This is a genomic window from Bacillus sp. Leaf49 (assembly GCF_001426125.1).
GTDB lineage: Bacteria > Bacillota > Bacilli > Bacillales > Bacillaceae > Bacillus > Bacillus altitudinis.
In genome coordinates this window covers 1-55,500 of sequence record NZ_LMRK01000010.1, presented here as the reverse complement: position 1 = coordinate 55,500, position 55,500 = coordinate 1, and the positions used below count along the sequence as shown (strand labels likewise).

Sequence of the window (55,500 nt, the reverse complement as noted above, 5' to 3'; positions counted from 1 at the left end):
TCGTCAGCGTTTGACTGACTACCTATGATGTATCATAGGATTTTTTTATAAAAACTCGAATTAACAGGTACGTTTTGTCTTGTTTAGTTTTCAAAGATCATTTTCTTTATCGCTCGTAAGCGACTTTAATATCTTAACATTTCGCTTCGGTTGAAGTCAAGAACTTTTTTCATTTTCTTTTTTCAACCTCGTTGCTGTTTTGCGGCAACGAATAATAATATACCATCTGGATTCTTTCCTTGCAATAGTTTTTTTAAAAAAAGTTTCATTTTATGAAAAATAGAAAGCGCCATAAATAAAATGGCGCTTTGGTTGATGTATTAGCGGTTTCTCATTTGTGGGAAAAGCAGTACATCTCTGATTGATGGAGAATTTGTTAAAAGCATGATTAATCGGTCGATTCCGATTCCTAGACCACCTGTTGGAGGCATACCGTATTCTAACGCTTCAACAAAATCGTCATCCATTAGATGTGCTTCGTCGTTTCCTTCTTCACGTTCTTTTAATTGAGCTTCAAAGCGTTCTCTTTGATCGATCGGATCGTTTAGCTCTGTGAATGCATTTGCATGCTCGCGGCGTACGATAAACAGCTCAAAGCGATCAGTAAAGCGCGGGTCTTCAGGATTTTTCTTAGCTAATGGAGAAATCTCCACTGGGTGTCCGTAAATGAATGTAGGCTGAACCAATGTTTCTTCTACTTTTTGCTCGAAGAACTCATTGATAATATGACCTACTGTCATATTTTTCGTGATTTCAACACCATGATCAGCCGCATGCTGTTTTGCTTCTTCAACAGACATCTCCTGCCAGAAGTCTACACCTGTTGCTTCTTTGACCGCTTCAACCATATGAAGTCTCTTCCATTCAGGTTTGAGATCAATTTCATCTTCTCCATATTGAATGGTTGTTGTCCCTAGCACCTCTTGGGCAATATGAGCAATCAGGTTTTCTGTCAGATTCATGATGTCTTTGTAGTCTGCGTATGCTTCATACAGCTCGATCATAGTGAATTCTGGGTTGTGACGAGTCGATACACCTTCATTACGGAATACACGGCCAATCTCATATACTTTCTCTAGACCACCGACAATCAGACGTTTTAAATGCAGCTCGATCGCAATACGCATATAAAGCGGCATATCAAGTGCATTGTGATGAGTAATGAAAGGACGCGCTGATGCACCACCAGGGATGCTATGCATTGTTGGTGTTTCAACTTCTAGGTATCCTTTTGAATCTAAGTATCTTCTCATTGATTGAATGATTTTGCTTCGCATGATGAACGTCTGCTTACTTTCTGGATTGACAATCAAGTCAAGGTAACGCTGACGATAGCGTTGTTCTACATCTTTTAGTCCGTGATATTTATCAGGGAGCGGGCGAAGTGCTTTTGTAAGAACCTCAAAGCTAGTCGCTTTAATTGAAAGTTCTCCTACATTCGTTTTAAATACTGTTCCCGTCACACCGATAATATCGCCTAGGTCCGAGCTTTTAAATAATTCGTAAGCTTCTTCTCCTACACTATCTTTACGTACATAGATTTGAATTTGTCCTTCTAAGTCTTGGATGTGTGCAAAGCCAGCTTTCCCTTTTCCACGCTTTGTCATCATACGGCCAGCAATTGTTACTTGAGCTGCTTTTTCTTCTAAGTCTTCTTTTGAAAACTCGTCATATTCAGCAATAATTTGTGCAGATTGATGAGAACGGTCATATCGTTCACCGAATGGATCGATACCCTCTTCTCTCATTTTATTCATTTTGTCACGTCTTACTTGGAATTGATCATTTAATTCTTCGTTATTAAGCCCTTCATTACTCATTTATATCACTCCAATAATGTATTTTGCAGAGAAAAGCAGAAAAACTGCCAGTACGTGCACTAGCAGTGAGCTACAAAAAGAAAGATAGTCTTATCCTACTTTTATTCTTTGAAGCTCTTTTGCCTCGGCTTCGATCGTAAAGTCATCTAGAACTTTTACAAGCTCCGCTCTCGTTTCACTTTGATTGATTTGATTTCTTACATCTGCATTGCCTCGGACACCTTTTAAGTACCATGCTGCATGTTTTCTCATTTCTCTGACAGCCACATGCTCGCCTTTCAGGTCTATGAGTCTGTCTAAGTGAAGTTTGCACACAGACATTTTCTCACGCACATTAGGCTCTTCTTTTAGTTCACCCGTTTCTAAATAATGAACCGTCCGGTAAATCATCCACGGGTTTCCTAGTGCGGCTCTTCCGATCATGACAGCATCTGCACCCGTTTCATCAAGCATACGTTTTGCATCCTGAGGGGTTTTGACATCTCCATTGCCGATGACTGGAATGGAAACAGATTGTTTGACCTCTTTTATAATATCCCAATTCGCTGTTCCTTCGTACATCTGCACACGTGTCCGTCCGTGAAGCGCAACCGCTTGTCCACCTGCTCGTTCAACAGCACGGGCATTGTCGATAGCGAAGATATGGTCTTCGTCCCAGCCCATTCTCATTTTCACAGTAACAGGTTTATCTACAGCTTCTACGACTGCAGATACCATTTCGTAAATCTTGTTAGGATCCAGCAGCCATTTCGCTCCTGCGTCACATTTCGTGATCTTTGGTACAGGACATCCCATATTAATATCAATAATGTCCGCCGTTGTATTCTGGTCTACAAACTTGGCCGCTTCTACGAGCGTATCCTTTTCTCCCCCAAATATCTGAAGGCTCAACGGTTTTTCACGTTCATCAATGTACAGCATGCCCATCGTTCTGGCATTATTAATCAAGATCGCTTTGTCACTGACCATTTCAGCGCAGACTAAGCCCGCTCCAAACTCTTTCACCGTGAGTCTGAAAGCAGAGTTACACACACCAGCCATTGGTGCGAGCACTACTTTGTTTTTAATTTCGATATCTCCGATTTTAAACATCATGTCCCCTCCTTTCTTCTTCAAGAATTGGTGAAAGTTCTTCCACCGTTATATTTAAAGCATCTGCTATTTGACCAACCATTTGGTTTGTTGGTAATCGATTGCCTCGCTCAATTTCCCCTAAGACAGAGACAGAGATGCCCAGTCTTTTGGCGAACCCTTCCTGAGTATACCCTTTTAGCTTTCGGTATGCACGAATTCTTCTACCCCACATGTCTTTTTCCATATGCTTACACCTTCTTGGTCTGTTACGGCGTTTATCTGGGCTTCGCCGATTTCTGGGCAAATCTCACTCATCGGAACAAGAACGAATAAACGTTCGTACATTCTAGGATGCGGCACTACAAGTTGTTCTGTTTCAATATTTTCACGATTATAAAGTAAAATGTCAAGGTCAGCTGTCCGTGGACCCCACCTCACTTCTCTTGTTCTGCCTAACTCCTGCTCAATGTTCTGAGTCAGTGATAGAAGTTCTTCAGGACGAAGCGAGGTGGAAATCTTCACAGCCATGTTCAAGAAGTCATCCTGATTCTCGTAACCTACAGGTGTTGTCTCATATATAGATGAAATGGATTCAACTTGAACACCTGGATGTTCGTGAAGTTTTTTGACAGCTTCTTTTAAGTTGGTTTCCTTTTTTCCTATGTTTGAGCCTAAAGCGATATATGCTGTATTGTTCATGCGCGTGATCTCGTCATTTCAATAGCAACGGACTGATAGTGTCCTGGAATTGGCGGATCTGGTTTGATTACTTTTACTGTACATTCTTGAACTGTCGGAAAGTCCTTTAACACTTGGTTTGCAATTCTTTCTGTCAGCGTTTCAACGAGGTTCACCGGATCCCCTTCTACAATATTTTTGCAGATGTTGTAGAGCTCAGCATAGTTGATGGTCTCATTTAGGTCATCCGTTTGTCCTGCCTTACTTAAATCAAGTGAAGCTGTTAGGTCCACACGAAAGCGCTGGCCTAGTTTATTCTCTTCTGCAAATACACCGTGATAGCCGTAAAATTCCATTCCGTTTACATATACTTTATCGATGATAAGCGCCTCCTTTATTCAGCATGGCATCCATCATTTTTGCCATTCTTGCGATTTCTTTTACATCATGCACTCGGACCATCACGCTGCCCTTTTGAATCCCAAGACAGACCGTCGCACCCGTTCCTTCAGTACGTTCTTCAGGCGGCAGGTCTAAAACTGCACCGATGAATCGTTTACGGGATGTTGCTAGAAGCAGCGGATACCCTAGGTGGCAAAAATGTTCAAGTTCATTCATGACCATGAGGTTGTCAGTTTTATTTTTCGCAAATCCTACACCAGGGTCTAATATAATCATGTCATCACGGACACCTGCTTGTTTTACAATTTGAACACTTTCTTTCAGATCTGCAATCATATCTGAAATCAGATGGGTGTAATTCCGCTCTGGTCGATTGTGCATTAAGATGATTGGCACGTTGTGCTTCGCTGCCACATGCGCCATTTGAGGATCAGCTTTCGCCCCCCATACATCATTAATGATTGAGGCTCCTGCTTTCACTGCCTCATCTGCGACATGGGCTTTATACGTATCAATAGAAATAGGTATGTCCAATTCTTTTGTGATCTTCTCAATGACAGGAATGACCCTTGAAAGCTCCTCTTGCTCTGAGACAAGTGCCGCCCCCGGCCGAGTCGATTCACCGCCAATATCAATAATATGCGCCCCATCTTCTATGAGCTGCGTTGCATGAGCCAACGCTTTATCCATTTGATTGAATTTTCCTCCATCTGAAAAAGAGTCCGGTGTGACATTTAAAATGCCCATGACCAATGTCTTTTCTTCATAACTAAGGGTATGGTGCTTGGCTTGTATGATTTTAGGCTGTTTTATCAATTGTTGTGTCATTGTGTCCACCTACTCTTTATGTTCTAGACGTGCTTTTTTATATTCTGTTCTCAGCTTGGTCGAAATCGTTCGGTTGTGGTTTTGCAGGACGGTGTCTCCGATATTTTTAAAAGGCACAATTCCCTGAACCGAATTGGTCATCCACGCCTCATCAGCTGAGAGCAAGTGTGAGAGTGGATATCTTCCTTCTATTAGTGGGATCCCCGAAGCTTGCAGCGTTTCGATACAATATCGACGGGTAACCCCGTTTAAAATGCCGGTATCAAGTGAAGGTGTATAGATCACATCTTTTTTTCGCCAAAATAGATTTGATGTAATTCCTTCTGCCACATCGTCTCCTTTTGTTAAAAAGATCCCTTCTACAGACGGATCGTTCCCTACTTCTCTTTTCGCCAGCAGGTTGTTCATGTAATGATGCGACTTGAGCCGTCTTGGACCTTCCGGTGTGTTTCTTCTTGTATCAAGAATGATTCCCTGTTTTTCATCTACTATTGATTCAGGCCGGAATGGGGAGATCATCACAAAAACAACAGGCTCCTCATAAGGGTCTGCAGAAAATCCATTGCCTCTGCCCGCAGAAACATTGAAGCGGATCCTCGCATGACCGCCCGTTATTTGGTTTTGATTGAATAATGTATGAATGATGTCGAGTACAAATGGTTTCTCTATTGTGGATTCGATGCAAAGGTCACGCAATGATTGATTGAGCCTTTCAAGATGCCAGTCTAACAAGAAGACTTGTCCTGCTAGAGAGGTAAATGTTTCGAATACACCGATGCCATATAGAAAACCATGATCAAAAGGAGAAAGAGTCGCGTCTTTCTCCTCTATATACTGACCGTTCAGGTAAATGATCATGCGTTTACTTCATTCCCCTTTTTACGATAGGTTTCAATGAAATTTCTGAGCATTTCTTTACCGAAGGACGTCATAATCGATTCTGGATGGAATTGAACACTTTCAATCGGAAGTTCTTTATGGCGAATGGCCATGAGTTCGCCTTCCTTTGTGCTCGCTGTTCTGACAAAGCACTCCGGCAGCGTCTCGTCTTTAACAATTAATGAATGATATCTCGTGGCGACGAGCGGATTTTGTAGTCCCATGAAGACACCTTTGCCGTCATGTTCAATCTCTGATGTTTTCCCATGCATTAACCGCTCCGCACGAATGACATCTCCACCAAATACTTGTGCAATGGATTGATGACCTAAACAGACACCGAAGATCGGAATCTTCCCAGCAAAATGTTTGATCGCTTCCATACTAATTCCTGCTTCATCCGGACTGCAAGGTCCTGGAGAAATCATCAGAAAGTCTGGCTTGAGCTCTTCGATTTCTTGAATAGTGACTTGATCGTTTCGTTTTACAATCAGTTCTTCCCCAAGCTCACCTAAATACTGGACCAGGTTGTACGTAAATGAATCGTAATTATCAATCATTAATATCATACTCTGCTCACCTCTAACTCAAAATAGTCTCTTCTTTGCTCAACTGTAATGCTTTTTTCACTGCATAGGCTTTTTTAATCGATTCTTTGTATTCGTGCTTTGGTACAGAATCGATGACAATGCCTGCACCTGACTGCATGAAGGCTCTGCCCCCTGTACAATAAGCCGTACGAATGACGATATTAAAGTGCATATCTTGATTGAATCCAAACCAGCCTATAGATCCAGTATAAAGCCCACGCCTTGTCGGCTCAAGTTCTTCTATGATTTCCATTGTTCTCACTTTTGGCGCACCTGTAATCGTTCCACCTGGGAATACAGCTCTCATGACATCTACTGCATCACAATCATCACGCAGCTCCCCTTGGACATTTGATACAATGTGCATCACGTGTGAATATTTCTCAATGGCCATAAATTCGTTCACCTTGACTGAGCCATAAGTAGACACTCGTCCAAGATCATTCCGCTCAAGATCAACGAGCATCACATGTTCTGCGCGTTCTTTTTCATCTTCAATGAGTTCTTTTGCCAGCGCTTGATCTTCCGCATCATCCTTGCCTCTTGATCTTGTGCCAGCGATAGGTCTTGTTTCGAGCTGAATGCCTTTTTTCTTAATAAGCAGTTCAGGGGATCCACAGACAATTTGGAAATCTGGCGTGTGCAGATATGACATATATGGAGATGGATTCACGTGACGTAATGTTTTGTATAAATGATATGGGTGGGTATGAAGCTGTTCATCTTGTCTAATGGATAGGTTCACTTGGAACACATCACCGTTCGCGATATATTGTTTAATCGTTTCTACAGCTACCCCGAAAGCTTCTTCAGTAAAAGGTGCAGCAGGTACACATTCCGAAGAAGACACGTTGACAGGTGAATGTGCTGATTCTTCTGATGTGCTTGTCCAGCTTTGCTTTAATTCTTCGAGTCTTTGATGAACTTCACTGACAGGTTCGTCTCCTTCTGTATGAGTCATCAGCCAGAGGACGTCTTCTTTATGATCAAAGACAGCGACATCATTGAATACGAGGAAATACAAGTCGGGCGTCTTCAAATCATCGATGGACAGCATTTTAAAATGCTCGATATATCTTGCGTAATCATAGCTTAAAAATCCAATCGCTCCACCTTGGAAGTCAGGATATTCATCGTTCGTTTCGGTTTGCAGGGTTTGAAACCAATCAGCAAATGCCCTGAAAGGATCTCCCTCTTTGAACAACACCTCATTCTGATAATGGATGGTGGTCATCCCGTCCTTCCCTTTCGCTTTAGCGATCGGATGAATGCCGGCAATACTGTAATCTCCGCCACGTGCACTTTCAAGAAGGACGTGATGTGATTCATGAGCCGTTAATTGTTCGTAGCGTTTCAAGAATGCATCTTTCGTAAAAGGAATTTTGATGCCCATCGGCCTACGTTGTGTCATGTAATCATCCTTTTTTATTTTCATTAATCTTATTGTAATGCAATCCATTTTAATTAGAAAATAGTATTTGCTTTCCATCTTCAGAATTCATGAAAAAACCCCAGCAAATGCTGGGGTGTATTGTTTAATCAAATTGATAAAGCGGCGTACTAAGGTAACGCTCACCGTTACTTGGAATAATCGCTAGAACCTTTTTCCCTTTACCAAGCTTCTTCGCTGTTTGAAGCGCTGCATAAATGGCTGCTCCTGAAGATATACCACCAAGGATTCCTTCTTCTTTCGCTGCCTTTCTTGCAAGCTCAAATGCATCTTCGTTTTTCACTTGGATAATGCCGTCATATACTTCTGTGTTCAAGATAGATGGAACAAACCCTGCTCCGATGCCTTGAATTTTATGCGGACCTGGTTTCCCGCCTGATAGTACAGGAGAATCTGTTGGTTCTACCGCATAGAGCTGAATAGATGGAATGGCTTCTTTCAGGACTTCACCAGCACCTGTAATCGTACCGCCAGTACCAACTCCTGCAATAAATGCATCAAGGTCGCCGTCGAATTGTTCAAGAATCTCTTTCCCTGTCGTGCGGCGGTGAATCTCAGCATTGGCTTCATTGCTGAACTGCTGAGGCATGAAGTATCCGTGCTCTTCTGCTAATTCTTCTGCTTTTTTGATGGCACCTTTCATTCCTTCTGCACCCGGTGTTAATACAAGTTCTGCACCGTAAGCGCGTAAAAGGTTGCGGCGCTCCTGACTCATTGTATCCGGCATAACTAAAATCGCATTGATTCCTTTTGCAGCCGCGACCATCGCAAGACCGATTCCTGTGTTTCCACTTGTTGGCTCAATGAGTGTGTCACCAGCTTTTAATGTACCTTTTGCTTCAGCATCTTCGATCATCGCTAACGCAATACGATCTTTTACACTGCTGCCTGGGTTCATATATTCAAGTTTCAAGTAGACATCCGCACTGTCTTCATCTACTAAACGGTTTAATTTAACGACTGGTGTATTTCCTATTAGTTCAAAAACTGAATTTGCAATACGAGCCATCACTAACACCTCTATCTCCGAGTAATTTTATTGTATTAATATTAAATTATCAATTTCGAAAAATTTTGTCAATGCTTTTAGTCCTGCTCTCCATCGTAAAACCATGTGACTTTTGCTTCTTTCCACAGGGTTTTGACATTCGCCTTTTCACCCAGATCTTCCATGGCGATCTGTCTTTTGATCTGATCTTTGACTTCTTCATAAGAGAAGGAGCGGCCATTTAATTTTTCTTTTAATTGTATGATGGCATAACCGTTTTTGATCTCGATCGGCTCTTTCGTCCATTCATCTGGCTGAAGCTTTTGGGCTTCTTGTATGTATAGGGCTGGAATGCTTTCTTGCTCTTCTGTGACAAATCCAAGATCTCCGCCGTAAGGAGAGGTATATCGATCGGTGGATCGTTCAGCTGCTACAGCTTCGAAACTAGATCCGCCCTTTAAATCTTTTAATACACTTTGTGCCTCGTCTTTTGTTTTCACAACAATGTGTCGAATTCGGTATGAGTCATCATATTGATACAAGTCTTTGTTTTTTTCATAAAAGGATTTGGCTTCTTTTTCAGAAACGACCGCATCTCTCGTTAGAAGCTGTTCTAATAAAATTTGATAACGAATCTGCTCTTTCCATTCCTTTTCACTTGTATGACCGTCTTCGTAGAAATTATTAGATACCGCTTTCAGCATCAGCAGCTCACGATTGATCTCTTTTGAAGATACCTCCAGCTTGTTTTCTTTCGCAAGCTGATTGACTACCTTCTGATTGATCATTTGTTCAAGTGTTGCCTTTCCGTAGCGGTCTTCCATTTTCTTTAACCATTCTTGACGTGTGACTTTCTCTTTCCCAATAGAAGCAATTTCTTCACCGCTCTTCCCATTTGAAGAAGCCTGCGACATTTGTGATTTTGTTAATACATATGCAATGACAACGGCATTAATCATGAGCAGAACGAGGATAAATGTCCATACCACTCTTGCTTTCAGTCTCATCTTTCGTCTCCTTTCCATTCTAAAAAGAAAACCCGCTGCTTAGAGCTTAGCGGGTTATTTCTTCACGTAGCTCTTCTAGCTCTTCTTTTGTAAATACATACGTTTCGTTACAAAAATGGCATTGAGCTTCTGCTTGTCCGTCTTGTTCAATCATATCCTCAATTTCGGCTTTCCCTAGGCTGATAATACCGTTGGCAAACCGTTCTTTTGAGCAGTTACAAGAAAATTCGACAGGTACAGTTTCTAAAATTTGAGGTTTTTCACCGAGCACTTCTTCTAAAATTTCTTCAGGAGTCATCCCTTTTTCAATCAGTTTAGAGATTGGTTCAATGGTTGATAATCTCTTTTCGAGTCTTTCGATGACTGCATCTTCTGTTCCAGGCAGCAATTGAATGATGAAACCGCCTGCTGCAAGGATCGAGTTATCTGGATTGACAAGAACACCCACACCTACAGAGGATGGCACTTGTTCAGAGGAGACGAGGTAATAAGTAAAGTCATCTCCAATTTCACCTGAGACAATTTCTGTTTGCCCTGTAAAGTGGTCTTTCAGTCCGATATCTTTGACAACACTTAACGTTCCAGATGTTCCAACAGCACGTCTAACGTCCAGCTTCCCATGTTCATTTAAATCAAAGTGAACTTGTGGGTTTGAGACATATCCGCGCACCTGACCTTTTGCGTTTCCATCCGCAATGATGGCTCCGATCGGCCCACCGCCTTCAATTTTGACAGTTAATTTATTCTCGCCTTTCAGCATGGCTCCCATCATGACAGTCGCTGTCATGGTTCTGCCGATTGCAGCTGAAGCAGTTGGCCACGTATGGTGTCTTCTCTGCGCTTCGTTGATTGTATCTGTTGTGTTCGCAGCATACGCACGGACTTTCCCGTCATATGCTAACGCTTTAACTAAATAATCCATTTTGATTAAACCCTCCTATAATACACCGACACGATTGCGTTCATAAATTAATTGAAGTCCTTTTAATGTGAGGAACGGATCGACAATATCAATACAGTCTGATTCATTTCCAATCAATGTAGACAAACCGCCTGTTGCAATGACTTTCGGTGTTTGTTTGGCTTGCTGCTTCATCCGTTTCACTATGCCCTCGACTTGACCAACATATCCATAAAGGATGCCGGATTGCATCGCACTGATGGTATTTTTTCCAACAATGTGATCTGGACGGACAATTTCAATTCTTGGCAGTTTTGCCGCTCTTGTATATAAAGCCTCTGTTGAGATGGTAATACCAGGTGCAATCGCCCCACCCATGTATTGTTTCTGTTCATTGATATAGCAGTAGGTTGTGGCTGTTCCAAAGTCTACCACAATGAGAGGTGCCCCATACAGGTGAATGGCCGCCACTGCGTTCACAATTCGATCAGCGCCGACTTCCTTTGGATTGTCACACATAATGTTTAATCCAGTCTTCATGCCAGGCCCAACGATTTGAGGAGTAATGTGAAAATACTTTTCGCACATTCTTTCCAGAGCAAACATCATTGGCGGGACAACAGAAGAAATGATAATCCCTTCTATCTGGTCAAACATCAGCCCTACATAGTCAAATAAGGATCGGATTGCCATACCAAATTCATCTTCTGTTTTATGACGGCTTGTTTCAATCCGCCAATGGTAGTTCAAATCGCCATTATGATAAACACCTAAAACGGTATTTGTGTTTCCTACATCTATCACGAGTAACAACTTCATCACCACTTTGAATAGTGTCTCAAAAAGAGCATTTTTCGACTTTCTATCATACCATACACGAATTGAGTTCCATTTGTAAACAATTCGAAACCGATCCATTCATGAATCGAAATAAAAAAAGCTGCCGGTGAGCCCGACAGCTTTTTATAGAAGGAGATTAAATCTCCTCGTCTTCTTCTTTTTTCTTGATGTTCACTTTCACATCATCGTTTTTCTCTTCGTCATCTGCGTATACACGCTCTGGAAGCTTTCCAGTATCGTAAAGAGATTTAATTTGTTCAGCATCTAATGTTTCCACTTCTAGAAGAGCTTGTGCGATGATTTCTAGCTTATCTTTATTCTCAGTGAGAATTTGTTTCGCACGTTCGTAGCTTTCTTTGATGAAGCGCTGAACTTCTTGGTCAATTTCATAAGCGATCGCTTCACTATAATTCGGCTCGTTGTTGAAATCACGGCCAAGGAATACTTGACCTCCTTGTGCTTGACCGAATTGTAGAGGACCAAGTTTATCAGACATACCGAACTCTGTGACCATTCTTCTTGCAATGCCTGTTGCACGCTGGAAGTCGTTGTGAGCGCCTGTACTTACTTCACCAAACGTAATTTCCTCTGCAACACGACCGCCGAGCAAGCCGACGATTTTATCAAGAAGCTCTGGCTTCGTTTGGAAATAACGGTCTTCTCTTGGAAGCATGACCGCATATCCGCCTGCCTGACCACGAGGAACGATCGTTACTTTATGCACCATGTCAGCTTCGTCAAGGACAAGTCCAATGACGGTATGACCTGCTTCGTGGTACGCCACGATATTGCGTTCTTTCTTAGAAATGACACGGCTTTTCTTAGCCGGTCCAGCAATGACACGGTCAGTTGCTTCGTCGATATCACGCATATCAATTTTCTTTTTGTTTTGACGGGCAGCAACAAGTGCTGCTTCGTTTAGTAAGTTCTCAAGATCTGCCCCTGAGAAACCTGGTGTTCTGCTTGCAATGGCTTTCAGGTTGACTGTATCATCAAGCGGTTTGTTTTTCGCATGAACCTTCAGTACTTCTTCACGGCCAATGACATCTGGGCGGTCAACCGTAATTTGACGGTCAAAACGTCCCGGACGCAGCAATGCAGGATCTAGGATATCTGCACGGTTCGTTGCAGCAATGATAATAATCCCTTCGTTGGCACTAAAACCATCCATTTCAACAAGAAGCTGGTTAAGCGTTTGTTCACGCTCATCATGACCACCGCCAAGACCTGCTCCACGCTGACGACCCACTGCATCAATCTCATCAATAAAGATTAAGCAAGGTGCATTCTTTTTCGCATTTTCAAACAAATCACGTACACGTGATGCACCGACACCGACGAACATCTCGACGAAGTCAGAACCACTGATGCTGAAGAAAGGAACGCCTGCTTCTCCTGCAGATGCTCTCGCAAGCAATGTTTTACCTGTACCTGGAGGTCCTACTAGTAAAACCCCTTTAGGGATTCTTGCGCCAAGCTCCGCAAATTTACGTGGATCTTTTAAGAATTCAACCACTTCTACGAGCTCTTGTTTTTCTTCATCCGCACCGGCAACATCTTTAAATTTCACACGTTTCTTCTCTTCTGTGTAAAGCTTCGCCTTACTCTTACCAAAGTTCATGACACGGCTTCCACCGCCTTGAGCTTGGTTCAATAAGAAGAAGAACAGGATAAAGATGATGATGAATGGAATGATGGTTGTCAGAACTTGCAGCCATCCATTTGTTTCAGGTGCTGGTTCTACTTTTACATCTGTATTCTTCAGTGCACTGTAAATTTGGTCAACTCCTTGACCGTCTGGAACGTGGGTAATGAAGTATTCATCTTTCTTCGCGCCATCTAATTGACCACGAATTTCATAAACCCCTCTTACAGGCTGGATGGAGATACTCTCCACTTTTCCCGCACTTAAATTTTGCGAAAATTTGCTGTAAGACATGTTCTCAGGCTTTTGATTAGGGGATCCTAACCAACTGACAACCCCTATCACAAGTAATAAAATAAGTATATAAAAAATCGTATTACGAAAAACCCGATTCATTCCTTACCTCCTCCCACAGTAAGCACAACTATGTTCAATAGTATCATAGAAAATCATTCCAACACAACCAATAACCTCATGTAAACGTGTGCTCATTAGCCTTCGTAAACAGATGGTTTTAACACTCCAATATACGGGAGGTTTCGGTAACGTTCGGCAAAATCCAATCCATAGCCAACAACAAATGCATCTGGTACTTCAAACCCAACATAATCTGCTTTGATGTCTGCTTTGCGGCCGCTTGGTTTATCAAGCAATGTCACAATTTTAATGGAGTTTGCTTTACGGTATCGGAAAAGCTCTACCAGATAACTCAAAGTTAACCCACTGTCGATGATATCTTCCATAATTAGAATATCTCTTCCTTCAACAGAAGTATCTAGATCTTTGATGATCTTCACTTCTCCAGAAGATACGGTAGACTTTCCGTAGCTAGATACATCCATAAAATCAAGCTCTAAATATGTATCAATGTGTTTGATCAGGTCTGCCATGAATGGAAGAGCCCCTTTCAAAACACCAATAGCCAGGGGAAATTTACCATCATAATCGCTGGTTAATGTTGCACCCAGTTCCTTCACTTTTAGCTGGATCTCTTCTTCTGAGATCAAAATCTTTTCAATATCTTGTTTCATGCTTTTGCTTGCCCCCTACAAATTTTCGTGCTGTCTATATTGTAATACAATGAGATCGCTGTTTGTCATATCAATTTCTTCAAAAATGGATTTTTTCAGACCTGGGATCCAGATGATTTGATGATCCGAGTCAGTGACGATCGGCCAGCTGTCTCTTTCTGCAAGAGGCACTTTTTTATCAATAAATATATCTTTCACCTTTTTTGATCCATTCATCCCTTTAAGTTTGATTCGATCACCGTTTTTTCGTGAGCGAATGATCAAAGGAAGACGAACATGATCTTTTTGAAGCAAGAAAAAATGGTTTCCGTTCCGTGCATCCTTCGGAACATGATTTGATACCAAGATAGACTGTCCATTCGGGAGAAAAAGTTCCTCGCCAAGCTCACCTTTTAAATGATGAGTATATGACTGATCTATGACAAGCGATCGTTCAAAGGTAAACATACAGTGATCATAAGATTTGACAGCTTGTAAACCTTTTGGCAAATCTAATGATCCAGACGGTTGATCAGTATGAGATAACCAGTCCAAAGTCCCTAGAATATGCTGGTTTGAAAACGCTGATTGAGTGTTTTCATAAAGATAGTTTAATATTAGTTGAATGCCTCTTCTTTGTAAAGGCAAAGGCAGGTCAAGCAAAGGCTTCGTTTTGATCTCAATTTGCTTAGGCGTTTGATTCGTAATGACTTGATGCATTTGATCCTTTGTTAATGCCTGCAAGTACTGCTCATCCTCAGTCAGCATGTCACTTACAAACTGAAAGCTTTCATGCACATGAGGTGCCTCTTCTTTTAACACGGGAAGAACGTGTCTTCTGATCCGGTTTCTCAAGTAGTCATCGGTGTGATTGCTTTGATCAATGACATAAGGAACTTGTTCTTTTTCGCAAGCAGTGAGTACATCATCCTTAGAATATCCAATCAGCGGACGAATCAGCCACCCTTCTTGAAAAGGGCGCTTTGCTTGCATACCTGCGAGTCCTATTCCAACAGTCCCTCTTGTCAGCCTCATCACCATTGTTTCTACTTGATCGTCTCCATGATGTGCAAGCGCTATAAATTGAGCGTTGTATTGTTCCATCAATTGACGAAAGAAAGCATATCTGCACTCTCTTGCAGCTGCCTGTTTGTTTAAGCGGTTTTCTTTTGCATATTGGGTGACCTGTATACGAGCCGATTCAAAAAGGATCTCATGCTCTTTACAGTACGCTTCAACAAATGCCAAATCAGCAAAGGATTCTTCTCCTCTGAACATGTGATCTACATGGGCTGCAATCAGCTGAAAGGAACCTTTTCGACGTTTGTTTAGTTCATGCAGCAAGAGCATAGAATCTGGTCCGCCAGAAACCCCGACAATGACTGTCGTATTTTCAAGGAAAACATCATGTTTTTTCAAAAAAGATTCAATTCTATTCACAACTTCCTCCTCACAAAGAGCAGGTAATTTAAAGATATACATATCCTATCACTTTCATTAGCTCCAAGCAAAGAAGAAGCCTGCTTTTTTACAGCTCTATAATAGGAATAAAACCACATAAGCACAGTAAAGAGCGAGCACACTGCATAAGATGAGAATGGTTTCAAAAAGCCCGCCTGATTTTTTGCGTACTGATGTTCTTTTCGCAGCAGCAACTCTTGATCGTGAAGGTACGGTCTGTTGATGTTGAGGAACAGCTGACTTTTGCCTATTTTGCTGTGATGGCTTCTTTTGTCGTGATTTTCTTGAAGCAAGCAATTGTCCTTCTTTCAGCATCGCGCTTTTCATGTCTGCCGCTGATTGATATTTGCCTTGGAGAGCCGCTTTTAACACCCTCTCATATCGCTTTAATAAAGGATGTCCTTCAATCGCCCGATAAAGCTGCTTTTCTGGTTCTGCCCCTTTTTTAAATTCTTTTTTATAGGCACAGTTCACCATGACCATACTTAAGGCAAATAGATCATAAGAAGGTTCTGCTTTTCTTGTACCGAAGCCCCAGTAGCCGCGGTCAAAAAACTCGGTGTATTCCTTAATCGCCCTTCCTGCCTTCGTTGTTCCTCCAACATCAATACATCGAATCGTAGCTGGGGGGCCTGAAACGATGAGATTATCAGGCTTCAAGTCACCGAAGATCCAGCCTTCCTTATGTAAGTGAGCAAGGTTAGACAACAGTTGAATCATGAGAACGACGATCCATTCATCGCCTTTTTGTTTCACAAATTCAAGCAGCAATGGTCCTCTGACATACTCCATGACATAAAACGACCGTTTCTCTGACATTCCAGGATAAAGAGCATCATCCATATCATAAAAAGAAGGCCCCATGGTTTTCACAGGAGCCTTTGAAAAGGATTTTAATACATTGACTTCAGATGCAATGAGCATACTGTCATCACTCACTTTAAGGGCCACTTGTCCCTTTGGCGATTCGGCCAGATAAACCACACCGTTCGCCCCTTTTCCCAGCTCTTTTACAATGCGGTAATGTTGGTGATGCCACTTTCCCTTTATCATTGTACCTAATGGGATGTTAGAAGCCGAATTCATCATGTTCTTCCTTCGCTTCAAGCAGCCCTTTTCGTGAACGAACTGATTTGAAATGCTGGAGTGCTTCTCGAATTGCTGGTCCTGTCGGTGTAATTCCTCCTGTTGTCAGCTTCGGGAAAATCGATGATAACGAATCGAACCGTGGCGTCCAGTTCAACACAATTTCTGCATCTGAGTTTTTCCCGGGAAATACACACATCCCAAACTGATTTTCACCAATTCTCGAATTTAGACTAATAGAGAGATCGATGAGCGCTTCTTTGACCGTTGGCAACTTCGGTTTCATACTTGCACTTGTATCCACAAGCACAAGCACTTGAAGATGAACCGTCTCACCGAGCTCGTCCACAACTTCCATCACTTCTCCACGCTTATCTGGGGGAAGTTCTTCAATTTCAGTATCTTTGCCAAGAATTTGCTGCAATTCTTTATTCACAACACCTTGTAACGTTTGCGTCATCGCCTTTTTTGTCACCATTTGTACGGTTTGAGACAATTGCTGAACGTAGACAACCTGATGAATGCCTCCGCCTGCTAGAGCAATCCCCTCTACTTCTTTCATCGCTTCATGATCGTGTCTGTTCTCTTCCATAATGCCAATGACATTGACTGTGATCCCTTGCTCCTTTGCCAATGCGGCAATCGCAAGTGGGTCTTCCCCATGATTTGAGCAGCCATCTGTAATCAGTAAGATTTGGTTTACGTGACCTTTTCGCATCTTCATTCCTCCTGGGATTGTAACTGAATGCTTATATCCCCATCATCGCCAGAAGAAATTCATATTATACGATATTTCAAGAAATCTCTTGTTTCTGGAGATAGAATGTACCGGTCGGAATGGATGCCCATTTTGGTGTATTGTGGTCGAGCCTAATGACGACAACCGTCATATCGTCATCGATTTGACCTGCTCTTGTGCGAATGACCTCCTCCATTAATAAATCAGCAATCTCTTGCGGATCTTCTGTTTTAAAGCTCTTCATTTTTCGTTTGACCCACAAATCATGATTTTCGATATGCTTTGGTCCTTCAAAGATACCGTCGCTCATCATGATAAGGAGATCTCCTGCCTTCATCTGTTCACTCACCACTTCTACTTCAAATTCATCAATAATGCCAATAGGCAAGTTGCTGGCCTGTACCTTCATCACTTGATCACCACGTTTAATAAAACTTGGGGTGGAGCCAATCTTGAGGAACTTACAGCTCGCATCCTGTAAATCAATGATGGATAAGTCTAATGTGGAATAGATTTCATCTGTTGTCCGTAAAGATAAAATGCTATTAATTGTTTTAATCGCTACTTTTTCATCAATACCAGACGCCAAAATTTTTTCTAACAGCTTGATCGTTTCATTGCTTTCAAAATGGGCTCTTGCTCCATTTCCCATCCCATCACTAATAGCTGCGGCATATTTACCTGCACCCAGCTCCATCATGCTGTAGCTGTCTCCAGATACTAATCCTCCGCCTTTCGCTGCATGTGCTACACCTGTAGACACTCGATACGATTTTGCAGAACCGAATACAACATGACAATAACCTGTTGGATGCTCCGCACACTGCTCTGCTTTGACTAAAACTTGTTCTTCTAAAATATCCGAGAGCATTGGAGCGATGATTTTTTCGCATTCCCCATGACCTTGGCAATAGGGAATTCTCATCTCTATATCAACATTTCCCTGTTCTAAGCTATAAATTTCAACTTGCTGAATTTCAATTCCAAAGTTCTGAAGTGCTTCTATCATCTGCTCTTCCTGAATAAAATGCTGCTCTCTTTCTCGTTTTATTTCCCGGGAAAAATCCTCCATGACTTGTGAGACACCCATCAGTTGTTCGGCCACAAGGCGCCTGCTGTCTTGGACCTTTTTCTTTAAGGTCTGATTTGCTTTATAGTAAGCTATCTCCTCTTCAATCAATTCTTCTACATGCTTTGATTTTGAGCAGTGCTGACTGAATTTCTTTTTCAACTTCCGGTTATGCTCGTACGTTTTTTCATCAGATTCATGCATAACTTGTTTCATGAGTTCATAGGTTGTATCAAAGTTCTGCACCCAGCATTTATTTTTCTTATAGCACGTTTGACAGGAACGTTCTGTGATCGTACTTAAAAAAAGATCTACATCCTCTTCCTGCTTCTTCTCCTCAGGAATGGAATCGTAAAATGTCGCAAAACTCTCAGACAGCGCATGAAATACATTAGAGAATTGATCTACCTTTTTTGCTGTCACGTCTCGTACTTTTCTGGCATATTGCTGCTGTTCCTGTACATGCTCTACCGTACCAGGAATATATTTTGCCACCTTGGACGTTACTGACTGTGGCGTGAGCAAAAACAGTGCAACTGCGATGAGTGATTCATATAGCGTTGTCATTAGCCCTGCTGACCCTTCACCGTAGAGGGAGATTAGTAAAGAACCCACAATCAAGCCGATGGCGGCTCCTGCTTTTTTCCCCTCTTTTAGTAATCCTCCTAATAAGCCCGAAAAGGCAAGCAGACTCATCTGATAAAGGTTGCCGATGTTGGCGAGACCAAGAATTAATCCAGTTACAACACCCACTGTACAACCAATACTCGCTCCTCCAATAAAGGCAAAGCTCAGCACTACATATCGTGACAAAATATGCTCTGCCTGCATTCCTTGAAATGTGATCCCAGCCAGACCAGTTAAAACTGAAGCGATTAATATCATAAAGCAAATAATTTCTTCAACCTTTAAAGAGTGTTTGATTTTCCTGACTGTAAAAATCGGCAAACTTTGAAGAAATATCAGTGTCAGAATGAAGGCAAGTCCAGCTTCAACCCCCGCCATCACATAGTCATAACTTTGAACCGCACCCTGCTCGAGGTATACAAAAGCTCCCCTGGTCATCAGCATTGAGAGCACAATCACAACCGGTAATGTTTTCACCGGGTCTTTGATGATAAAAGAAACGACCTTTGACATGAGGAGGAACACGATCAATGACGCAAACACGAATAATGCATTTTGAGGTGATATCGTCATCGCTCCAGCGAGTAAAGCAAGACAAGCAAGCATCGCTTTATCCCTTTTAATGAGCAGCATGGACCCAAAGAAAGGCAATGCAAACGGCATAATTTCAGATAAGATAAAGGCTCGTCCCAATAAAAAGCCTAGAACAACATAAATAAACCCTTTATAGAAAAAAAGAGAATGCGTATGATGAAGAAACAGGTTTTTCATCTTTTTTAACCCTGCACTGATTCTTTCAAACCCGGCTCCCGTTAAATCAGTTCTTCTTTCTAGTTTTTCCATCTTTTCATCCCCCACCTGATATTCGTTGCTTGTCATTATAGCGAAGGTGAAAAAGAAATTTTGTCAAAAGAAGTTGTCGTTTCCATAAAACGTTCGACGCTTTATTTGCCAAAGAGGCATACTTTCTTGAAAGTCGATGTCTTTCATCAGAATTTTACGAAAGCACAAAAAAACAGCTTTCCTATAGAAAGCTGTTTTGAAGATGACCCGTACGGGATTCGAACCCGTGTTACCGCCGTGAAAGGGCGGTGTCTTAACCGCTTGACCAACGGGCCTTGCTTATTGTTCTTTTTAAAAGGATAGCGGCGGAGGGGATCGAACCCCCGACCTCACGGGTATGAACCGTACGCTCTAGCCAGCTGAGCTACACCGCCATAATGTAAAATGCGCTAAGAAGCACAAGAACTATAATACAAAGGATTCGCTTGTCCGTCAATAGAAAGTTTTAAATTAAATGGCAAATGCACAAAAAACGTTGAATTTGTATTAAAAAAAAAGCACCCGCTAAACAGCAGATGCTTTGTTGTGAAAAATATATAGAAAGCAGCAACAAGTTAACCTCTTCTTGCTCCGCGCCCCCCACGTTTTGATTCCGTGTTACGTTTTAAAGATGTTAAGCGATCTTCGCTATCTTTTAAGAATTTGTTCATTTTTTGCTCAAACGATTCCTTCGGACGGAAATCATTTCTGCTCGGTCTTGATTGTTGTTGTTGAGGACGATCTTTTGCTTTTTTAATGGACAAGCCGATTTTACCGTCTTTTTCAACGTTAATCACTTTCACTTCAACTTGTTCACCGACTTTTAAATGCTCATTAATATCTTTTACATAGTTATCGGCTACCTCACTGATATGAACGAGACCAGTTGAACCGCCTGGCAACTCCACAAAAGCTCCAAAATTTGTAATGCCCGTAACTTTCCCTTGTAACTTGCTGCCAACTTCAATCGACATAAAAAAAGTGCTCCTCCTTAGACTTATAAAAAAATCTCATTTGTTCAATTATACATAAACTGAATTTTAAGTGTCAACAAGGCTAATCGCTCTTATTGCCCACATCAAAGATTTTTTCGCCTTTTTTAGACATATAATAGTCCCGTCGTGCCAGTTCGAGTACGTATTCTTTGCTTTTCAGCTTTTTGATTTCATCAGAAATATCTTCCTGCTTTGTTTGTAATTGCTTCAATTCTTTTTCAAGCGCAACCTTCTTCTCTTCTTTTTCTTTCAATGCAGACGATTGCGACCAGAGGGCACTTGTTACCAAAACAGCAAACATGAGCACAATGACTCCAAACACGGTAAGCCTTCTAAGGAGTCCCCGGCGTTTGCGTTTTAGGCGCTGTGCTTGCTGTTCCATTTGTTTTTGATAATCATTTTGAATTTGTGCGATATTTCTTTTTCTCTCGTTCAAGGATGAAGGCCTCCTCTCTTACTTTGTCCAGAATTGTTTCCATTTCGTTTTCATGGTACGAGATAATTTCTTGATCCCTTGTAAAATTCCTGCTCCTTTTGAGAAAAACAACCTCATTGATGTTCGCCATTTTTCGGGAATTCGATGAATAATGGTTACATTGAGTAACCAAATAAGCGGATAACAAACAATATACAGCACCTTCCACACGAGTCGAAACGCAAAACGAACAAGGCGTAAGAGCGAGTGGAACAAGAACAGAAGAGCACTTATGATCAAACCAACGATCCAGCGAATGGGCTGGAAAACCATCGACATGATCAGCCTTTTCAGGACGAGAACAGTCTGATAAATACACCTCATCACAAACTTGAGGATGTTCATATACAGCTGTTTCATCAATGCCTGGTACATCGAGAAACCTAAAGCAACAGCTAGAAAAATATAAAGCCTGAATTCTCCCTCATTGGTCAGCAGCAGGACATAAAAGAATAAGAGACCCTGCACCACCCAAAAAAGGAGGTCGTGAATGGCCAGCAGCCATTTTGCTGTTTTTTCCCGGTTCACAAACAGCTTGTACGTATCCAGCGATGCGCCCAGCCAGATGCCCATCGCCGCCATCGAAAGCATCGTATAAAACTGGACCGTCAGTGTCATTTAAACAGCTTGCTAAAAAATCCTTTAGCTTTCTCCCCGTGCTGCTCATCTACATAGATTAAGTCAAAGACACGCCCTTTAATGGACACAACGCCCTTTTCTACATCTAAGTTTTTCATTTGCAGATTTTCTCCGCGAATGGCTAGGACTCCCATGACAGTCTCAAGCAGAAATTCTTCATTATCAAAGCTCTCAACTTGTTTGACCCCGGTAATATCTAAATGCTTTCTGTTGCGCATTGTGACATGATGCTCGGCTTCTGATGACAACTTCGTGCCTTGAGGTTGATTATAATATTGATTCATTTATACATCCCCCATATCTCATACTTGCATTGTTACTGCATTGTATGTGACAGGCGGGACATTTAGAACAAGCCCTATTCTGCTGTTTTCTCTTCTTTTAGCACGGTATACATGCCAGCAGCTTCTTCTTTTTTCGTTGTGTCTTTTAACTCGTTGACTTGAACAGTCACAAGCTTTTGGCCGAAGCGGATTTGAAGCTCGTCTCCTTCTTTCACGTCAGAGCTGGCTTTCGCCTGAGTGCCATTAATGGAAATTCTCCCTTGATCGGCTACTTCTTTTGCCAATGTTCTTCTTTTGATTAAACGAGACACTTTTAAGAATTTATCTAGTCTCATGTATGTTCACCTCTTTCTATGCGTTTAGCATCGTTCCACAGATCGTCCATTTCTTCTAGGGTCAAGTCCTCTAGTGAACGCCCTATGTCCTTTGCTTTTTGTTCAATATGCTGAAAGCGCCGCATAAATTTTGTGTTTGCAGAAGAGAGGGCGGTTTCAGGCTCTAGGTGATAAAATCTGCCGATGTTGACGAGAACAAACAAAAGATCCCCAAATTCATCCTTCATCTGCTTTGTTGCACCTTCATCCGTCTTATCTGCCACTTCCACAAGGAATTCCTGCTTTTCTTCTTCGTATTTGTTCCAAATATCATCTACTTCTGTCCAGTCGAAGCCCACTTTCGCTGCTTTCTTTTGGAGCTTATAGGCTTTTGTTAAAGCTGGAAGAGTCGTTGGAATGGATTGCAAAATAGATGCTGCACGCTCCGGTTTTTCCTGCTGCTTGATTTTTTCCCAGTTGGCGACTACATCTGATGCTTCAGACACATCGGTATCACCAAACACATGCGGATGTCGTCGAATCATTTTTTCTGTGACATGCTGGATGACGTCATCCATTGAGAAATAACCATCATCTTCACCAATTTGGGCATGGAGTAAAACTTGAAGCAGTACATCTCCGAGTTCTTCAACCATATGATCTGGATCGTCTTCATCTATGGCTTCCAGCAGCTCATAACATTCTTCAATTAAATATGGTTTGAGCGACTCATTCGTTTGTTTTTGATCCCAAGGACAGCCGCCAGGACCTCTTAATGTACGAATGACTTCACGGAAAGTGTCAAATTGTTGATAGAGTAGCTTTTCATCTTGAATTGGAGGCACATAAACACTCGTTAAGTTATTTATCGACACATCTCGATCAAGTTCAAATAAAGGAACACCTGTAATCTGTTCCTGACTGCTTCCAGCTGCCGTTACGATAAAGACTTCATAATCGTCAGGTAGCTTTTCCATGAGGGTCAGCTTCACATTCGAGGCTGTCATCTGATCATATACTTGACAGATCAGCACATGCTGGGTCAACTTTAGATCATCCGCTCTCATATCCCCTGCGTCAACGAATTGCAGCCCTTCAATTGGGTCAATCTGTAAGGAATTAAACGTCGCATCCAAAAAGCTTTGTCCACCAGCCACGTACACCTCAACCCCGCGCTCCTTCTGTTGTGAAACAAGAAGCTGCACTGTCTTTTCCGCTACAAACGGGTGACCTGGTACTGCATACATAATATCTTTCTCCTCAGCCTCTCGGAAGAGAATGTCTGTGATTTCCTCATACACTGCATCAAACTGATCATGCTTTTCATATATCTCATCAAAAAAGGTCAGAGACGGGACCTCCTGCATCAATTCTGCGGTGAGTGGATGATCCTGCGTTCTCATGTATACTTCTTTCGCCTGCTTCAGCTGCTTATATACACCGAGCGTTAGCTGATCCATGTCGCCTGCCCCAAGACCAACGACTGTAATCTTACCTGCCATTTCGATTCCCTCTCATCTGTTTAAAATATAAAATCTTTTCTCCTAATGGAATGAGTCTCCATTCCTCTTCCGTAAATACGTCTAGCTTAAGAATACTATATAAAAAGGCGAAACCACCAATAAAAACTGAAGTCAGGCTCTCTAAAACAGAAAACGGACGTTTCTCAAAGGGAATGACCCAAGAAAACAATGCCTGATATCCAATTAAAACGACGGCCATGAATGCTGCTGATAAAAGAATTTTCACTGGAAATAGCTCTCTTATTGAAATCCACCCTTTATGCTTCAAATACACCGCATTGAGCGCAGCGGCGGCGAGAAACCCACAAACAGTCGACCAAGCAGCTCCATAAATGCCGAATAACGGGACAAGAGCCAGCGTCAGCCCCCATTTCATTAACACACTGATCAGGACCACAACAGCCGGGTACACGGTATGTCCCAGACCCTGAAGTAAAGCGGTTTGCGTAATCGCCATTGATGTAAAGGCAATGGATATGCAAAATATTTGCAGCGCATCTGTCCCTAAGTCATTACGAAAAAGCATAATGTTTACAGACGATAAAATACATATAAGCCCGACAGCTGAACCAATCCCCAGCACCGATGTTGCCTTAAACGATGTACGTACTTTTTCACGAATTGCTTCATGCTGCCCTTTTCTTAAGGCCGACGACAAAAATGGAACAAGAGACGTCCCGATACTAATTGCAAACACCGTCCCGAGCTGCAAGAACGGCTGACCTCGGTCATATACGCCTTTTGCCGCCTTTGCAGCTGCTTCACTCAGTCCCTCACTGCGCAGTAGCGCATACAAGTGAAAAGCATCGATCATTTGCATCCATAGGATCAGCAATCCACTCACACAAATCGTCAATGTATACAGCACCAAACTCTTCAGCACATCTTTTTTCCGCAGTGTAGCCTGTTTTAATGTCTTGCTCGCTGACAACCGCTTCCGATAGGTCAGCCAAAGGAAAAGAAGCAAAAGGAGTGAAGCAGCACTTCCAGCTATAGAAGAGAACACCGCACCCGCTCCTGTTTCATAAAGCGAATAGCCATGTCTCACAAAATAGAAAGATAAAACAAGCAGGACGCCTACTCTGATGAGCTGCTCAGCCAATTGAGAGACCGCAGTGGGGAGCATCAGCCCATCACTCTGAAAAACACCCCTCAGCATCACGGTAAGTGGCAGAAATAGAAACACAAACGAACTCATCTGGATGAGAAGCATTAATTGACTGTCCGCCATGAGATTCGCAATTGTGCCTGCTCCTATATATAAACAAAGAAATAAGACCAAGCTCAGCAAAGTGATATACACCAAGGATACCTTTGTAATGATTCGGCGATTCTCCTCACCATGCTCGCTCAGGAGCTTGGACACCATCACAGGAAAACCAGTGGTGCCGAGCATGATCGCAATGCCAAGAAAGGGATAGACCTGCTGATAAATATAAAAACCTGTGTCTCCTACGATATTTTGAAAAGGGACACGATATACGGCACTCAGTACCTTTGATAACAAGCCTGCGATGGTTAAAATCACCGCACCTTGGAAAAGCCAATGCGGCTGATTCACAGCATTTTTCATGGATGACTCCTTTATGTTCAATCAAAAAATATACCTGCATTTAAACGCACTCATTATATCATATGTGACTGGCAAGCCGTTTCTTTCTAAGGAGTAGACGATACATTCATTATTTTGTTTCATCCCATATAAAAAACGCCGACAAAATCAGATGATTTCATCGGCATTCTTTCTTTTTATCAAGATGATATAGAATTATTAGACCTAATGTTCCATTTGACGGGCTAAGAAGCCAGCTGCCGTTTCTGCCGCTTTATGCTCCACTTCTCCCATTGAACGCTCTTTAGAAAATAAAACGACGGCGCCAATTGGATCTCCGTTTGCAACAATAGGTGCAATGGTATAAGCTGATACATCATCATCAATACCATCCACAAGCTGAATTTCTTTCTTGCTGTCCTCTAATACAGAATTACGCTGATCCATTGTTCGTTCAAGTAAATCACTAATGGATTTGTTTAAGTACTCTTTTTTTGAACTACCGGATACAGCAATATACGTATCACGATCACAGATGAGGATAGAATGACCCAAACTGTCGAATAAAGCATCAGCATATTCCTTCGCAAAGTCTCCTAGCTCACTAATCGGTGAATACTTCTTCAAAATGACTTCTCCATCGCGGTCGACAAAAATCTCAAGTGGATCTCCTTCCCGGATGCGCAACGTTCTGCGAATCTCCTTCGGTATAACCACTCTACCTAGATCATCGATGCGGCGTACAATTCCAGTTGCTTTCATTCACTGCTGCCTCTCTTTCGTTTGATGATGTGTTGGGTGAATGGAACAAAAGCGTCCACTTTATGCAACATTCACCACTTGACCCTGAGATTAGTATCCGTCACATCAAACGTAATATACACGAGAGACCAACAAAATTTTATGAAGATGGAATGGTTTCTTTTTTCACATCTTGAAGACCTCGAAGCATACGAAGAACGACTTCAAGCCACTCCTCCGTTTTCTTGCCTTTTGTTTGGACAGAAATAATCAGCTTGCTGCCTTCCATGCCAAGACCGATATCACGTCCATATTGACTGCCAAGCTCAAATAATTTTTGACCATCGATGTCGCTGCTTGCTTTTTCATCGAGAGTGAGTCTGACAATGCCTTTCTCCATCTTGATCAACTCGACACGTTCCTGCACAGCGTACACCTTCATCGTCGCAATCGTGAACAAATCAGCCACTTCTTGCGGATATTCTCCAAATCGGTCAATCATTTCATCTTGAAGCTCTTTCCGCTCTTCTATTGATCCAATCGCTCTAAACTGTTTATACATCTCGATCTTTTGTTTGCCATCAGAAATATAGCTATCTGGAATGTAGGCATCAATTTGGAGATCAATTTCCGGCTCAAATTTTTCTTGAGCAGTCGTATCGCCTCTTCTTTCTTCAATGGCTTCTTTCAGCATTTGAGAGTAAAGGTCGAATCCAACAGAATCAATAAATCCATGTTGCTGTGCACCAAGTAAATTTCCTGCTCCTCGAATCGTTAAGTCACGCATCGCAATCTTAAAGCCTGATCCGAGCTCAGTGAATTCTTTAATAGCTTGAAGTCTTTTCTCTGCTACTTCAGAAAGCACTTTATCTTTTCGATAAGTGAAATAAGCATAGGCCACACGATTCGAGCGCCCAACTCGTCCTCTTAACTGGTACAGTTGCGAAAGCCCCATTTTATCAGCATCGTGAACAATGAGCGTGTTCACATTTGGTATGTCTACGCCCGTTTCGATAATGGTTGTACTGACGAGTACATCCGATTCACCTTCTAGGAAATTAATCATTACGGATTCCAGCTCGTTCTCACTCATTTTCCCATGTGCGTAGCTTACTTTTGCGTCTGGAACAAGCATCGAGATTTCATCTGCTTTTCGTTCAATATCCTCCACTCGGTTATAAAGGAAGTACACTTGACCGCCTCTTGCCAGTTCTCGCTCAATGGCTTCTCTAACTAACGCACCATTGTACTCGACAACATAGGTTTGAACTGGGAAACGGTTCTCAGGTGGCGTTTCAATAACAGATAAGTCACGTACGCCAAGCATCGACATATGAAGAGTACGAGGAATTGGCGTTGCCGTTAACGTCAGCACATCAATATTGGCTTTCATTTGTTTAATTTTCTCTTTATGCGTCACACCGAAGCGCTGCTCTTCATCGATAATTAACAGTCCTAAATCCTTGTACACAATGTCTTTTGAAAGAAGACGATGCGTCCCAATGACCATATCAATCGTTCCGTTTTTCAGCCCTTTTAATGTTTCTGTTGTTTCTTTTCGTGTACGGAAGCGGCTAAGCTGAGCGATTTTAACAGGATAGTCTTGGAATCTGTCCATAATCGTGTCAAAATGCTGCTGCGCTAAGATCGTTGTTGGTACAAGCAGTGCCACCTGCTTCCCGTCAGCAATGGCTTTGAAGGCCGCTCGAATCGCCACCTCTGTTTTTCCATAGCCCACATCTCCACAAAGCAGACGATCCATCGGGCGCTCCCGCTCCATGTCTTGCTTGATTTCATGAATCGAGCGAATTTGATCGTCTGTTTCTTGGTAAGGGAATGCAGATTCAAACTGGCGCTGCATCTCATGGTCAGGCGAGAAGGCATACCCTTTGCTTGCTTCACGTTCTGCGTACAGCTTAATTAGATCATCTGCAATGTCCTGCACAGATGATTCTACTTTTTTCTTCACGCGCTTCCAGTCGCTACCGCCTAGTTTGTATAGCTTTGGTTCTTTTCCTTCTGACCCAACATACTTCTGCACCTGATCAATTTGTTCAACAGGGACATAAAGCTTGTCGCTTCCTTGATAATGAATATTTAAATAATCTTTATGAATGCCGCCAATTTCAAGCGTTTCAATTCCTAAATACTTACCGATCCCGTGGTTAATGTGCACCACGTAATCGCCCACTTGCAGCTCTGAATAGCTTTTGATTCGCTCTGCGTTCGTCAGCTTTTGCTTACGTGCCTGCTTCTTCACACGTTTCTTGAAAAGTTCACCCTCTGTAATGACAGCAATTTTGGATAAAGGCAGTTCAAAACCTGTTTGCAGCTCACCTTGTAAAATATATACTTGCCCGCTGACAAGCTCAGCATCAGGTTTAGCAAGAGCTGCTTCAATGTCATAATCATGCAAGACAGATGACAGCTTCTCTGTCCGCTCTTCATCCGCACCTAAAAAGACAACCGTATAATTCTGCTTTTTGTAGCGTTCAATTTCACTTGCAAGCACATTCATCTGCCCATGGAAATTCTGCATTTGCTTACTAGATACATTGACGATATTTTGCGGATTGGTCTGCTGAACATGTCTCAAAAATAAGGAATAGTACAGAATCGATCTCGATTGCTGATTGAACAGCTCTTGAAATGGGAAGGAAAGGGCTAGATCATGCAGGATATTCCCTTCTTCCAGCAGACTAATTGTCCAATCTGCTTCTTCCTGTTCAAGCTGTTCTTCCATCTCCTGAATTCTGCTGATTTCATCTAGAATGATAATCGTATCCTGCGATGTATAATCTAGCAAACTAGCAGGCTTTTCATAGAAATAGGACAGATACTTCGTCATTTCTTGTGTCACAATACCTTCTAGCAGCTTCTCACGATCAGCAGAAATATTCTGATGGAGCAGTTCTTTTTGTTTATCCGAGTTGAATTTCTTTAAACTGTTGGCAAGACCTTCGTCAAGCTGTTCAATCGCTCTCACTCGTTCAGGCCCTCTTACAATCAGCTCTTTCGCCGGGCCAATCTTGATTTCTTGAAGTGTTTCCAATGAACGCTGCGTGTCAGAGTGGAAGGACCGAATAGAATCCACTTCTGTATCAAACAGCTCAATACGGATCGGGTGGTCTTCCGTTAACGCATAAATGTCAATGATTCCTCCGCGCACACTAAAGTCTCCGGGCGCAGCGACCATGGACGTCCGGTCATAACCGATTTGCACGAGTTGTTTTGAAAACGCCTCCAAATCAATTTCTTCACCAACCTTTAAATGGATCTGACTCTCCTTCCAGAGCTCAACAGGAGGAAGCATTCTACGCACTGCAGCTGCTGGGGTCACGACAATCGGATTTTCTCCATTCGCGAGACGATTCAATACATCAAGACGCTGCGCTCTAAGCTCCGGGCTTGCCACAGCAATTTCAGATGCAATGAGTTCATTGACAGGATAAAGAAGGACCGAGCGATCTGGCATCACACTTGCTAGATCATCTGTGACCTTCTGCGCTTGATATAAGTTGTGTGTCACAATAAACATCGGCCGCTTTAATTCGTCTGATATGGCGGCTGTAAATAAAGATCTGACGGAGCCTGATAGTCCGGCGAGCAGTTGTTCTTTTAAACCTTCCTTTAGCCCATTAAAAATGGACTGAAAATCATCACTTTGTTTGATAAATGATTGTATATTTTTCATTTGGCTCCTCCTCCCTGCTTGTTTAAAACAGAAAAACGCTTTGGTCTATTATCTACACCAAAGCTTTTTATTGAATAAAGGTATGATACTGATGGTAATCAGGATTTCTTTCGAGCGCCTCTTGGCAATCCTCACAAATGGTTTGTACATGTAAATCACCATTTTCCCTATAAGAAATCATATCGTTTCTTTCCTCATTTGTTAAGTGATGAAATCCAAGTGCTTCACTTTGGACAGCGGATTCATCTAGACTGCCAACCTTTACACCACAGTGCCGGCAGTAATAGTGCAAAGCCATACGTGATCCTCCCATGCTGAGATTTTATGATCAGTATGTGCTTTGCTTATCATTCTTATACCTTCTTGTTAAAATCATTCATCACTTCTAAAAATGGCTTTGTTAAAGCCGCTTCACAAGCTTCAACAGATGCTTGAATAGCAGATGAGATATCAGGCTGTTCTTCCTCTGAGAAGCGTCCTAGTACGTAATCGACGACCTTCATGCCGTTTTGTGGACGGCCGATGCCGATACGGAATCGGTCAAACTCTGGTGAACCTAAATGCTGAATCAACGATTTGATTCCGTTATGTCCGCCTGCACTTCCTTTAGTACGCAAACGAATCCGGCCCGTTGGCAAATCAAGATCATCATAGATGACCTTCAAATGTTCAAGGGGAATATCATAGTAATCCATCAGCGGACGCACACATTCCCCTGATAAGTTCATATATGTAAGAGGCTTCACAAGTAGAACCTTTTGCCCCGAAACAAACCCAGTTCCATATTGTCCATGGAATTTTGATTGATTTAATGGGATGTCCCATTTTTTTGATAGTTCATCTATTGTCATAAACCCGACGTTATGTCTTGTTTTTTCATATTCTTTTCCTGGATTACCCAATCCAACGAACGCAATCATGAAACCAATAACCTCCTTTGTCGCACATGCACACGCCTAAAAAATGAGCCAATGTGATTGCCTCATGCAAAACGTATGAATTCTTTTCATTCTAGCACAAAAGACGTAACCGCGGGAGGGTTACGTCTCTAATTGACCAGTTATTCTTCGCTGTCATCTTTTTCTTTAATGGCCTCAGGCTCTTGCGTTTCCTCTTCACTATCTGGCTCTGGAACCTCTGATTGCTGAGGCGGTAAAATCGAAGCAACAACTTCTTCTGGATCATTATTAATTTGATACGTAGATTGAACAGTCAGATCACCAACTGTTAGTACGTCATTTACTTCTAAGTTTGTAATATCAGCTTCAATATTTTGCGGGATATCCTTTGGTTTTGCTGTAATGGATAGCTCAAATAGTGGCTGCTGAAGCACACCGCCATCCTTTACACCTTTGGATTCGCCAATGAGTTGTACAGGTACATCTGCGTCAATTTCTCGCTGTAAGTCGACCACTTGGAAATCAGCGTGGACAAGCTCATTTTTCAACGGATCTGTTTGCAGTTCTGTTACCATCACAGATTTTGTTTCACCGCCAACGTCTAATGTGATGATTGTGTTTTTTCCTTCATCACGTAATGTCTTTAATAAATCAATACTGTCTAATGAAACAGCAAGGTTGTCTGTATTTTTTCCGTATATGACACCAGGAACGTGTCCTGAATGACGGATTTTTTGCAGTGTGGAACGTTTGAAATCAGTTCTTTTATTTGCTTTTAAAGTTGCCATATTCAGCACCATCCTATTTCTTTTTTGTCACTACTTTCATAAATACCCATAACTGAATCATTTTAAACATGTTTGGCTTTCATTTATCACAGCAAAAAGACCCCAAGCTGATGCCTAGGGCCTTTTCCAATCAGAAAATTAGCTGAAAAGGTAGCTCACAGATTCTTCTTCATGTACACGGATGATGGCTTCTGCAAGCAAAGGCCCAACTGAAAGCGGAATGAATTTTCCAACTTTCTTGTCATCTGTTAAGTGAATACTGTTTGTCACAACTAATTCTTTAATTTTAGAGTTTGTAATACGTTCTACTGCTGGTCCAGACAATACTGGGTGAGTACAACAAGCATAGACTTCAGCCGCTCCATTTTCCACAAGTGCATTTGCTGCAAGTGTAATCGTACCAGCTGTATCAATGATATCATCGATGAGAATCGCCGTTTTGCCTTCAATGTTCCCAATGATGTTCATCACTTCAGCCACGTTCGGCTTCGGACGACGTTTGTCGATAATTGCGATTGGTGCTTTTAGGCGGTCCGCCATTTTGCGCGCACGCGTAACACCACCGTGGTCAGGAGACACAACAACGATATCATTCAAGTTTTTCTGTTCAAAATAGTTTGTTAAGATTGGCACAGCCATTAAGTTATCGATTGGAATATCAAAGAAACCTTGGATTTGCGGCGCATGAAGGTCAAGTGCAATGACACGAGTAGCACCTGCTGTTTCAAGTAAGTTCGCAAAAAGCTTCGCCGTGATTGGCTCACGAGGTTTCGCCTTACGATCTTGACGTGCATATCCGTAATAAGGGATGACAATATTGACCGTTTTCGCAGAAGCGCGTTTTAGTGCATCTACCATAATGAGTAGCTCCATAATGTGCTCATTGACTGGCGCACTAGTAGATTGAATAACATAACAATCACAGCCACGGATACTTTCTTCAATATTGATTTGGACTTCACCGTCACTAAAACGTTTAACAGAGCTCTTTCCTACATCAACTCCGATACGATCGGCAATTTCTTTGGCAAGTTCAGGGTTTGAATTCAAAGAGAATATCTTTAAATTCGCATCAGCATAACGATTAGACATGGTAAACCTCCGGGTATTTGGATTATTTTTTATGAATATTTTTCACATAATCTTCTTTATTGACTTGTCTTGCTCTAGCAATAGACAATGCATCCTGCGGTACATCTTCTGTAACCGTTGAACCGGCTGCAACATATGCCCCTTTTCCGACAGTGACTGGTGCAACGAGATTTGAATTACAGCCAATAAATGCGCCATCTTCAATCTTCGTTAAGAATTTCTTCTTCCCATCATAATTAACTGTAATAGATCCACAACCAAGGTTTACATCCGTTCCGACCTCTGCATCTCCAATATAGCTGAGATGAGACGCTTTGCTTCGGTCACCGAAAACTGTTTTCTTGATTTCGACAAAATTTCCGATCTTCACTTCATCGCCAATTTTCGACAATGGGCGAATATGAGCAAACGGTCCAATTGTCACATCTACCCCAACTTCACTATCGCAGACAACAGACTGCTTAATGACTGTCCGATCTCCAATTACGCTATCAACAATTTCAGTGTTCGGACCGATTGTGGCATCTGCACCAATCTTTACATTCCCTTTGATGACCGTCCCAGGATAAATCATTGTATCTTCACCGATGACTGCATCTGGCGAGATATACGTGTTCTCAGGATCAATCAAGGTTACACCATTCTTCATATGCTGATGATTAATACGTCGCTTCATGAATTGCTCTGCTTGTGATAGAGCGATACGATCATTGACTCCAAGTGTTTCTTCAAAATGAGGTGTTTGATACGCTGCAACCGTCTGTCCTTCATTCTTTAGAATTTCAATGACATCCGGCAAATAGTATTCACCTTGTGCATTTTCATTTGACACTTGCTCAATCACACGGAAGAGATCTTCATTTGAAAAGCAATAGGTTCCAGTATTAATTTCATTCACTTGACGTTCAGCATCATTTGCATCTTTATGCTCGACGATCTTTACTACAGCACCTGTTTCATCACGAAGAATACGTCCATAACCTGTTGGATCATCCGCGTGTGCTGTCAAAATCGTGACTTTCGCTTGTTGTTTTTGATGCTCGCTTAACATGGCTTCCATTGTTTCCGCTGTCAATAATGGTGTATCTCCACAAATGACAATGGTTGTTCCCTTTTCCTGCGCGAGGAACGATTTGGCTTGTTTGACGGCATGTGCTGTTCCCAGCTGTTCTTCTTGAAGTGCATATTCACTTCTGTCCCCAAGCTGCTTCTTGACGTCCTCTGCTCCATGACCGACAATCGTCACAAGCTTGGCTAAAGATAGCTTTAACGCTTGATCTGCCACATGCTCGACCATTGGCTTTCCGCAAACTGGATGAAGTACTTTGTATAACTTTGACTTCATTCTTGTTCCTTTTCCCGCTGCTAAAATCACTGCGAACCGCTTATCCATTGATTGGCCTCCAATATCCCTATTATCCATAGAAAAATATATCCTAAATAAGGACTGATTTCAAGGATACAAGAGGAAGTGCATTAATTTTCTAATGAACGGGAGACATAAGGAACAAGAGAAAAAACGCAAAAAAGACAGCATTTAAAAGAAAACATTCATTTTCTCTTAAAGCTGTCTTTTTAGGTTCACATATCTTTAAGAAGCTCCAGCTTCTTCATATTCAATTGTCTCTTCCTCTTCGCCTAAGCGATGATACTCATTTAAAACAGCATCTTGGATTTTACCCCGAGTGCTTGAATTAATTGGATGTGCAATGTCGCGAAACTCTCCATCAGGCGTACGTTTGCTAGGCATTGCAACAAACAAGCCATTGTTTCCATCAATCACACGAATATCATGAACAACAAATTCGTGGTCCAGCGTGATGGATGCAATCGCCCTCATGCGACCATCGGTATTCACGCGGCGTAATCTTACGTCAGTAACTTCCACAGTAGTTCACCACCTTTTCCCAATATAAAAGCATTAATTAGGTATTCAACGATTGTGGTGATTCTCCTGCTCTTTTTTTAAACTTTTTTTGAAATATCGGGATATTTATACATTTTTTGTCATTTTAATGACGACGCTTACATCGGTTGCGTGAAAAAAGACATCATGACGATGCCTTTTCATACATATAATGAAACCAAACGGTCTCCAAAGAGATGGCCTGTTTATTTCACTAATGCCACAACTTCAATTTCTACAAGTGCATCTTTTGGAAGTCTGGCTACTTCTACACATGAACGAGCTGGCTTATGTGTATGGAAGTATTCACCGTACACTTCATTCACTTCAGCAAATTGTTCCATATCTTTAATGAAAACCGTTGCTTTCACGACTGTTTCGAAGGAAGCACCCGCTGCTTCAAGGACGGCTTTAAGATTATGAAACACTTGATGTGTTTGTTCTTTAATATCTCCATTCACAAAATCTCCAGCTGGCGTTAACGGAATCTGCCCTGAGCTGTAAAACATGTTATTGACGATAATCCCTTGAGAGTAAGGTCCAATGGCTGCTGGCGCGTTTTTGGTTTGAACAACTTTTGTCATATCAATCTCTCCCATTCAAATACATGTTTGATCAAAGCTTAAGCTTTCGAATGAAAAAACTCGTGGAAATTACCTTCATTAATCTCAATGATTTTCTGCTTCATATCAATGGTTGAAAGCTTTAAAAGTGATACATATTCATCGACAAGACGTTCATCTACGCCTTCATCTTCTAATAAAACACCGATCCCTGCAACATTTGCATTAAATTCCTCTAGAAGATTCATCATGCCATTAATGGTTCCGCCTGCTTTCATAAAGTCATCAATAATCAACACATTGGATCCTTTATCTAAGCTCCGCTTTGCAAGTGACATGGTTTGAATTCGGTTAGAAGAACCTGATGCATAATTAATACTCACAGTTGATCCTTCAGTTACCTTATTATCTTTTCTAACGATCACAACAGGCACATTTAAATAACCTGCAACAGAATAGGCAATCGGAATACCTTTCGTCGCAACAGTCATGACAACATCAATCGGTCGATCCGAAAAAATGGTCGCAAAAAGCTTACCGATTTTCGCAAGAATCGATGGATTGCCTAAAACATCAGTTAAATATAAATAACCGCCAGGAAGCACACGTTCAGGAGTTGATAATGCTTCTCCGATATCGTTGACGACTTCGTCTGCTTCTTTTAGATGAATCTTTGGAATATATTTCACTCCGCCAGCAGCGCCAGGTACAGTAAGTAAAGTCCCTATTCCCTGCTGTTCGAAGGTCTGTTTGATAATCGTTAAGTCTTCACTAATAGAGGACTTCGCAGATTGATATCGCTCTGCAAAAAAAGTTAAAGGTACTAGTACGTGCGGGTGGGTTAACAAATAATTTGTTAAGTCCACCAATCTGCCGCTTCGACGAAACTTCATGAACTTACCCCCAGAACCCGAATAATTTATGAATAATATAACTTAATATACGGATTTAATCAAGGGTATTTTGTTCGCCGATCATGCGGACAGCGTAAACCTGATCACAAAATCCTCTCAGTCCGTTATATATTCTTTGTACCTTCGATTCATATTGAATCAAGCCAAATACAGTTGGCCCGCTGCCGCTCATTAATACAGCATCTGCTCCGAAACGCTTCATCTGTCTCTTAATCATATCGACTTCCGGATACATCTTTAATGTCACAGATTCCAACACGTTACCGAGTGAGCCGCACATCTCTTTATAATCTTTCGCTTCAATTGCTTCAATCATACGCTGTACATTTGGGTGTTCTACTTTGCTTGCGTCATATTGTCTGTAGACCTCAGCTGTAGATACCCCAATCACCGGCTTCGCTAAAATCACCCAGCAATGCGGCGGTGTCGCAATATGCTTTAGTTTCTCTCCACGTCCTGTCGCTAGCGCTGTCCCTCCGTGTACACAAAAAGAGACATCTGAGCCGATCTCCGCTCCAAGCTCAGCTAGTTCATCTAACGTGAGATTTAACTTCCACAAACGGTTTAAGCCGCGAAGCGCTGCTGCGGCATCACTGCTGCCTCCAGCTAAACCTGCTGCGACGGGAATTGCTTTTGTGATGACAATCGATACGCCTTTTTGAATACCGAATCTTGTTTTTAATAATTTAGCTGCCTGATAAGCCAAATTCCGTTGATCATCTGGCACAAAACGATTATGAGATGATACACGGATTTCGTCTTTGTCCAGCTCCGTCAGCTCTAGTCGATCTGCAAGATCTATTGTTGTCATCACCATCTCCACTTCGTGATATCCATCCGGTCTTTTTCCATGAACATCAAGTGAGAGATTAATTTTTGCCGGTGCTTTTTCTAAAATACGCAAACATTTCACCTACTTCTCCATCTAAACATAAGTATCAATATTGTATCACATTTGATGGATCTGATGAATATTGGCTTTTGCCCCCAGCACACTCACTTTTTCAAGCAAAAAAGACCAGAGACACGCGAGGTATCCCTGATCATTTCTTTATCGTTGATTCTCTTCTTGAGCCATGTGCTGTTGAGCTAATTCAATGGCACGTTTGACCATATTTCCTGCGTCACGCGCACGAATCTCTCCCCAGCCTCCATTTTTGACGGTATCATAAAATCCAAGATCCTTCGCCAGCTCGTATTTGAACTCATCTGACATAATGCCTCGGCGTCTACCCAAACGAAACAGCCCCTTTGGTCGAGAATTCGAATCATCGCCACTCATTTGTGGCTTTCTTATTTTGCATCGATTCCTGCCTTTTACCCCTTTCAAATAATGGACAGCCTCCCATACAGAAAAAAAGGCAAAACAAAAAGCAGTAAACAAAAAGTTCACTGCCCATTAATAGGCGACTGAGCTAGCGGTATCATCGAACGTTAATTCGACCGTCTCAGTCAGTATATCTGCATAACTGTAAGAAACTCTTTCAAACGAATTCTCATCTTGATCTAATTGAATCACAAAAACAGAAGGGTACGTTTCAGCTAAAATGCCCGAACGCTCAATTGTTTTTCGGCGGCCTCCGTTAGCCTTTAACGTCAAACGTTTACCTAAGTTACCATCAAGCGATCTTTTGATGTCGGACAAAGTCTTCGCCATTGCATCCACCTCACTGAGATAATTATACAACAACGGCCCATTTTTGTCAAATAAAAATTAAATTATATCAACCAACACGAGCCATTGTCAACAAAATAATTTTGACAAACTTCTACCTTTTCTCCTCCCTATTTTTCTCAAATTCCGGTGAATTATGTATTCATATGAAATTTCTTTTTGAGCATAAAAAAAACCAGACTGAAATCAGTCGGGTTATGTCGATTCATGGTCTCTTTTATATGGCATACCTACCCTTAAAACACCCCTTGTTTCAATCCCTCCGAGACCTTTTTCTCTCGTCAGCGTATTTCGGAGCACATCCCACACGTTGATTCGATCTACAAATGGAGTGAAGCTGATCTTGGCAACAATATAGACGGGGTCAAGTGCATGAATGTTGACACGTGAGGGTGAGCTTGCAAAATTAGCACCTGCTTGAATTAATGATTCAAAATGAGATTGGCAGGCACCTGCAAAGATCACGAGCTGATCTAAATGCGGAACCTTCCTTCTTGCCTTTTGAACCGTTTCAACGAAATGACGAGAATGACGATATGCACCGATATCGTGTACACCACCCTTTTGTTTAGAATACGCATCATGTCCTGTGATGACCAAAATATCAGGCCGGTATTGATCAATTAATGAATCAATCATGCTTGGCATTTTCTTCTCGTGGCAATGCACACCATACACAGGTACACCGATTCTTTCATATACATCTAAGCATTTCTTTAAGTATGAAGCATCTCCATCTAAATGCAGAACCTTTCCGGGCATATGAAAATACTGCTCCTGATGCTGATATTGTCCAGACGTATAATACTCTTGTTTTTCACGAAGCAGCTGATAATCTTGCCTGAGTAAGTCGAGCGATTCGTTAATTTTCCGTTCATCGTCCTTCTCTCTTGTCAGCTGCTCCTCTTTTTGAATCAAGACCAAATCTGACATCTTCGCATCGGCGATCAGCCTCACTTCATTCCCATGCAAAATGGCGGTGGCTTCGTGCTGGTCTGTCTCATCAATTCGAATGATACGAAACATAATATCCATCTGATAGGATGCCCTCGTCACCATATCTCCTATTTGAAATTGCATGCTTTTCACTCCACAATCAGGCTCTTATCCTGTTGGTATCGTCTTACGCTACACTTGTTTTTCTTTCAGGTGTGTTGTTCTTTCTAGCCTATGCCTGAACAGGTGAAGTGGTGAAAACCAAAAGAAAAAAGCCCTTATGAAAGGGCTTTGTCTTCTTTTCAGCGTGATAGAAAACCTTTGTAGTCTAGGAAGGACGAGTACTGGCACGGAGCGAATTTGACATTCGTGAGCACCAGCGCGCAGGACTGACACCGAATGCGAGGGTTTGTCTACACGCGCTGAAAAGCCCTTATGAGAGGGCTTTGTGTAAAACATTGGACAAACGGGCAAATTCATCGATTGACAATGATTCACCGCGGCGTTTCCCATCAACCTCAGCTGTTACAAGGGCTTCTTCAATGATAGCTTTATGTTTCTTGCCATCTGGCAGATTGTTCATCAAGTTATTCATCAATGTCTTCCGGCGCTGGCCAAAACTCGCACGAATCAGTTGAAAGAAAAACGTATCATTGTCTACTGAGACTGCAGGTGTTTCACGAACAGTTAGTTTGATCACCGCTGAATCCACATTTGGTTGTGGGACGAAAACCGTTTTCGGCACAACCATGACCGTCTTCGCTTCTGTATAAAATTGCACTGCAATCGACAAAGAGTTGTATTCTTTTGATGAAGGAACAGCAGCCATGCGATCTGCTACTTCTTTTTGCAGCATGACCACGATGCCTTTCAATGGAAGGTTTTCTTCAAGCAATTTCATAATAATTGGTGTCGTCACATAATAAGGAAGGTTTGCTACGACCATTACTTCTTTACAGTCAGCAAACTGTTCTTCAATCACCTTTCTTACATCTGCCTTCAATACGTCTTGATGAATAATGGTGACATTATCATATGGAGAAAGGGTATCGTTTAAAATCGGCAATAGGCGCTGGTCGATTTCAAAAGCCGTGACTTTCTTTGCCCGTTTGGCGAGCTGTTCAGTCAACGCACCGATACCAGGGCCAATTTCAATCACACCGGTCTCATCCGTTATCTCTGCATGATCGACAATGCGATCTAAAATATTCGTATCAATTAAAAAGTTTTGCCCTAAGCTCTTTTTAAAAGAGAAACCGTACTTCTTCAGTATTTCCTTCGTTCTGATGGGCGTCGCAATATCTTTATTCATCGGCTTCCTCCTGCATGACGGTCTTTAAGGCCGCAATAAAATCCTCTTTCGTTATTTGGAACATGTGAAGACGCTTTTGCAGCTGCTTCGCATTTGTATATCCTATATTTAAAAGCACACCTAATCGTTCGCGGCGGCGTTTTGATGCTTCGCCTCCGATAAGGCCTGCGTCAAATAAATCGTCTAACGTAATCTCGCTTTCTGATTCTTCCATTTCCTCATGGACATGTGCAAGGCATTCTCGAATACTATCCAAGGAAGCATGCTCGACACCAATTCCTTTGTCCCGCTTCGCTTTCGCAAGGTGTTTTGGTAAAAAGGCGTGCTTACAGCCAGGGACAGCCTCTGCGATGGTTTTACGGATCTTTTCCCCAGGGAAATCAGGATCAGTTAAAATGATAACCCCCCTCGTCTCCTGAGCAAGACGCACTTGTTGAATGACTGTATCGCCAATGGCAGATCCATTCGTTTCAATCGTATCTGCATCAACTGCCATCTTTACTCTAGCAGTGTCGTCACGACCCTCCACCACAATAATTTCTTTAATTTTCATGTATTCCTCCGCTTGCAAAAACAATCTACATTTTTTTGTCAAAAAATGAAACCTTCCATGCTGTTTTTGCGTCTAATTAATTAGAAAACAGTGCTTCTATTATAACCAAAAAAACAGAGGGTGCGCAAAGCCCTCTGTTCATATAAATGATTTGATGTGTTTATTTGAGCACTCTAATTTTCACTCGTTTATTTCCCCATTGATAAGCTGCCGACTTACTTGGGACGAACACATCAATTTTATTCCCTTTTATAGCAGATCCAGTGTCTGATGCAACGGCATACCCATAGCCTTCCACATACACTTTAGAGCCCAGCGGAATGACACTCGGATCAACTGCTATGACCTTTGCACCCGGATTTGCTTTTAAATTAAAGCCTGTAGACGTTCTACCCGTACATCCAGCACAGCCCGCTGTATAGGCTGTGGACGTCACATAGAACTCTTTTCCTGACGATTCATTACTTCTTGAAACCGCAGGGGATGCTTTAGGTTCTTTCTTGGACACTTGTGTACCAACGGCCACTAAACGATCCTTACTGTCTTTTGCAGTAACCTCTTTAATTAATTCTTTAGACACCACTTTGCCGTTTTCTTTCACAATGGCATAGTGCTTCTTCAATTTACCTTCTTCACCTTTTTCAAGCACCTTCTCTTTTCCTTTTTCAAGAGATCGATCCTTTTTATGTTTGGTATCAAAAGCAATTTTCTCTTCCACTACATCGGTGACTTTTTCCACCCGAGTGATCTTCACATCTGCGCTTTTTTTAGAAAGGTGACTATGTAACGCAGGTTTGATCTTATCGTGCTTCTTGAGCTTCAGCTCTTGTTGCTTTAAAAAGTCAGCGACCGTAGTCGAAGTGGTCCACACTTTCTTATCCTTTCCTCCATCGTTTAAGCTGACCTGAAAGGCCTGCTGAACCACAAGATCCATATTCTTTTTAATCTTGTCATTCTTTCCTGGAGTTACTTGATCGTGCTTCCCAATATCTATCTTCTCATTCTTCAATAATGCTCCAACCGTCTGATCTGTTGTCCATATCGTTTTCTCTTCCCCATCTAGGGTGAGATGAACCGGTATAGCCGCATCATACACAATGTTCATGTTGTCTTGAATCTTTGTATTTAGACTTGGAGAGATATGATCCTCCGCCCTGGTCCTTATTCCAAGGTCTGAAAGCAGCTGTGCTACTGTCTCTTCATGTGTACGAATTGTCTTCTCTTTGCCATTGATTGAAATGGTAATAGACTGCTTAGTGAGCTCATGCGCACCGTAAGCCGTCCCAGTTCCAGCTAAAAGCAAGCAAGCGACTAGAAATAAAACCTTGCCTTTTCCTAGCTTGACAGAAAACAGATTTTTCATTTTTTGTACGATGAAAAACGCCTCCTTCTCCTCGGAGAGATTATATAGAGTATCTCAAAACCTGTCAACCCTTCCACCCACTGTACAAAAATGCTCGATTGTAAACCTATTATGGGAGATTTTTGGAAGGAAGGGAAGAAAGACTTATCGACAACTTATCCTATGAAGAGGCGCAAACGTGTAGAACTTTTTCGTTATGTTTCACAATTGGACAAGCTTAAACAAGGATTGACATCATATACTGTCAGTTTATACGGAAAACTTTTTTCGCATTTTCTGTTGTCAATGCAGCAAGCTCTTCAAAGCTTATTTCTCGCAATTCAGCAATTTGTTCTGCGATATATTTCACATAGCTCGGCTCATTTCGTTTCCCTCTAAATGGCGCTGGAGTTAAATACGGGCAGTCTGTCTCAATCAGAAGACGATCACTTGGAATATCCTTGACAACTTCTTTCGGTTTTTTCGCATTTTTAAATGTCACAGGTCCACCGAATGAGATATAAAAGTTCATTTCCATACACGCTTTTGCAATTTCGAGGCTGCCAGTAAAGCAGTGCATAATTCCTCCGACTTCTGCCGCTCCTTCTTCTTTTAAGATCGTCACTACATCTTCCGTAGCGTCACGGTTATGAATGATAATTGGCAGATTCACTTCTTTTGCAAGAGCAATTTGACGTCTAAAGACTTCTTTTTGCACATCTTTTGGCGACTTGTCCCAATAGTAATCTAGACCCATTTCTCCAATGGCAACAACCTTTTCATGTTGAGATAATTCTTTGATCCAAGCCAAATCTTCATCTGTCATATCAATGGCATCAACAGGATGCCAGCCGATGGCTGCATACATAAAATCATATGCTTCAATTAGCTCCATCGCTCTCGTAATGGTTGGACGATCAAACCCGACCACCACAATCTTCTCTACCTTTTCACTTTTGGCTCTTTCAATCACCTGCTCTAAGTCTTCATTATATTGTTCAGCATTTAAGTGGGCATGTGTATCAAATAACATGGTTGATTGCTCCTTTCGACAATTCTTCTGAAAAACAAAAGGTGTTCGACGAAATGTTACACGTGGAACACCTTTGTTAAATTATAAAATTTTCGTTCCATTTGCTAGAGATTGATCTACTTCAAGAACCTGCAATTTACCACCAGTTTCTCCAGTTAAAATCATTCCCTGGGAAATTTCCCCTCTTAGTTTAACTGGTGTGAGATTCGCTACGCAGACGAGCTTCTTCCCTACCAATTCTTCTGGTTGATAATGCTTGGCAATCCCTGAGACAATTTGTCTCTTTTCAAATCCAAAATCAAGCTGAAGCTTTAAGAGACGGTCAGCTTTTTTCACTGGTGCTGCTTCCAATACTTGTGCTACACGAAGGTCAACTTTCGAAAAATCATCGAAGGCAATTTCGGCACCCAGTTCAGGTAATTCAGTTTCTTCTATTTCAACTGACTCTTCTTCTACCTTAGGCGCACTTCCTTGCATCTTCTCTTTAATGTATGCCACTTCTTCTTCAACCTCTAAACGAGGGAACAACGGCTCACCTTTTTGTACCGTCGCTTTTTGAATCGCACCGAAAGAAAGAATGCTTTCCCAGCTTTTGAGTTTCTCTTCTTCAATTCCAAGCTGGAAGAAGATTTTCTCAGGTGTTTTTGTTAAGAATGGTGTTAACAATACAGCTGTGATTCGAAGTGATTCTGCTAAATGGTACATCACAGAATGCAGTTCTTTTCGTTTTGTTTCATCCTTCGCTAATACCCAAGGAGCTGTTTGATCAATATATTTATTCGTTCTGCTGATTAATGTCCAAACATTTGAAAGAGCCACTGAGAATTCGAGGTTTTCCATCGCTTCTTCATAGGCTTTCACCGTTTGTTCAGCTACAGCTTTTAGTTCCTCATCAAACTCATTGACTGGTCCCTTATAGCTGCTTAATGTACCGTCGAAGTATTTTTGCACCATCGCCACTGTACGGTTAAGTAAGTTCCCTAAATCATTGGCAAGGTCATAGTTTACACGTTCCACGAATCCTTCTGGTGTAAACACACCGTCTGCACCAAATGGTACTTCGCGTAGCAGGTAATAACGAAGAGCATCAAGACCATAGCGATCAATTAACGTAACAGGATCTACTACGTTCCCTTTTGATTTAGACATTTTGCCATCTTTCATGAGCAGCCAGCCATGTGCAAAAATTTGTTTTGGCAGCGGCAGATCAAGTGCCATCAGCATAATTGGCCAGTAAATTGTATGGAATCGTACAATTTCTTTCCCGACTAGGTGTACGTTGGCAGGCCAATATTTTTTATATTTTTCATCTTGATCGGTTCCGTAGCCAATCGCTGTTAAGTAGTTGAATAACGCATCAATCCATACATAGATGACGTGCTTCGGATTATTAGGTACTTTAATGCCCCAATCAAAGGTTGTTCTTGATACAGCTAAATCCTCTAACCCCGGTTTAATGAAGTTATTAATCATTTCATTCTTTCTTGATTCAGGCTGAATGAACGACGGGTTCTTTTCGTAATAGTCTAGTAAGCGATCTGCATACTTACTCATACGGAAGAAATATGATTCCTCTTTAATCAATTCAACAGGGTGTCCACTGTCTGGGCTTTTCCCTCCAATGACTTCCCCTTTCTCATTTCGCTCAACATCAACAAGCTGTGTTTCCGTATAGAATGTTTCATCAGGAATACTGTACCAGCCCTCATATTGATCTAAATAAATATCTCCTTGATCAAGCAACTTTTGGAAGACTTGCTCAATGATTTTCGTATGTCTTTTTTCCGTTGTACGAATGAAATCATCGTTTGAAATGTCGAGTTTCTTCCATAATGATTTAATGTCAGCAACGACCGGATCTAAATACTCAATCGGTGTGATATTTTGTTCTTCAGCTTTTTGCTGAATTTTTTGTCCGTGCTCATCTGTACCCGTTAAATACATCACATCATAGCCTTGCAGACGTTTATATCGAGCCATGGCATCCCCTGCCACTGTCGTATAAGCATGTCCAATATGTAATTTTCCGCTCGGATAGTAAATTGGTGTAGTCAGATAAAACGTTTTTTTCTTTTCCGGCATGTCGGAACCTCCTGCTTGTGTGTAAATGTCAAAAAACTCCCGCCCAATGGACGAGAGCGGTTATGAAATCATTAAAATGTGCATTATTCAATTATTTGTTGCGCTTGTGCTTCCTCTATGATACCATCTTAGCCTTTAAGATCAAGCATATATACATAGAACAAGATGAAAAGATCGAAAAAGATGAGTTTTTCGAAAAAAACGACAAACCGCTCGACATTTTGTCGAATATTGTCGTATGAAATCTATTTCCAGATTTACAATTGGCTAAATTAGGGCAAAAGTCTTGTTAATCTGTTATCGTCATTTTTCATATTTTTATAGATAAATTCTGAAAAATCCTTATACACCGGTAGTTTCAAGGTCCTTTGACTTTAAGAGTCATATTTTACAAACAATAGTAAACAAAATGATTGACGATTTATGGAAACCTTGTTATGCTAGGAATGTAAGGAATTTGTCGAATAATGACGAAGATAATATTATATTAAGAATAAGAACTTTTTGGGAGGAGAATGAAGATGAAATCTACAGGTATTGTACGTAAAGTTGACGAATTAGGACGCGTGGTGATTCCAATCGAGCTTCGCCGTACGTTAGGAATCGCAGAAAAAGACGCTTTGGAAATTTATGTTGATGATGAAAAAATTATCCTAAAAAAATATAAACCAAACATGACTTGCCAAGTAACAGGTGAAGTATCAGACGATAACCTTAAACTTGCTAATGGTAAATTAGTTCTTAGCCGTGAAGGTGCAGAGCAAATCATTAACGAAATCCAAAACCAACTTCAATCACAAAAATAAGTTTTATATAAAAAGGTTCTTGCACCGTTTGCAAGAACCTTTCTTTATTGTTCAATATGATACGCATCATAGATCGTTCGCTTTGGCACACCACGTTCGACCGCAGTACGTTTAATAGCCTCTTTTGACGTTAACCCTTCCTCTATGTAATGGATCACATGCTCTTTTTCAGATAAAGAATTCCACCAAGCTTCTTCATTCAGTTCTTCTTCATCCTGATCATTTCCTTGTACAACGAGACAGAACTCACCACGGATTTGTTGTTCTGTCACCCAGGTCAGCGCGTATTCTAAATCTCCACGAATAAACTCTTCAAATTTCTTTGTCAGTTCTCTCGTAATGGCAATATTCCGGTTCCCCCACACTTCTTTCATCACAGTCAGCGTTTCTTTTAACCGATGGGGCGCTTCATAGAAAACAATTGTTTCTTGGCGTTTCTTCAATGCTTCCAGCTGTTTTTTCTTTTCCTTTTTTTGACGATCAAGAAAACCGTAAAAGAAAAATGGCTGAGGTGCGATTCCTGACGCAATGAGCGCCGTAAGTGCTGCATTTGCACCAGGTAACGGAATGACATAGCCTCCGATGTTCGTAAAGTCGCGAACCACTTCGGCTCCTGGATCAGAGATCGTCGGTAAACCGGCATCGCTCACGAGTGCAATGTTCTTTCCTTCTTTTAACCATTCGATTAACTTATGACCACTGCTATCTTTGTTATGTTCATGATAACTCGTTAGTGGGGTATCAATTTCATAGACATGACAAAGCTTTTTCGTTTGTCTCGTATCTTCTGCGGCAATATAGTCTACATCTTTTAACGTTTGTATCGCTCGAAACGTCATATCTTCTAAGTTTCCAATCGGGGTTGGTACGAGATAAAGAATACCCATTTCTGATTGACCATCAAAGCTTTTCTGTGTCTTTTTCATGTGCCGCCTCCTTTTTGATTCGCTTTTCTTCTATATACATGTCCTTTTTTCGACGTGTCCACGTTTTGAAACGATATTCCTGTTGCATGGCTTCTCTTTTGGTTAAAAAGCATTCGTGGTAATAGAGTTCCACCGGCCGTCTAGCTCTCGTATACTTTGCACCCTTCCCACTATTATGGGCAGTCAGCCTTTTTTGTAAGTTATTTGTATACCCAGCGTACAAACTGCCATCTGCACATTTCAATACATAGAAATAATGACTATGCTTCTCCATACAGTATCGTCCTGATTTCTTTTGTATACTCTTGGTCTTCTCCATAAACAAAAAGCGGCGGGAGGATTTTCAAATCCGGTTTTCCATCTTTCATCCCTTCCACTAAAATGGTATTCGCTTCTTTTCCCTGTTTCGGATATACAAATTGAATTCGTTTTGGCTCAATTCGATATTTCTTCATCATTTCAACAATCTCAAGCAGCCGTCCAGGGCGATGAACCATTGCCAGTTTGCCTCCTTGCTTTAGCAAAGTGGAAGAAACACGAATGACATCTTCTAATGTACAATGAATCTCATGACGTGCAATCGCCAAATACTCATTTTCATTGATTTCATCCTTAGAAGGAGTCTTAAAATATGGCGGATTACAAGTAATCACGTCTACTTTGTGGTTTCCGTACCGTTTAGGCATATCATTTAAATCACCATGGATCAACTCAATCTGCTGCTCCAGTTGATTATGCGCCACACTTCTCTTTGCCATATCAAACAGACGTTCTTGAATTTCAACGCCTGTAATAGAGGCTTTAGATCTCGTCGAAAGCAGCAATGGAACGATGCCATTTCCCGTACAAAGATCAATAATCTCCCCTTTTTGAATCGGCACATACGCAAATTTTGCTAATAACACTGCATCCAATGAAAAGGCGAACACCGTTTTACTTTGAATAATTTTCATATCTTCTGCAAGCAAGTAGTCTAAACGTTCATCTTCTCTTAACGAAACCATGATGTATCCTTTCTTTTCCTGTGAAAAAGGCTCCCGATTCAGCGGAAGCCTTTTCTCATTTTTTATTTAAAAATGACAGACAGAACAAACAGTCTCCCTCTTTCCGAATGCTCCCATAATGTACATTACAAATATGGAAGCCCTCCTGATATAAACGAGCTAGGTTATCATGACCTTCTCCTATATCAGAATGACTTGGCTTCTGGGCAGAATCATGCTCTGCCTCAGACGATTTATCTCGATCGGATTGATCCAGACGTTCACGCAAGTGCTGATTCTCCATCTGCAGCTGATGATTTTCTTCAATCACTTCACCGATATGATTTTTCAAATCACCTAGCTGGCGATAAAGAGAACCGATTTGTTCTTCTAAATTAATCACCGTATCAAATAGTTCCTTTTTATCCAAGGTGGCACACCTCGTTACTCAGTTGTTTGTGCAGATACAACGCCTTCTTGTATTAATTCTTCCCAAGTATATTCTATCACTTTTTCTTGCCCGGTTAATTCAACTTGCAAAATTCGTTCTAAAATATTAAGCCCTACTACCTTTGCAGAGCCATTAGACGTCTGAATCGTTTCACCGATGTCCGGTAATTGTTCTTTTGCTGTTTCGTACTCATCATTCTCATATTTCAAGCAGCACATCAAACGACCGCAAAGCCCTGAAATTTTGGTAGGGTTTAACGAGAGGTTTTGATCTTTTGCCATTTTAATGGACACAGGTTCAAAATCTCCTAAGAAAGTTGAACAGCAAAGCATACGGCCACACGGACCAATGCCGCCTAGCATTTTTGCCTCGTCTCTTACACCGATTTGACGAAGTTCAATTCTCGTCTTGAAGATAGATGCAAGATCCTTGACCAGCTCACGGAAATCTACTCTGCCGTCCGCTGTAAAATAGAAGATGACCTTGTTGCGGTCGAATGTAAATTCGACATCGACCAGCTTCATTTCCAGGCCGTGTTCACTTACTTTCTGAAGACATGTGTCAAAGGCTGCCATCGCTGCTTCTTTGTTCTCCTCAACGATGAGCCGGTCTCGTTCGTCTGCGACGCGAATCACCTTACGCAAAGGGAGAACCACATCGTGTTCATCTACTTTTTTATTAGCGATGACCACTTGCCCGTACTCAACACCTCTAACCGTTTCTACAATGACACAACTATCATTTTCTATATGAAATCCATTAGGATCGAAATAATAGATTTTGCCCGCTTTTTTAAAGCGAACACCAATTACGTTGTACAAGCTTATCCCTCCTGCAACATCAACACCAATTGCTCCATTAGCCCTTGGGCATTCACGTTGGATTGAAGTCTCTTTTTCGCTTCTAATACAGCAAGGATCTGATTCGTCACCATTTGCTGTGTGGAATGCAGCGCGTGCTGCTTCATTGTCTGGAATAAGTCTTGATAAATGACTTTATCTTCATTTCCTATTTGAATCGACAATACATCACGATATATAAATAAAAGCATATCAAGACCAGTTTCTTGAAGGTCTTTCTCTTTGAAAAAAGGCATCCATTGATCTTGTATATAAAAAAATGCATGTTCTTTTCGCTGGTGTAAGACTTCATACAATTTTATCACTTTCGCTCTAGACTCTGCAAACTGATCATTTCGACTTAATTCGAGTGCTTCTGCTAAATTATTGGTTAAATTCGACAAAAGCCTTGCAAGATCCTGAGACACGCCTTCTTGTAAAAGCTGCTGCTCCAAAGATTGCGGCTGCAGCGGCTTAAAGCTAAGCATCTGACATCTTGAAATAATCGTATCCAGCATTTTATGCGATTGTTCAGTGATTAAAACTGCCATCGTTTCCCGGTTGGGCTCCTCTAGGAACTTTAATAAACTGTTCGCAGCATTGACCGTCATTTTGTCCGCATGGAGAATGATATACATTTTCCGATGCGATTCTACGCCTGCTTTTGTAAATTCCTCCTGCAAAGCCTGCACTTGCGCCTTCTTAATTGATTGACCGTCAGGCTGCACTAGATGTAAATCTGGATGGTTGCCAGACTGAATTCTTTTGCAGTTTTGACAGGACTCACATGGTTTCACTCCTGCTTCCAAACAAAAAAAGCTCTTCGCTAAAAGCATCGCAGCATCTAGCTTTCCGGTCCCTTTTTTTCCTTCAAATAAGTAAGCATGAGCCAGTCGGTCTTTATCAATACTATTAAAAATCAGCCGCATGACGCGCGGCTGTAAATCATTCATGTCATCCCAGCTAATTGCCATGTTATCACTCTCTATGTGTAAAGGTTAATCAATAAACCTTTTATTTCTCCAATACGTTCAAGTAAATCAATCGAGGGTTTCTCCTGATTCATCATATCCTCTGTTAACTCAATCAGCTTTTCATCTAATGCTTTGACTAAAGCGAGTGTTCGCGTGTTGCCATAAATGTCAAAGCTCCTTGATGTCTCTATATTTAATCCATTATCGACTGTTTCTTTTACAAAGCGTTTCACAAGTCCTTTAAACCTAGCCAAATCTTTAAGGTTTCGTGACTTTGTCAGTTTCTTGCCGAAGACTTCGATATCGCTCAGCATGACTGTCAGCTGCTCTAAACGCAGTTTACCGCTTTGTGTCTCCATCGATGATTTAAACGATGCTGAAGTTTGGCTTCCTTTCATCGCTTGAAGTTCACGCTTTTCTAAAAGCAGCCGCATATCTTGATTAATTTTCACAGCAACCCATCCTTAAAATTGATGAAATTGTTCAACTGGCAGAATAAAGACGGTAGCTCCACCAACTTCAACCTCAACAGGGTATGGTACATATGAATCTGCATTTCCACCCATTGGTGATACAGGCGCGATCATTTGATCACGTTTACGGCAATTTTCCTTGATTAGCTGTAACGCTTTATCCACTCGGACATCATCGCAACCAATGATAAAAGTCGTATTCCCAGACTTTAGAAATCCACCAGTCGAAGCTAATTTTGTCACGCCGAATTGATGTTCGGTCAATATTTTCAATAACTTGCTGCTATCTTGATCCTGTACAACGGCAACAATTAATTTCATTTGAATGGCCTCCTTCATTTTAGGCACAGGTGACATGCCGATGTCTTCCTCTATATTATAACAACGATTGGGAATGAGGTCATATTTGATTTTTCTTTAATGTGTCCTGAATCAGTTGAAACACTTCATTAAAGACATCCTGAACAGGCTGAGACGCATCTACTACACGGAATCGTTCTGGTGATTGCGCAATCAGAAGCTCATATCCTTCTCTGACCATTTGATGAAAATTCAGTGTTTCCATGTCTAATCGATTTTTTTCTCTTCCTTGATTGGCATCAATTCGCTTTAGACCTTCCTCTGGTGTAATGGAAAAGTAAATGGTCATTTGTGGCATCGTGCCATCAATGGCGAAATCATTAATGGATTTGACTTCTTCAATCCCAAGCCCTCTCGCATAGCCCTGATAAGCAAGGGAGCTGTCGACAAAACGATCACATAAAACAGTTTCCCCCCGCTTCAATGCCGGTTCTACTTTTTCAGCCAAATGCTGCCTTCTAGCTGCTGCATAAAGCAGTGCCTCTGTTTTTGCGTCCATTTTTGTATTTTTTTCATTTAAAATCACTTCACGAATTTGCTCTGCAATGTCAATGCCTCCGGGCTCACGTGTCGCCATCACTGCATAGCCTTGACGTTCCATTTCTTCGTACACTTTTCGAATCACTGTCGTTTTTCCAGCACCCTCAGGCCCTTCAAACGTAATAAACATACCGCTCATAGTGTCTCCTCTTCTATATAAACATATAATTTTCTCTGGTGAATCACCTGACTTGCTTGCACATGAACTTGATGCCCAAGCAAACGGCTTAACGTCGCAATTTGATCTGATTCAATCGGTTGTCCTTTAATCATCAAAGGAATGCCAGGCGGATAGGGAATGACCGATTCTGCACTAATCCGGCCAGCTGCTTTTTCGAATGGAACAGCTTCTACATCTCGCTTCTGCTGATCGTGCTCTAAGAAGAGCGTTCCCGTTTGAGGCTCTTTTTTTACAAGCAATGAATCACTTTGCTGAAGAGCCTGCTCTATAGCTGTAAAAGGAATGTCCTTTGTATGTCTTAGACCAAAAACGAGTAACACTTGATGTTCATCCGCAAGTTCTGGGTGAACATCCACCGACTCAAGCACCTTTTTGAGTTCATAGCCTGTCAGCCCTTTTGTTGAACGAATGACACATTTTAATGGATCCATAGGTAAAGAGTCAGACTCAACCACTTCGAGATTGGAGATCATATTGAACTGTGCTTTCAGCTTTGCCAAGTCTCTCATTATTTCATCCATTAACCCTTTTCCCTTCAACTCCTCCACATAAGCTCTCGCCAAATCTAACGAAGCCATAATTGGATAAGAAGGTGAACTGCTTTGAAGCATCGTTAATAACGTCTTTATCCGCTTCATATCCATTCGGTCTCCTTGAAGATGGAGATAAGACCCCATCGTCATTGCCGGAAGGGTTTTATGTGCTGATTGTACCACCACGTCTGCTCCATAGGAAAGGGCAGATGGAGGAAAGGCACCGCCTAATACAAAATGAGCACCATGTGCCTCATCAACTAATACAATGATGCCAGCTTCATGACACATTTGAATGAGCCCTGATAAATCAGCTGCATGTCCGTAGTAGTTCGGATATGTCAAAACGATTGCCCGGCAGTTGGGATGTGTCGCCATAGCTTGTTTGACTGTTTCCTCCGTCACATGAGTTGGGACGTGCAAGTGCGGATCACTCTCAGTTTCTAACATAATAGGCGTCGCTCCCGCAAGCTCAATCGCATGGAACACAGACTTATGACAATTTCGCTGAACGAAAATGCCCTCCCCAGCCTGACACGCAGACATCACCATCGCCAGATTGCCAACGGTTGTGCCATTCACAAGGAAAAAACTTTGTTTAGCTCCATATAGCTTTGCCAATAAATCCTCTGCCTCTTGAATCACCCCAGTCGGATGGTGAAGATCATCTAGACCTTCAAGTTCTGTCACATCCAGCTGAAGAATGGATGCATAATAGGACCGTGCCTCATCAAAAAAGACATCTCCATTGTGATGTCCTGGAACGTGAAAAGAGTAGGGCTTCTTTTCCGCATGTTGTGATAATGCTGTATATAAAGGTGTTTTCAAACAAATCGACCCTTTTCACTTAAACGATATCTTATATCTATTATAACGTTCAAACAAGTGAACTGAAAGATGGATTCTCATTCCTTTATTGGTTTATGATTCACCAGCTTCTGCTCTGCCTCATGCATGCTACTTTTTAATTGAGCTCGTTCTTGGCTCCCATGTTCTTTTACCTCCAACGTTTCCTGCAATGTTTCGGCCAATTGGCGCTGAACCTTTTTCAACGTATCTATAGGCGTTAAGGATGCATCTTCAAGCAGCTGTCCTTGCTGCTTCGATACCTGTTCATATGTTTGCTGGATACGCTGCTCAAGCGCTGAATTGGCTCGCTGCTGAATATGATTGAACGCAATCGACATTTGGTTGATCCATAAAGGAATTGATGCGGAAACAGTTGATTGAATATGATTGGCTAATGTATGGTTTGTATGCTGAATCATTCGAATTTGGGCATTACATTGCAGTGCGATTTGACGGCTCAACAACAAATCATACTTCCGTTCTTTTAATCTCTCCATATATTCTTCTTCATCGACTTCCCGACTCATCAATTGTTCCTCTAATGTCCGATCATGTGACTGTGATTCTGTTAGGGCATGTTGCTCTAACAGCGACAATTTTGCTTCAACTGCTGCAACCTGTAACGTCATCTCTTGAAAGTATGATTGATTTTCTTCAAATAAACGCTCCAATAACTTATGGTCCGAAATTAACACGCCTCTTGCGTAACGAAGCCTTGCTGACAATCTCTCTATCTGTGCTTCCGCTTGTTTAAAACGAGATATGATCTCCTGAGTCGAACGCTTTTCTCGCTGAAACAACCTTGAAAAAAAGCCTCGCTTCTTTGGCAATAAATCCTCTGGCTCCACTAAATGCAGTTGCTGTAAAAAGGACTCGAGAACATCTCCGATTTGCTCAATATCTTTTTTTTCCACATATTGCATCATTTGTTTTGATTGTTCTAACAATCGTTCCTGCACACGTGTGCCATAGAAAAGCAGTTTTTGTGGATGGTCAGGGATCTTCTCAGCTCGCTGTAGCGCCTCCTGCTTTTCCTCATCAGATAAGGTATCAAACACCCGAAACGGAAGATCTGTAGTAGATGGGGCTGGTGGTATGACTGGATCTTCTGGTTTCATCGAGTTTGACTCCTTTCATATCTATTTTTTAATCATTTTATCGGCCACTTCAAGTTCAATATGAAGTGCTTCTATATCTCTTCCTAAAACTTGCTGTAAATCATTCGTTAATTGCTTTTGCAGTTCAGTCAGCGTGACTCGAGTTTGGCTTAATGTCATTTCAAGCTCATGGCTACGATTCGGCTGATTATACAGCAGTGCATATTTCTCAGTTAATTCAACAACAGAATCCAAACTCTCAAAATAAAACCGCTGTGCATCATAAAACCGGTTCGGTTCCTTTTTTGTTATCGTATAGATGCGTCGTGCAAGCCGAAGAATTTCATAATTATGCTTGATCGTCTGTACGTTCTTCACAGCAAATAAAGCTTTCTTCAAACGAACCAGCTTTTGCCCAGCTTCTTTTAAGTGCTGTTTAATATATACATAATCACTACGAGACAGTCCGTGTTTCTTCAAAAACAACTGGAAGGCAGCCCATCGGCTTCCTGCAAACATCACACCCCACCCAATCATCGCATACAGTATCGACAATCCAACATGATGATGGAAAACACCAATACTGACAGTTAAAATCACCAGCGAAAAAAGAGTAGAGAGAACGGCCCATACAAATGTGTAAAAAATTGATTTCATGTTCATCGACTCCTATGAATAATCAGGCTCTCTGTTTATCTTATTATTTATTACGGTTGATGTCCAAACTAAGTTCCAAAAAACAGGCCCAATCCCCGATTGCCCATAAAAAAAGACCATCTAATGGTCTATGAATACAAAGGCGGCGTATGAAGATTTTTAAGCTTTCTTACATAATCAGCATAACTAGGATCCGAGGTTGATGTAGAAATTAACTTCCGTTCACAATCTCGGCATAAAAACTGATGATATAAATAAATTCCCTTTGTTTTTTTCTCTTCACAAATCAAACAAATTGCTTCTCGCTCTTTTTTGCTCATTGTGACACCTCCACTTATAGCTTCAGTATGCCCTAGCGCTTTCAATTGTATACAAAATTAAGAATGTTTTAGATGATAGTTTAGTATATGTATCCATGCCAGATCGAGTGTTTGTTCCTTTTTTAAAATACAAAAAAGACCAGTTCCGATTGGAACTGATCCTTTGAAAAGCTTGGCGGCGTCCTACTCTCACAGGGGGAAACCCCCAACTACCATCGGCGCTGAAGAGCTTAACTTCCGTGTTCGGTATGGGAACGGGTGTGACCTCTTCGCTATCGCCACC

The 55,500-nt window shown here is 41.6% G+C and carries 58 protein-coding genes, 2 tRNA genes, 1 rRNA gene and 1 pseudogene; 1 reads left to right on the top strand and 61 read right to left on the bottom strand.

All coding sequences use genetic code 11. The features are described 5' to 3' along the window. Nucleotides 1-320: 320 nt before the first annotated feature. The 47 genes and pseudogenes from lysS to metG all read right to left on the bottom strand — a co-directional run bounded on the left by lysS (nucleotide 321) and on the right by metG (nucleotide 45,228). On the bottom strand, nucleotides 321-1,820 hold the full coding sequence (gene lysS, locus ASG46_RS06690) for a lysine--tRNA ligase (RefSeq protein ID WP_025206611.1): 1,500 nt from the start codon (nucleotides 1,818-1,820) through the stop codon (nucleotides 321-323). A 90-nt stretch (nucleotides 1,821-1,910) separates the two neighbouring features. Then, on the bottom strand, nucleotides 1,911-2,912 hold the full coding sequence (dusB, locus tag ASG46_RS06685; protein WP_008341796.1) for a tRNA dihydrouridine synthase DusB: 1,002 nt from the start codon (nucleotides 2,910-2,912) through the stop codon (nucleotides 1,911-1,913). After that, a complete protein-coding gene (locus ASG46_RS06680; RefSeq protein WP_008341798.1) occupies nucleotides 2,905-3,138 on the bottom strand; it encodes a helix-turn-helix domain-containing protein in 234 nt (77 codons plus the stop codon). The genes dusB and ASG46_RS06680 overlap by 8 nt, the downstream gene beginning before the upstream one ends. After that, complete coding sequence (gene folK / locus ASG46_RS06675; RefSeq protein WP_017366447.1) at nucleotides 3,090-3,593, bottom strand: 2-amino-4-hydroxy-6-hydroxymethyldihydropteridine diphosphokinase; 504 nt, start codon at nucleotides 3,591-3,593, stop codon at nucleotides 3,090-3,092. Before folK ends, ASG46_RS06680 begins: the two co-directional genes overlap by 49 nt. Further along, entirely contained in the window at nucleotides 3,590-3,952 is a 363-nt protein-coding gene (folB, locus tag ASG46_RS06670; protein ID WP_024719372.1) for a dihydroneopterin aldolase, read from the bottom strand. Before folB ends, folK begins: the two co-directional genes overlap by 4 nt. After that, on the bottom strand, nucleotides 3,945-4,802 hold the full coding sequence (gene folP / locus ASG46_RS06665) for a dihydropteroate synthase (protein WP_056703782.1): 858 nt from the start codon (nucleotides 4,800-4,802) through the stop codon (nucleotides 3,945-3,947). Before folP ends, folB begins: the two co-directional genes overlap by 8 nt. A 9-nt stretch (nucleotides 4,803-4,811) precedes the next feature. Continuing rightward, on the bottom strand, nucleotides 4,812-5,660 hold the full coding sequence (gene pabC, locus ASG46_RS06660; RefSeq protein WP_056703779.1) for an aminodeoxychorismate lyase: 849 nt from the start codon (nucleotides 5,658-5,660) through the stop codon (nucleotides 4,812-4,814). Then, nucleotides 5,657-6,250: an aminodeoxychorismate/anthranilate synthase component II gene (gene pabA, locus ASG46_RS06655; RefSeq protein WP_056703776.1), complete on the bottom strand. Its 594-nt coding sequence runs from the start codon at nucleotides 6,248-6,250 to the stop codon at nucleotides 5,657-5,659. The genes pabC and pabA overlap by 4 nt, the downstream gene beginning before the upstream one ends. A 13-nt stretch (nucleotides 6,251-6,263) precedes the next feature. Continuing rightward, nucleotides 6,264-7,682 carry an anthranilate synthase component I family protein gene (locus tag ASG46_RS06650; protein WP_056703774.1) on the bottom strand — a complete coding sequence of 473 codons (1,419 nt, stop codon included), beginning with the start codon at nucleotides 7,680-7,682 and terminating at the stop codon, nucleotides 6,264-6,266. A 124-nt stretch (nucleotides 7,683-7,806) separates the two neighbouring features. Continuing rightward, nucleotides 7,807-8,730 carry a cysteine synthase A gene (gene cysK, locus ASG46_RS06645; RefSeq protein ID WP_008341814.1) on the bottom strand — a complete coding sequence of 308 codons (924 nt, stop codon included), beginning with the start codon at nucleotides 8,728-8,730 and terminating at the stop codon, nucleotides 7,807-7,809. Between the two features lie 77 nt (nucleotides 8,731-8,807). Then, nucleotides 8,808-9,710, bottom strand: a complete 903-nt coding sequence (locus ASG46_RS06640; protein ID WP_025206605.1) for a peptidyl-prolyl cis-trans isomerase — start codon at nucleotides 9,708-9,710, stop codon at nucleotides 8,808-8,810. Nucleotides 9,711-9,762: 52 nt separating this feature from the next. Continuing rightward, nucleotides 9,763-10,638, bottom strand: coding sequence for an Hsp33 family molecular chaperone HslO (hslO, locus tag ASG46_RS06635; RefSeq protein WP_007496169.1), 876 nt, complete (start codon nucleotides 10,636-10,638; stop codon nucleotides 9,763-9,765). Between the two features lie 15 nt (nucleotides 10,639-10,653). Continuing rightward, on the bottom strand, nucleotides 10,654-11,430 hold the full coding sequence (locus ASG46_RS06630) for a type III pantothenate kinase (RefSeq protein ID WP_008341820.1): 777 nt from the start codon (nucleotides 11,428-11,430) through the stop codon (nucleotides 10,654-10,656). Between the two features lie 163 nt (nucleotides 11,431-11,593). Beyond that, the gene (gene ftsH / locus ASG46_RS06625) at nucleotides 11,594-13,498 is read right to left on the bottom strand and encodes an ATP-dependent zinc metalloprotease FtsH (protein WP_007496173.1); all 1,905 of its coding nucleotides are present in this window, start codon (nucleotides 13,496-13,498) and stop codon (nucleotides 11,594-11,596) included. Between the two features lie 95 nt (nucleotides 13,499-13,593). Beyond that, on the bottom strand, nucleotides 13,594-14,133 hold the full coding sequence (hpt, locus tag ASG46_RS06620) for a hypoxanthine phosphoribosyltransferase (protein WP_007496175.1): 540 nt from the start codon (nucleotides 14,131-14,133) through the stop codon (nucleotides 13,594-13,596). After that, nucleotides 14,130-15,552 (bottom strand): annotated as a pseudogene (gene tilS, locus ASG46_RS06615) (tRNA lysidine(34) synthetase TilS). Before tilS ends, hpt begins: the two are co-directional and overlap by 4 nt. Before the next feature lie 96 nt (nucleotides 15,553-15,648). Then, entirely contained in the window at nucleotides 15,649-16,659 is a 1,011-nt protein-coding gene (locus ASG46_RS06610) for a protein kinase domain-containing protein (RefSeq protein ID WP_056703768.1), read from the bottom strand. After that, nucleotides 16,643-17,377: a vWA domain-containing protein gene (locus tag ASG46_RS06605; protein WP_008341829.1), complete on the bottom strand. Its 735-nt coding sequence runs from the start codon at nucleotides 17,375-17,377 to the stop codon at nucleotides 16,643-16,645. Before ASG46_RS06605 ends, ASG46_RS06610 begins: the two co-directional genes overlap by 17 nt. A gap of 76 nt (nucleotides 17,378-17,453) precedes the next feature. Further along, a complete protein-coding gene (gene spoIIE, locus ASG46_RS06600) occupies nucleotides 17,454-19,937 on the bottom strand; it encodes a stage II sporulation protein E (protein ID WP_056703765.1) in 2,484 nt (827 codons plus the stop codon). A gap of 203 nt (nucleotides 19,938-20,140) precedes the next feature. After that, a tRNA-Glu gene (locus ASG46_RS06595) sits at nucleotides 20,141-20,212 on the bottom strand. 25 nt (nucleotides 20,213-20,237) lie between these two features. Beyond that, a tRNA-Met gene (locus ASG46_RS06590) sits at nucleotides 20,238-20,311 on the bottom strand. A 180-nt stretch (nucleotides 20,312-20,491) separates the two neighbouring features. Continuing rightward, complete coding sequence (locus ASG46_RS06585) at nucleotides 20,492-20,890, bottom strand: S1 domain-containing RNA-binding protein (protein ID WP_003217901.1); 399 nt, start codon at nucleotides 20,888-20,890, stop codon at nucleotides 20,492-20,494. Nucleotides 20,891-20,972: 82 nt separating this feature from the next. Continuing rightward, on the bottom strand, nucleotides 20,973-21,347 hold the full coding sequence (locus ASG46_RS06580; protein WP_007496186.1) for an FtsB family cell division protein: 375 nt from the start codon (nucleotides 21,345-21,347) through the stop codon (nucleotides 20,973-20,975). Nucleotides 21,348-21,365: 18 nt separating this feature from the next. Then, nucleotides 21,366-22,004: a spore cortex biosynthesis protein YabQ gene (gene yabQ / locus ASG46_RS06575; protein WP_056703762.1), complete on the bottom strand. Its 639-nt coding sequence runs from the start codon at nucleotides 22,002-22,004 to the stop codon at nucleotides 21,366-21,368. Next, entirely contained in the window at nucleotides 22,001-22,309 is a 309-nt protein-coding gene (yabP, locus tag ASG46_RS06570; protein ID WP_007496190.1) for a sporulation protein YabP, read from the bottom strand. The genes yabQ and yabP overlap by 4 nt, the downstream gene beginning before the upstream one ends. 74 nt (nucleotides 22,310-22,383) lie before the next feature. Then, a complete protein-coding gene (locus ASG46_RS06565) occupies nucleotides 22,384-22,644 on the bottom strand; it encodes an RNA-binding S4 domain-containing protein (protein ID WP_008341839.1) in 261 nt (86 codons plus the stop codon). After that, the gene (gene mazG, locus ASG46_RS06560) at nucleotides 22,641-24,125 is read right to left on the bottom strand and encodes a nucleoside triphosphate pyrophosphohydrolase (protein WP_056703758.1); all 1,485 of its coding nucleotides are present in this window, start codon (nucleotides 24,123-24,125) and stop codon (nucleotides 22,641-22,643) included. Before mazG ends, ASG46_RS06565 begins: the two co-directional genes overlap by 4 nt. Continuing rightward, entirely contained in the window at nucleotides 24,115-25,719 is a 1,605-nt protein-coding gene (locus ASG46_RS06555) for a putative polysaccharide biosynthesis protein (RefSeq protein WP_056703755.1), read from the bottom strand. The genes mazG and ASG46_RS06555 overlap by 11 nt, the downstream gene beginning before the upstream one ends. Before the next feature lie 204 nt (nucleotides 25,720-25,923). After that, a complete protein-coding gene (spoVT, locus tag ASG46_RS06550; RefSeq protein ID WP_007496196.1) occupies nucleotides 25,924-26,460 on the bottom strand; it encodes a stage V sporulation protein T in 537 nt (178 codons plus the stop codon). A gap of 139 nt (nucleotides 26,461-26,599) precedes the next feature. Continuing rightward, nucleotides 26,600-30,133: a transcription-repair coupling factor gene (mfd, locus tag ASG46_RS06545; protein WP_056703752.1), complete on the bottom strand. Its 3,534-nt coding sequence runs from the start codon at nucleotides 30,131-30,133 to the stop codon at nucleotides 26,600-26,602. Nucleotides 30,134-30,200: 67 nt separating this feature from the next. Continuing rightward, complete coding sequence (locus ASG46_RS06540) at nucleotides 30,201-30,431, bottom strand: anti-sigma-F factor Fin family protein (protein ID WP_003217967.1); 231 nt, start codon at nucleotides 30,429-30,431, stop codon at nucleotides 30,201-30,203. A 55-nt stretch (nucleotides 30,432-30,486) separates the two neighbouring features. Continuing rightward, entirely contained in the window at nucleotides 30,487-31,053 is a 567-nt protein-coding gene (gene pth / locus ASG46_RS06535; protein WP_007496201.1) for an aminoacyl-tRNA hydrolase, read from the bottom strand. Between the two features lie 140 nt (nucleotides 31,054-31,193). After that, nucleotides 31,194-31,820 (bottom strand): 50S ribosomal protein L25/general stress protein Ctc, encoded by a 627-nt coding sequence (locus ASG46_RS06530; RefSeq protein WP_017359319.1) that lies wholly within the window; start codon nucleotides 31,818-31,820, stop codon nucleotides 31,194-31,196. A gap of 138 nt (nucleotides 31,821-31,958) precedes the next feature. Beyond that, nucleotides 31,959-32,912 carry a ribose-phosphate diphosphokinase gene (locus tag ASG46_RS06525; RefSeq protein ID WP_003217907.1) on the bottom strand — a complete coding sequence of 318 codons (954 nt, stop codon included), beginning with the start codon at nucleotides 32,910-32,912 and terminating at the stop codon, nucleotides 31,959-31,961. A 22-nt stretch (nucleotides 32,913-32,934) separates the two neighbouring features. Further along, entirely contained in the window at nucleotides 32,935-34,305 is a 1,371-nt protein-coding gene (glmU, locus tag ASG46_RS06520; protein WP_056703750.1) for a bifunctional UDP-N-acetylglucosamine diphosphorylase/glucosamine-1-phosphate N-acetyltransferase GlmU, read from the bottom strand. Nucleotides 34,306-34,503: 198 nt separating this feature from the next. Beyond that, nucleotides 34,504-34,800 carry a septation regulator SpoVG gene (gene spoVG / locus ASG46_RS06515; RefSeq protein WP_008357439.1) on the bottom strand — a complete coding sequence of 99 codons (297 nt, stop codon included), beginning with the start codon at nucleotides 34,798-34,800 and terminating at the stop codon, nucleotides 34,504-34,506. Nucleotides 34,801-35,024: 224 nt separating this feature from the next. After that, nucleotides 35,025-35,402, bottom strand: a complete 378-nt coding sequence (ridA, locus tag ASG46_RS06510; RefSeq protein ID WP_008341860.1) for a 2-iminobutanoate/2-iminopropanoate deaminase — start codon at nucleotides 35,400-35,402, stop codon at nucleotides 35,025-35,027. 38 nt (nucleotides 35,403-35,440) lie between these two features. Further along, entirely contained in the window at nucleotides 35,441-36,274 is an 834-nt protein-coding gene (purR, locus tag ASG46_RS06505; protein ID WP_007496210.1) for a pur operon repressor, read from the bottom strand. Between the two features lie 55 nt (nucleotides 36,275-36,329). Then, complete coding sequence (gene ispE, locus ASG46_RS06500; protein ID WP_017359321.1) at nucleotides 36,330-37,199, bottom strand: 4-(cytidine 5'-diphospho)-2-C-methyl-D-erythritol kinase; 870 nt, start codon at nucleotides 37,197-37,199, stop codon at nucleotides 36,330-36,332. A 147-nt stretch (nucleotides 37,200-37,346) separates the two neighbouring features. After that, nucleotides 37,347-37,532 carry a small, acid-soluble spore protein, alpha/beta type gene (locus ASG46_RS06495; protein ID WP_017366434.1) on the bottom strand — a complete coding sequence of 62 codons (186 nt, stop codon included), beginning with the start codon at nucleotides 37,530-37,532 and terminating at the stop codon, nucleotides 37,347-37,349. A 162-nt stretch (nucleotides 37,533-37,694) separates the two neighbouring features. Then, complete coding sequence (gene veg, locus ASG46_RS06490) at nucleotides 37,695-37,952, bottom strand: biofilm formation stimulator Veg (RefSeq protein WP_003217979.1); 258 nt, start codon at nucleotides 37,950-37,952, stop codon at nucleotides 37,695-37,697. A gap of 213 nt (nucleotides 37,953-38,165) precedes the next feature. Continuing rightward, nucleotides 38,166-39,050 (bottom strand): sporulation peptidase YabG, encoded by an 885-nt coding sequence (gene yabG / locus ASG46_RS06485; RefSeq protein ID WP_007496216.1) that lies wholly within the window; start codon nucleotides 39,048-39,050, stop codon nucleotides 38,166-38,168. 289 nt (nucleotides 39,051-39,339) lie between these two features. Beyond that, nucleotides 39,340-40,218: a 16S rRNA (adenine(1518)-N(6)/adenine(1519)-N(6))-dimethyltransferase RsmA gene (gene rsmA, locus ASG46_RS06480; RefSeq protein WP_008341873.1), complete on the bottom strand. Its 879-nt coding sequence runs from the start codon at nucleotides 40,216-40,218 to the stop codon at nucleotides 39,340-39,342. Then, the gene (rnmV, locus tag ASG46_RS06475) at nucleotides 40,211-40,771 is read right to left on the bottom strand and encodes a ribonuclease M5 (RefSeq protein WP_008341876.1); all 561 of its coding nucleotides are present in this window, start codon (nucleotides 40,769-40,771) and stop codon (nucleotides 40,211-40,213) included. The genes rsmA and rnmV overlap by 8 nt, the downstream gene beginning before the upstream one ends. Before the next feature lie 160 nt (nucleotides 40,772-40,931). After that, nucleotides 40,932-42,134: a G5 and 3D domain-containing protein gene (locus tag ASG46_RS06470; protein ID WP_056703747.1), complete on the bottom strand. Its 1,203-nt coding sequence runs from the start codon at nucleotides 42,132-42,134 to the stop codon at nucleotides 40,932-40,934. Nucleotides 42,135-42,378: 244 nt separating this feature from the next. Continuing rightward, nucleotides 42,379-43,146, bottom strand: coding sequence for a TatD family hydrolase (locus tag ASG46_RS06465; protein ID WP_017359325.1), 768 nt, complete (start codon nucleotides 43,144-43,146; stop codon nucleotides 42,379-42,381). An 81-nt stretch (nucleotides 43,147-43,227) separates the two neighbouring features. Next, the gene (gene metG, locus ASG46_RS06460; protein WP_041506541.1) at nucleotides 43,228-45,228 is read right to left on the bottom strand and encodes a methionine--tRNA ligase; all 2,001 of its coding nucleotides are present in this window, start codon (nucleotides 45,226-45,228) and stop codon (nucleotides 43,228-43,230) included. Nucleotides 45,229-45,743: 515 nt separating this feature from the next. On the opposite strand from metG, the gene ASG46_RS06455 reads away from it, so the two are divergent. After that, on the top strand, nucleotides 45,744-46,034 hold the full coding sequence (locus ASG46_RS06455; protein ID WP_087975202.1) for an AbrB/MazE/SpoVT family DNA-binding domain-containing protein: 291 nt from the start codon (nucleotides 45,744-45,746) through the stop codon (nucleotides 46,032-46,034). 44 nt (nucleotides 46,035-46,078) lie between these two features. On the opposite strand, the gene rsmI is transcribed toward ASG46_RS06455, so the two are convergent. From rsmI to rrf, 14 genes are all read right to left on the bottom strand, one after another. Next, entirely contained in the window at nucleotides 46,079-46,960 is an 882-nt protein-coding gene (gene rsmI, locus ASG46_RS06450) for a 16S rRNA (cytidine(1402)-2'-O)-methyltransferase (protein ID WP_039170319.1), read from the bottom strand. After that, on the bottom strand, nucleotides 46,935-47,234 hold the full coding sequence (locus ASG46_RS06445) for a GIY-YIG nuclease family protein (RefSeq protein WP_024719353.1): 300 nt from the start codon (nucleotides 47,232-47,234) through the stop codon (nucleotides 46,935-46,937). Before ASG46_RS06445 ends, rsmI begins: the two co-directional genes overlap by 26 nt. Further along, on the bottom strand, nucleotides 47,221-47,964 hold the full coding sequence (locus ASG46_RS06440) for a tRNA1(Val) (adenine(37)-N6)-methyltransferase (RefSeq protein WP_017359328.1): 744 nt from the start codon (nucleotides 47,962-47,964) through the stop codon (nucleotides 47,221-47,223). The genes ASG46_RS06445 and ASG46_RS06440 overlap by 14 nt, the downstream gene beginning before the upstream one ends. Before the next feature lie 55 nt (nucleotides 47,965-48,019). After that, nucleotides 48,020-48,373, bottom strand: coding sequence for a DNA replication initiation control protein YabA (yabA, locus tag ASG46_RS06435; protein WP_007496228.1), 354 nt, complete (start codon nucleotides 48,371-48,373; stop codon nucleotides 48,020-48,022). A gap of 14 nt (nucleotides 48,374-48,387) precedes the next feature. Continuing rightward, entirely contained in the window at nucleotides 48,388-49,215 is an 828-nt protein-coding gene (locus ASG46_RS06430; RefSeq protein ID WP_024719352.1) for a PSP1 domain-containing protein, read from the bottom strand. Nucleotides 49,216-49,217: 2 nt separating this feature from the next. Continuing rightward, nucleotides 49,218-50,207, bottom strand: a complete 990-nt coding sequence (holB, locus tag ASG46_RS06425; RefSeq protein WP_017359329.1) for a DNA polymerase III subunit delta' — start codon at nucleotides 50,205-50,207, stop codon at nucleotides 49,218-49,220. Between the two features lie 11 nt (nucleotides 50,208-50,218). Further along, nucleotides 50,219-50,659 (bottom strand): YaaR family protein, encoded by a 441-nt coding sequence (locus ASG46_RS06420; RefSeq protein WP_035391564.1) that lies wholly within the window; start codon nucleotides 50,657-50,659, stop codon nucleotides 50,219-50,221. A 12-nt stretch (nucleotides 50,660-50,671) separates the two neighbouring features. After that, nucleotides 50,672-51,001: a cyclic-di-AMP receptor gene (locus tag ASG46_RS06415; RefSeq protein ID WP_012008640.1), complete on the bottom strand. Its 330-nt coding sequence runs from the start codon at nucleotides 50,999-51,001 to the stop codon at nucleotides 50,672-50,674. A gap of 79 nt (nucleotides 51,002-51,080) precedes the next feature. After that, nucleotides 51,081-51,719 carry a dTMP kinase gene (tmk, locus tag ASG46_RS06410; protein WP_007496237.1) on the bottom strand — a complete coding sequence of 213 codons (639 nt, stop codon included), beginning with the start codon at nucleotides 51,717-51,719 and terminating at the stop codon, nucleotides 51,081-51,083. Beyond that, on the bottom strand, nucleotides 51,716-53,122 hold the full coding sequence (locus ASG46_RS06405; protein ID WP_052320412.1) for an aminotransferase class I/II-fold pyridoxal phosphate-dependent enzyme: 1,407 nt from the start codon (nucleotides 53,120-53,122) through the stop codon (nucleotides 51,716-51,718). The genes tmk and ASG46_RS06405 overlap by 4 nt, the downstream gene beginning before the upstream one ends. Nucleotides 53,123-53,199: 77 nt before the next feature. Next, nucleotides 53,200-54,261, bottom strand: a complete 1,062-nt coding sequence (locus ASG46_RS06400; protein WP_056703744.1) for a toxic anion resistance protein — start codon at nucleotides 54,259-54,261, stop codon at nucleotides 53,200-53,202. 21 nt (nucleotides 54,262-54,282) lie between these two features. Further along, entirely contained in the window at nucleotides 54,283-54,897 is a 615-nt protein-coding gene (locus ASG46_RS06395; RefSeq protein WP_017359333.1) for a 5-bromo-4-chloroindolyl phosphate hydrolysis family protein, read from the bottom strand. 128 nt (nucleotides 54,898-55,025) lie between these two features. Next, complete coding sequence (locus tag ASG46_RS06390; protein WP_017359334.1) at nucleotides 55,026-55,217, bottom strand: sigma factor G inhibitor Gin; 192 nt, start codon at nucleotides 55,215-55,217, stop codon at nucleotides 55,026-55,028. Between the two features lie 170 nt (nucleotides 55,218-55,387). Beyond that, a 5S ribosomal RNA gene (gene rrf / locus ASG46_RS06385) occupies nucleotides 55,388-55,500 on the bottom strand; the annotation flags it as partial.

Coding starts and splice junctions, on each gene's coding strand:
- lysS (WP_025206611.1), bottom strand. CDS start 1,820: ATGAGTAATGAAGGGCTTAATAACGAAGAATTAAATGATCAATTCCAA.
- dusB (WP_008341796.1), bottom strand. CDS start 2,912: ATGTTTAAAATCGGAGATATCGAAATTAAAAACAAAGTAGTGCTCGCA.
- ASG46_RS06680 (WP_008341798.1), bottom strand. CDS start 3,138: ATGGAAAAAGACATGTGGGGTAGAAGAATTCGTGCATACCGAAAGCTA.
- folK (WP_017366447.1), bottom strand. CDS start 3,593: ATGAACAATACAGCATATATCGCTTTAGGCTCAAACATAGGAAAAAAG.
- folP (WP_056703782.1), bottom strand. CDS start 4,802: ATGACACAACAATTGATAAAACAGCCTAAAATCATACAAGCCAAGCAC.
- pabC (WP_056703779.1), bottom strand. CDS start 5,660: ATGATCATTTACCTGAACGGTCAGTATATAGAGGAGAAAGACGCGACT.
- pabA (WP_056703776.1), bottom strand. CDS start 6,250: ATGATATTAATGATTGATAATTACGATTCATTTACGTACAACCTGGTC.
- ASG46_RS06650 (WP_056703774.1), bottom strand. CDS start 7,682: ATGACACAACGTAGGCCGATGGGCATCAAAATTCCTTTTACGAAAGAT.
- cysK (WP_008341814.1), bottom strand. CDS start 8,730: ATGGCTCGTATTGCAAATTCAGTTTTTGAACTAATAGGAAATACACCA.
- hslO (WP_007496169.1), bottom strand. CDS start 10,638: ATGGATTATTTAGTTAAAGCGTTAGCATATGACGGGAAAGTCCGTGCG.
- ftsH (WP_007496173.1), bottom strand. CDS start 13,498: ATGAATCGGGTTTTTCGTAATACGATTTTTTATATACTTATTTTATTA.
- hpt (WP_007496175.1), bottom strand. CDS start 14,133: ATGAAACAAGATATTGAAAAGATTTTGATCTCAGAAGAAGAGATCCAG.
- ASG46_RS06610 (WP_056703768.1), bottom strand. CDS start 16,659: ATGAATTCGGCTTCTAACATCCCATTAGGTACAATGATAAAGGGAAAG.
- ASG46_RS06605 (WP_008341829.1), bottom strand. CDS start 17,377: ATGCGAAAAGGTCACGTAAACCAAATCTTACTGATTACAGATGGCTGC.
- spoIIE (WP_056703765.1), bottom strand. CDS start 19,937: ATGGAAAAACTAGAAAGAAGAACTGATTTAACGGGAGCCGGGTTTGAA.
- ASG46_RS06585 (WP_003217901.1), bottom strand. CDS start 20,890: ATGTCGATTGAAGTTGGCAGCAAGTTACAAGGGAAAGTTACGGGCATT.
- yabQ (WP_056703762.1), bottom strand. CDS start 22,004: ATGACACTGACGGTCCAGTTTTATACGATGCTTTCGATGGCGGCGATG.
- yabP (WP_007496190.1), bottom strand. CDS start 22,309: ATGAATCAATATTATAATCAACCTCAAGGCACGAAGTTGTCATCAGAA.
- ASG46_RS06565 (WP_008341839.1), bottom strand. CDS start 22,644: ATGAGACTAGATAAATTCTTAAAAGTGTCTCGTTTAATCAAAAGAAGA.
- mazG (WP_056703758.1), bottom strand. CDS start 24,125: ATGGCAGGTAAGATTACAGTCGTTGGTCTTGGGGCAGGCGACATGGAT.
- ASG46_RS06555 (WP_056703755.1), bottom strand. CDS start 25,719: ATGAAAAATGCTGTGAATCAGCCGCATTGGCTTTTCCAAGGTGCGGTG.
- spoVT (WP_007496196.1), bottom strand. CDS start 26,460: ATGAAAGCAACTGGAATTGTACGCCGCATCGATGATCTAGGTAGAGTG.
- mfd (WP_056703752.1), bottom strand. CDS start 30,133: ATGAAAAATATACAATCATTTATCAAACAAAGTGATGATTTTCAGTCC.
- ASG46_RS06540 (WP_003217967.1), bottom strand. CDS start 30,431: ATGGCTTTGCACTATTACTGCCGGCACTGTGGTGTAAAGGTTGGCAGT.
- pth (WP_007496201.1), bottom strand. CDS start 31,053: ATGATTGCGTTCGTTGGATTGGGTAATCCAGGAAAAGAATATGAAAAA.
- ASG46_RS06530 (WP_017359319.1), bottom strand. CDS start 31,820: ATGGCAACTTTAAAAGCAAATAAAAGAACTGATTTCAAACGTTCCACA.
- ASG46_RS06525 (WP_003217907.1), bottom strand. CDS start 32,912: ATGTCTAATCGTTATGCTGATGCGAATTTAAAGATATTCTCTTTGAAT.
- glmU (WP_056703750.1), bottom strand. CDS start 34,305: ATGGATAAGCGGTTCGCAGTGATTTTAGCAGCGGGAAAAGGAACAAGA.
- ridA (WP_008341860.1), bottom strand. CDS start 35,402: ATGACAAAAGTTGTTCAAACCAAAAACGCGCCAGCAGCCATTGGACCT.
- purR (WP_007496210.1), bottom strand. CDS start 36,274: ATGAAGTTTCGTCGAAGCGGCAGATTGGTGGACTTAACAAATTATTTG.
- veg (WP_003217979.1), bottom strand. CDS start 37,952: ATGGCGAAGACTTTGTCCGACATCAAAAGATCGCTTGATGGTAACTTA.
- yabG (WP_007496216.1), bottom strand. CDS start 39,050: ATGCAATTTCAAATAGGAGATATGGTGACGAGGGCATCCTATCAGATG.
- rsmA (WP_008341873.1), bottom strand. CDS start 40,218: ATGAATAAAGATATTGCGACGCCCATCAGAACGAAGGAAATACTGAAG.
- rnmV (WP_008341876.1), bottom strand. CDS start 40,771: ATGAAAATTAAAGAAATTATTGTGGTGGAGGGTCGTGACGACACTGCT.
- ASG46_RS06470 (WP_056703747.1), bottom strand. CDS start 42,134: ATGAAAAATCTGTTTTCTGTCAAGCTAGGAAAAGGCAAGGTTTTATTT.
- ASG46_RS06465 (WP_017359325.1), bottom strand. CDS start 43,146: ATGTTATTTGATACACATGCCCACTTAAATGCTGAACAATATAATGAA.
- metG (WP_041506541.1), bottom strand. CDS start 45,228: ATGCCGGAAAAGAAAAAAACGTTTTATCTGACTACACCAATTTACTAT.
- ASG46_RS06455 (WP_087975202.1), top strand. CDS start 45,744: ATGAAGATGAAATCTACAGGTATTGTACGTAAAGTTGACGAATTAGGA.
- rsmI (WP_039170319.1), bottom strand. CDS start 46,960: ATGAAAAAGACACAGAAAAGCTTTGATGGTCAATCAGAAATGGGTATT.
- ASG46_RS06445 (WP_024719353.1), bottom strand. CDS start 47,234: ATGGAGAAGCATAGTCATTATTTCTATGTATTGAAATGTGCAGATGGC.
- ASG46_RS06440 (WP_017359328.1), bottom strand. CDS start 47,964: ATGGTTTCGTTAAGAGAAGATGAACGTTTAGACTACTTGCTTGCAGAA.
- holB (WP_017359329.1), bottom strand. CDS start 50,207: ATGGCAATTAGCTGGGATGACATGAATGATTTACAGCCGCGCGTCATG.
- ASG46_RS06415 (WP_012008640.1), bottom strand. CDS start 51,001: ATGAAATTAATTGTTGCCGTTGTACAGGATCAAGATAGCAGCAAGTTA.
- tmk (WP_007496237.1), bottom strand. CDS start 51,719: ATGAGCGGTATGTTTATTACGTTTGAAGGGCCTGAGGGTGCTGGAAAA.
- ASG46_RS06400 (WP_056703744.1), bottom strand. CDS start 54,261: ATGAAACCAGAAGATCCAGTCATACCACCAGCCCCATCTACTACAGAT.
- ASG46_RS06395 (WP_017359333.1), bottom strand. CDS start 54,897: ATGAAATCAATTTTTTACACATTTGTATGGGCCGTTCTCTCTACTCTT.
- ASG46_RS06390 (WP_017359334.1), bottom strand. CDS start 55,217: ATGAGCAAAAAAGAGCGAGAAGCAATTTGTTTGATTTGTGAAGAGAAA.